At 68.5% G+C, this 53,876-nt stretch carries 49 protein-coding genes and 2 pseudogenes; 30 read left to right on the forward strand and 21 right to left on the reverse strand.

The window, feature by feature from the left end:
- From NB3_RS17145 to rmuC, 3 genes and pseudogenes are all read right to left on the reverse strand, one after another.
- The coding region (locus NB3_RS17145; RefSeq protein ID WP_174553218.1) for a DUF6542 domain-containing protein at positions 1 to 609 on the reverse strand (609 nt) is incomplete at its 3' end.
- Positions 610 to 670: 61 nt separating this feature from the next.
- Positions 671 to 1,325: pseudogene (locus NB3_RS35065) on the reverse strand (DNA recombination protein RmuC).
- Positions 1,322 to 1,477 carry a DNA recombination protein RmuC gene (gene rmuC, locus NB3_RS36805; protein WP_371855913.1) on the reverse strand — a complete coding sequence of 52 codons (156 nt, stop codon included), beginning with the start codon at positions 1,475 to 1,477 and terminating at the stop codon, positions 1,322 to 1,324. Before rmuC ends, NB3_RS35065 begins: the two are co-directional and overlap by 4 nt.
- Here rmuC and NB3_RS36810 point away from each other — a divergent pair.
- From NB3_RS36810 to NB3_RS17165, 3 genes are all read left to right on the forward strand, one after another.
- Positions 1,476 to 2,276 carry a hypothetical protein gene (locus tag NB3_RS36810; protein ID WP_157111832.1) on the forward strand — a complete coding sequence of 267 codons (801 nt, stop codon included), beginning with the start codon at positions 1,476 to 1,478 and terminating at the stop codon, positions 2,274 to 2,276. The genes rmuC and NB3_RS36810 overlap by 2 nt on opposite strands.
- Before the next feature lie 61 nt (positions 2,277 to 2,337).
- Positions 2,338 to 3,513, forward strand: a complete 1,176-nt coding sequence (locus NB3_RS17160) for an exonuclease SbcCD subunit D (protein WP_067803947.1) — start codon at positions 2,338 to 2,340, stop codon at positions 3,511 to 3,513.
- 34 nt (positions 3,514 to 3,547) lie between these two features.
- A complete protein-coding gene (locus tag NB3_RS17165; protein ID WP_067803950.1) occupies positions 3,548 to 6,838 on the forward strand; it encodes an AAA family ATPase in 3,291 nt (1,096 codons plus the stop codon).
- Positions 6,839 to 6,868: 30 nt separating this feature from the next.
- On the opposite strand, the gene NB3_RS17170 is transcribed toward NB3_RS17165, so the two are convergent.
- The 4 genes from NB3_RS17170 to NB3_RS17185 form a co-directional block, all read right to left on the reverse strand.
- Positions 6,869 to 7,411, reverse strand: coding sequence for a methylated-DNA--[protein]-cysteine S-methyltransferase (locus tag NB3_RS17170; protein ID WP_067803953.1), 543 nt, complete (start codon positions 7,409 to 7,411; stop codon positions 6,869 to 6,871).
- Entirely contained in the window at positions 7,408 to 9,039 is a 1,632-nt protein-coding gene (locus NB3_RS17175; RefSeq protein WP_244891941.1) for a DNA-3-methyladenine glycosylase 2 family protein, read from the reverse strand. Before NB3_RS17175 ends, NB3_RS17170 begins: the two co-directional genes overlap by 4 nt.
- 163 nt (positions 9,040 to 9,202) lie before the next feature.
- Positions 9,203 to 9,397 (reverse strand): YbdD/YjiX family protein, encoded by a 195-nt coding sequence (locus NB3_RS17180; RefSeq protein ID WP_067804060.1) that lies wholly within the window; start codon positions 9,395 to 9,397, stop codon positions 9,203 to 9,205.
- Positions 9,398 to 9,459: 62 nt separating this feature from the next.
- Complete coding sequence (locus NB3_RS17185) at positions 9,460 to 11,718, reverse strand: carbon starvation CstA family protein (protein WP_067803955.1); 2,259 nt, start codon at positions 11,716 to 11,718, stop codon at positions 9,460 to 9,462.
- 203 nt (positions 11,719 to 11,921) lie between these two features.
- On the opposite strand from NB3_RS17185, the gene NB3_RS17190 reads away from it, so the two are divergent.
- The 3 genes from NB3_RS17190 to NB3_RS17200 are packed head-to-tail and all read left to right on the forward strand — an operon-like array spanning position 11,922 to position 15,063.
- Entirely contained in the window at positions 11,922 to 13,232 is a 1,311-nt protein-coding gene (locus NB3_RS17190) for an ABC transporter substrate-binding protein (protein ID WP_067804063.1), read from the forward strand.
- A gap of 50 nt (positions 13,233 to 13,282) precedes the next feature.
- A complete protein-coding gene (locus tag NB3_RS17195) occupies positions 13,283 to 14,158 on the forward strand; it encodes a carbohydrate ABC transporter permease (protein WP_244891943.1) in 876 nt (291 codons plus the stop codon).
- 26 nt (positions 14,159 to 14,184) lie between these two features.
- A complete protein-coding gene (locus tag NB3_RS17200; RefSeq protein WP_218020588.1) occupies positions 14,185 to 15,063 on the forward strand; it encodes a carbohydrate ABC transporter permease in 879 nt (292 codons plus the stop codon).
- Between the two features lie 97 nt (positions 15,064 to 15,160).
- On the opposite strand, the gene NB3_RS17205 is transcribed toward NB3_RS17200, so the two are convergent.
- The gene (locus tag NB3_RS17205; protein ID WP_067803961.1) at positions 15,161 to 15,577 is read right to left on the reverse strand and encodes a VOC family protein; all 417 of its coding nucleotides are present in this window, start codon (positions 15,575 to 15,577) and stop codon (positions 15,161 to 15,163) included.
- Positions 15,578 to 15,587: 10 nt separating this feature from the next.
- Positions 15,588 to 16,424, reverse strand: a complete 837-nt coding sequence (locus tag NB3_RS17210; RefSeq protein WP_067803964.1) for a helix-turn-helix domain-containing protein — start codon at positions 16,422 to 16,424, stop codon at positions 15,588 to 15,590.
- A 301-nt stretch (positions 16,425 to 16,725) separates the two neighbouring features.
- Here NB3_RS17210 and NB3_RS17215 point away from each other — a divergent pair, with 301 nt between their 5' ends.
- The 8 genes from NB3_RS17215 (at position 16,726) to NB3_RS17250 (ending at position 23,569) form a co-directional block, all read left to right on the forward strand.
- Complete coding sequence (locus tag NB3_RS17215; protein ID WP_067803966.1) at positions 16,726 to 17,649, forward strand: quinone oxidoreductase family protein; 924 nt, start codon at positions 16,726 to 16,728, stop codon at positions 17,647 to 17,649.
- Between the two features lie 105 nt (positions 17,650 to 17,754).
- Positions 17,755 to 18,834 carry a redox-regulated ATPase YchF gene (gene ychF, locus NB3_RS17220; protein ID WP_067803968.1) on the forward strand — a complete coding sequence of 360 codons (1,080 nt, stop codon included), beginning with the start codon at positions 17,755 to 17,757 and terminating at the stop codon, positions 18,832 to 18,834.
- Between the two features lie 232 nt (positions 18,835 to 19,066).
- Positions 19,067 to 19,495 carry a DoxX family protein gene (locus NB3_RS17225; RefSeq protein ID WP_067803970.1) on the forward strand — a complete coding sequence of 143 codons (429 nt, stop codon included), beginning with the start codon at positions 19,067 to 19,069 and terminating at the stop codon, positions 19,493 to 19,495.
- 155 nt (positions 19,496 to 19,650) lie between these two features.
- The gene (locus tag NB3_RS17230) at positions 19,651 to 19,995 is read left to right on the forward strand and encodes a hypothetical protein (RefSeq protein ID WP_067803974.1); all 345 of its coding nucleotides are present in this window, start codon (positions 19,651 to 19,653) and stop codon (positions 19,993 to 19,995) included.
- Between the two features lie 117 nt (positions 19,996 to 20,112).
- On the forward strand, positions 20,113 to 21,075 hold the full coding sequence (locus NB3_RS17235; RefSeq protein ID WP_067803977.1) for an RNA polymerase subunit sigma-70: 963 nt from the start codon (positions 20,113 to 20,115) through the stop codon (positions 21,073 to 21,075).
- Positions 21,076 to 21,184: 109 nt separating this feature from the next.
- On the forward strand, positions 21,185 to 21,598 hold the full coding sequence (locus tag NB3_RS17240; RefSeq protein WP_067803980.1) for an SgcJ/EcaC family oxidoreductase: 414 nt from the start codon (positions 21,185 to 21,187) through the stop codon (positions 21,596 to 21,598).
- A gap of 216 nt (positions 21,599 to 21,814) precedes the next feature.
- Positions 21,815 to 22,465, forward strand: coding sequence for an AAA family ATPase (locus tag NB3_RS17245; protein WP_067803983.1), 651 nt, complete (start codon positions 21,815 to 21,817; stop codon positions 22,463 to 22,465).
- 447 nt (positions 22,466 to 22,912) lie between these two features.
- Complete coding sequence (locus tag NB3_RS17250; RefSeq protein ID WP_067803986.1) at positions 22,913 to 23,569, forward strand: HAD family hydrolase; 657 nt, start codon at positions 22,913 to 22,915, stop codon at positions 23,567 to 23,569.
- Here the strand turns inward: NB3_RS17250 and NB3_RS17255 are convergent.
- A complete protein-coding gene (locus tag NB3_RS17255; RefSeq protein WP_067803989.1) occupies positions 23,566 to 24,840 on the reverse strand; it encodes an NsdA family TPR-like regulatory protein in 1,275 nt (424 codons plus the stop codon). The genes NB3_RS17250 and NB3_RS17255 overlap by 4 nt on opposite strands.
- A gap of 442 nt (positions 24,841 to 25,282) precedes the next feature.
- Here NB3_RS17255 and NB3_RS17260 point away from each other — a divergent pair, with 442 nt between their 5' ends.
- Together NB3_RS17260 and NB3_RS17265 are read left to right on the forward strand one after the other, a co-directional pair.
- A complete protein-coding gene (locus NB3_RS17260; protein WP_067803992.1) occupies positions 25,283 to 25,621 on the forward strand; it encodes a hypothetical protein in 339 nt (112 codons plus the stop codon).
- A gap of 449 nt (positions 25,622 to 26,070) precedes the next feature.
- Positions 26,071 to 26,769: a MerR family transcriptional regulator gene (locus NB3_RS17265; protein WP_067804069.1), complete on the forward strand. Its 699-nt coding sequence runs from the start codon at positions 26,071 to 26,073 to the stop codon at positions 26,767 to 26,769.
- Positions 26,770 to 27,032: 263 nt separating this feature from the next.
- Here the strand turns inward: NB3_RS17265 and NB3_RS17270 are convergent.
- Both NB3_RS17270 and NB3_RS17275 read right to left on the reverse strand, forming a co-directional pair.
- Positions 27,033 to 28,199 (reverse strand): annotated as a pseudogene (locus tag NB3_RS17270) (transcription termination factor Rho, short form); the annotation flags it as partial.
- A gap of 552 nt (positions 28,200 to 28,751) precedes the next feature.
- Positions 28,752 to 29,633: an alpha/beta fold hydrolase gene (locus tag NB3_RS17275; RefSeq protein ID WP_067803998.1), complete on the reverse strand. Its 882-nt coding sequence runs from the start codon at positions 29,631 to 29,633 to the stop codon at positions 28,752 to 28,754.
- Between the two features lie 127 nt (positions 29,634 to 29,760).
- Here NB3_RS17275 and NB3_RS17280 point away from each other — a divergent pair, with 127 nt between their 5' ends.
- The 3 genes from NB3_RS17280 (at position 29,761) to NB3_RS35820 (ending at position 35,510) form a co-directional block, all read left to right on the forward strand.
- Positions 29,761 to 30,399, forward strand: coding sequence for a TetR/AcrR family transcriptional regulator (locus NB3_RS17280; protein ID WP_067804001.1), 639 nt, complete (start codon positions 29,761 to 29,763; stop codon positions 30,397 to 30,399).
- 495 nt (positions 30,400 to 30,894) lie between these two features.
- Positions 30,895 to 33,348, forward strand: a complete 2,454-nt coding sequence (locus tag NB3_RS17285) for an FHA domain-containing protein (protein WP_067804004.1) — start codon at positions 30,895 to 30,897, stop codon at positions 33,346 to 33,348.
- Between the two features lie 434 nt (positions 33,349 to 33,782).
- Positions 33,783 to 35,510, forward strand: a complete 1,728-nt coding sequence (locus NB3_RS35820) for a hypothetical protein (RefSeq protein WP_067804007.1) — start codon at positions 33,783 to 33,785, stop codon at positions 35,508 to 35,510.
- A gap of 436 nt (positions 35,511 to 35,946) precedes the next feature.
- Here NB3_RS35820 and NB3_RS17295 read toward each other — a convergent pair whose 3' ends face one another.
- Positions 35,947 to 36,285, reverse strand: a complete 339-nt coding sequence (locus NB3_RS17295; RefSeq protein WP_067804010.1) for a VOC family protein — start codon at positions 36,283 to 36,285, stop codon at positions 35,947 to 35,949.
- Positions 36,286 to 36,305: 20 nt separating this feature from the next.
- Positions 36,306 to 36,458 (reverse strand): CopG family transcriptional regulator, encoded by a 153-nt coding sequence (locus NB3_RS17300; RefSeq protein WP_067804012.1) that lies wholly within the window; start codon positions 36,456 to 36,458, stop codon positions 36,306 to 36,308.
- Between the two features lie 86 nt (positions 36,459 to 36,544).
- On the opposite strand from NB3_RS17300, the gene NB3_RS17305 reads away from it, so the two are divergent.
- The 6 genes from NB3_RS17305 (at position 36,545) to NB3_RS17330 (ending at position 42,393) form a co-directional block, all read left to right on the forward strand.
- A complete protein-coding gene (locus NB3_RS17305) occupies positions 36,545 to 37,939 on the forward strand; it encodes an ATP-binding protein (protein ID WP_067804015.1) in 1,395 nt (464 codons plus the stop codon).
- Positions 37,940 to 37,964: 25 nt separating this feature from the next.
- Complete coding sequence (locus tag NB3_RS17310) at positions 37,965 to 39,914, forward strand: vWA domain-containing protein (protein ID WP_218020587.1); 1,950 nt, start codon at positions 37,965 to 37,967, stop codon at positions 39,912 to 39,914.
- Between the two features lie 410 nt (positions 39,915 to 40,324).
- Entirely contained in the window at positions 40,325 to 40,711 is a 387-nt protein-coding gene (locus tag NB3_RS17315) for a roadblock/LC7 domain-containing protein (protein ID WP_067804020.1), read from the forward strand.
- Complete coding sequence (locus NB3_RS17320) at positions 40,701 to 41,534, forward strand: hypothetical protein (RefSeq protein ID WP_084486317.1); 834 nt, start codon at positions 40,701 to 40,703, stop codon at positions 41,532 to 41,534. Before NB3_RS17315 ends, NB3_RS17320 begins: the two co-directional genes overlap by 11 nt.
- The gene (locus NB3_RS17325; protein ID WP_244891942.1) at positions 41,531 to 42,010 is read left to right on the forward strand and encodes a roadblock/LC7 domain-containing protein; all 480 of its coding nucleotides are present in this window, start codon (positions 41,531 to 41,533) and stop codon (positions 42,008 to 42,010) included. Before NB3_RS17320 ends, NB3_RS17325 begins: the two co-directional genes overlap by 4 nt.
- 11 nt (positions 42,011 to 42,021) lie before the next feature.
- Positions 42,022 to 42,393: a hypothetical protein gene (locus NB3_RS17330; protein ID WP_067804023.1), complete on the forward strand. Its 372-nt coding sequence runs from the start codon at positions 42,022 to 42,024 to the stop codon at positions 42,391 to 42,393.
- Between the two features lie 118 nt (positions 42,394 to 42,511).
- On the opposite strand, the gene NB3_RS17335 is transcribed toward NB3_RS17330, so the two are convergent.
- Positions 42,512 to 42,994, reverse strand: coding sequence for a MarR family winged helix-turn-helix transcriptional regulator (locus tag NB3_RS17335; RefSeq protein WP_067804026.1), 483 nt, complete (start codon positions 42,992 to 42,994; stop codon positions 42,512 to 42,514).
- A 71-nt stretch (positions 42,995 to 43,065) separates the two neighbouring features.
- Between NB3_RS17335 and NB3_RS17340 the strand changes: the two genes are divergently transcribed.
- Positions 43,066 to 44,523, forward strand: coding sequence for an MFS transporter (locus NB3_RS17340; protein ID WP_067804074.1), 1,458 nt, complete (start codon positions 43,066 to 43,068; stop codon positions 44,521 to 44,523).
- Between the two features lie 18 nt (positions 44,524 to 44,541).
- On the opposite strand, the gene NB3_RS17345 is transcribed toward NB3_RS17340, so the two are convergent.
- Positions 44,542 to 45,513 (reverse strand): helix-turn-helix transcriptional regulator, encoded by a 972-nt coding sequence (locus tag NB3_RS17345; RefSeq protein ID WP_067804077.1) that lies wholly within the window; start codon positions 45,511 to 45,513, stop codon positions 44,542 to 44,544.
- Positions 45,514 to 45,601: 88 nt separating this feature from the next.
- Between NB3_RS17345 and NB3_RS17350 the strand changes: the two genes are divergently transcribed.
- Positions 45,602 to 46,237, forward strand: a complete 636-nt coding sequence (locus NB3_RS17350; protein WP_067804029.1) for a TIGR03086 family metal-binding protein — start codon at positions 45,602 to 45,604, stop codon at positions 46,235 to 46,237.
- A 105-nt stretch (positions 46,238 to 46,342) separates the two neighbouring features.
- Here the strand turns inward: NB3_RS17350 and NB3_RS17355 are convergent, their stop codons facing one another.
- From NB3_RS17355 to NB3_RS17370, 4 genes are read right to left on the reverse strand one after another with little or no spacing between them, the layout of a single operon-like run.
- The gene (locus NB3_RS17355) at positions 46,343 to 47,317 is read right to left on the reverse strand and encodes a glycine betaine ABC transporter substrate-binding protein (protein WP_067804031.1); all 975 of its coding nucleotides are present in this window, start codon (positions 47,315 to 47,317) and stop codon (positions 46,343 to 46,345) included.
- On the reverse strand, positions 47,314 to 48,078 hold the full coding sequence (locus tag NB3_RS17360; protein ID WP_067804034.1) for an ABC transporter permease: 765 nt from the start codon (positions 48,076 to 48,078) through the stop codon (positions 47,314 to 47,316). Before NB3_RS17360 ends, NB3_RS17355 begins: the two co-directional genes overlap by 4 nt.
- Positions 48,075 to 49,274, reverse strand: coding sequence for an ABC transporter ATP-binding protein (locus NB3_RS17365; RefSeq protein ID WP_067804043.1), 1,200 nt, complete (start codon positions 49,272 to 49,274; stop codon positions 48,075 to 48,077). The genes NB3_RS17360 and NB3_RS17365 overlap by 4 nt, the downstream gene beginning before the upstream one ends.
- Complete coding sequence (locus tag NB3_RS17370; protein ID WP_067804079.1) at positions 49,267 to 49,917, reverse strand: ABC transporter permease; 651 nt, start codon at positions 49,915 to 49,917, stop codon at positions 49,267 to 49,269. The genes NB3_RS17365 and NB3_RS17370 overlap by 8 nt, the downstream gene beginning before the upstream one ends.
- A 192-nt stretch (positions 49,918 to 50,109) precedes the next feature.
- On the opposite strand from NB3_RS17370, the gene NB3_RS17375 reads away from it, so the two are divergent.
- From NB3_RS17375 to NB3_RS17385, 3 genes are all read left to right on the forward strand, one after another.
- Positions 50,110 to 50,712 (forward strand): CHAP domain-containing protein, encoded by a 603-nt coding sequence (locus NB3_RS17375; protein ID WP_067804046.1) that lies wholly within the window; start codon positions 50,110 to 50,112, stop codon positions 50,710 to 50,712.
- A gap of 232 nt (positions 50,713 to 50,944) precedes the next feature.
- Complete coding sequence (locus NB3_RS17380) at positions 50,945 to 52,072, forward strand: hypothetical protein (protein ID WP_067804049.1); 1,128 nt, start codon at positions 50,945 to 50,947, stop codon at positions 52,070 to 52,072.
- A 177-nt stretch (positions 52,073 to 52,249) separates the two neighbouring features.
- Complete coding sequence (locus NB3_RS17385; RefSeq protein WP_067804052.1) at positions 52,250 to 52,963, forward strand: DUF1906 domain-containing protein; 714 nt, start codon at positions 52,250 to 52,252, stop codon at positions 52,961 to 52,963.
- Between the two features lie 451 nt (positions 52,964 to 53,414).
- Here the strand turns inward: NB3_RS17385 and NB3_RS17390 are convergent, their stop codons facing one another.
- Complete coding sequence (locus NB3_RS17390) at positions 53,415 to 53,792, reverse strand: hypothetical protein (RefSeq protein ID WP_067804055.1); 378 nt, start codon at positions 53,790 to 53,792, stop codon at positions 53,415 to 53,417.
- Positions 53,793 to 53,876 lie beyond the last annotated feature (84 nt).

Below are 53,876 nucleotides of genomic sequence, written 5' to 3' on the forward strand. Positions count from 1 at the left end.
CTGGTCCGCGTCGGCCGTTTCCGGCTCGGCGGGCTCGGCCTTCGGTCGGCGAGTTTTGCGGCGCGCCGACTCCGCGGCGCCGCGCGACGAACGTCCGGGCTTGCTCTGCTTCGCCGGTGACTTGCCCCAGCTGTCGCGTTTGCGCGACGACGACGGCCGGTCTGCGCCCTCCTCCCTGCGGTGCAGATAGATCCGGGCGCCACCGATCAGCAGGACCACCACCGTGGCGAGCATCATCGTCGGGAACCGGTTCACCAGCGGGATCGCCAGGTTCAGCAGGATGTCCTTGATCGAGGTGGCGCCACGACCGGTGAGCTGCTGATAGGCCAGCGGCACGGCGACGAACAGCAGCAGCGGCGGCAACACCATCGTGCTGAACAAACCCCGGTAGCGAACGGCGGCGACGGCCGCGACACAGCCCACGACGTACAGCGCGGCGAACGTGCCGGTCAGCTCGGCGCCGCCGCTGCCGGCATCGATCAGAAATCCCAGAAACGTGCAGGCAACCGCGATCAGGATCGCCGCGCCGACCGGGATCCCCGGCACCGACGGCAGGATCGAGCGTTGCGGCGCGGGCACCCGGGATCGCACACGTTCGGAAGCAGCCACGATATGCACACTAGTTGCCGCCGCTCCCGGCGGCGTGGCGGCACGGCCATACCTTGGTTACTCACCCGCGTCGGCGAAGCTCACCGCGCGGCCGGGAATCCACGCGTCCGATCTCGGGCACATCCTGTCGGTTGTGGCCGGCTCGTGCAGTCTGCGGGCGGTGACCATCACCCGCGACTCCACCGAGGCCCCCGGCATCGAAAGCCGCTACCGCCCCGCCGAGTTGCGCGCCCAGCCGGTTGAGGTGCTTTCCCGTCGTGCCGAGCCGTTGATACAGCTCCCGGCCGAGACGCCGCACGGGGGCCATGTCCTTGGACAGCGCCTCCCGCCGTCGGCCGAAGGCGATGGTGCGCCGCAACGCGATCAACGTGGCGAGAGTAGCGAGGATCACATCGCGGCCGAACGAGTCCTCCAGCAGTTCGAAGCCGGTGGTCAGGGCGGCGTCGAGGAACAGGTCGCCGGACACGAAGAGCACCACGAATTCCGGCGCCGGGTCGAAGGCGGCCCAGTACGCCTTGCCCAGCAGCTGGTCGATATACGTGCGGATGTTCGGCGTGCCTGGTGAGCAGTTCGGCGCGCACGTCGGGGTCGCGGGCGTCCAGGTAGGCGGCGAACGGCACCGCGGCGTCCACCACGATTTGCCTGCCGCCCGCGAGGCGCACCACCAGATCGGGTCGCACCGTGCGGTCGTCCTCGCCGAGACCGGTGCGGCTCACCTGGGTCCGGAAATCGCAGGGCCTGTCATCACGACCGGCTCGGCCACCCGCTCCAACTGGATCTCGCCTCGTCGGCCGTGTACCCGAGGTGCGCGCAACGCCGCGACCAGCTGACCGATCTGCCCGGTGATCTGGTGCGAGGTGCGCCGCATGCTCGCGCAGGCTCGAATACGCGGTGAGCCGCTGCCGCTCGGCCTGCGGCGCGTTGAGCGCCCCGACCGCCGCGCGCAGCGGTTCCACCACCGCGCCGACGGCGTGCGAATGCCCCCGTACGGCATCCTTGTCGGCTGCGGTGTGGGGCTGTGGCGGCTGCTGTTCGTTGTCGGGGACCTTGTCGGCTGCGGTGTGGGGCTGTGGCGGCTGCTGTTCGTTGTCGGGGACCTTGTCGGTCGCGGTGTGGGGCTGTGGCGGCTGCTGTTCGTTGTCGGGGACCTTGTCGGTCGCGGTGTGGGGCTGTGGCGGCTGCTGTTCGTTGTCGGCGATCTTGTCGGTCGCGGTGTGCGGCTGTGGCGACTGCTGTTCGTTGTCGGCGGCCTCGTCGGCCGGGCTGAGCGACTGCCGCGACAGTTGCTCGTTGTCCGCGACTACCGCGGGCCGCGCCTCGGCTGCCGCAGCGCGATGCCCGGCCCGCGCGGCGCGACCCAGCCGGTCGAGGCCGAAACCGGCGGCGAACACCGGGATCATGGCGACGAGCACGGGTGCGGTCATGGCGCAGATAGTGCCGTACGCCACCGACAAGAACGAGCAGCTGGCAGCTGCCCGTCATCGGGCCGGAATCCCGCTCGGCCTGCGTATTGCCGCGAATCTCGCGTACCTGTCGGCTTCTGGCATCCGGAACGTCCACGTCGTGGGATTCGGGAAGACAGGAGGTGTGCGGGGTTTCGGCCTGTCGGTGAACCGCGACCGGTCGACTCGCCGGACCGGTGGACACGCCGGGTCCGCACCGAGTGAACCCGGCACAACGGGCGGGTCGATTGAAGTCTGTCGGTGCCTTGCCCTACGGTTTCGCGGCATGCGGATGCTGCACACCTCGGACTGGCACATCGGGCGCACGTTCCACGGGGTCGATCTGCTTGCCGACCAGGCTCGTTCACTGACCGCCATCGCGGAGCTGGTGGCCGAGGAATCGGTCGACGTGGTGGTGCTGCCGGGTGACGTGTACGACCGGTCGATTCCCAGCGCCGACGCGATCGCGGTGTGCAACCGGGGATTCGAGGCCATCCGCGCCGCAGGAGCCCGGATCGTCGCCACCTCGGGCAACCACGATTCGCCCGCCCGGCTGGGCGCGGGCGCGAGCTTCGCCGCGGCGGGCGGGCTGCATCTGCGCACCACCGTGGCCGATGCCGACCGACCCGTGCTGCTGGAGGACGAGCACGGTCCGGTGGCGTTCTACGGCATCCCGTACTTGGAACCGGAGATCACCCGCGCCGAACTCGAAGTGCCGCAGGCACGCTCGCACGCCGAGATCCTGGACGCGGCCATGGCCCGGGTGCGTGCCGACATCGCGCGGCGGCCGGGGGTGCGGACGGTCGTGCTGGCGCATGCCTTCGTGATCGGCGGGGAAGCCACCGGATCGGAGCGCTCTATCTCGGTCGGCGGCGTGGAGACGGTCCCGCTCGCCGCTTTCGACGGCATCGACTATGTGGCCCTCGGTCACCTGCACTCACCGCAGACGCTAACGGAGGCGGTGCGCTACTCCGGCTCGCCGCTGCCGTATTCGTTCGGCGAGAACGCGCATCGCAAAGCGGTATGGATCGTCGACGTGGATGCTTCCGGCCTGCGAGCCGTGCGCCGCAGGGACCTGCCGACGGTCCGGAGCCTGAGCAAGCTGACCGGCACGCTGGACGAGCTGCTCAGCGGCGCCGAGTACGGCGCGGCCGAAGAGCACTACGTATCCGCCGTGCTCACCGATGTCGCCCGCCCGGTCGACGCCATGCGCAAACTGCGCGAGCGGTTCCCGTACGCGGTGCACGTCGAATGGGCGCGGCCCGAGGGCGGCCCGGATCTGCGCTACCGTGAGCGGGTGCACGGCCGCCGCGACATCGAAGTAGCCCACAGCTTCCTCACCGACGTCCGCGGCGCACCCAGCCCGAGCGAGATGACCTGGCTGGAGCGGGCGCTGTCGGCCGCCGTCGCCGAACCGGAGCAGGTGGCCGTAGTGGCCGCCGCCGAGGAACTGACCGCATGAGCACATTGCCGAGGCCGGGCGTAGGCGCGGCGGCATGAGGCTGCACAAGCTGGAGATGACCGCCTTCGGCCCGTTCGCCGCCACCACGGTCGTCGACTTCGACGCCCTCGGCGCCGACGGGTTGTTCCTGCTGCACGGCCAGACCGGCGCGGGCAAGACCACGGTGCTGGACGCCATCGCGTTCGCGCTCTACGGCCGGGTTCCCGGCGCGCGCGGGGAGAGCAAGCGGCTGCACTCCGATCACGCGCCGGAGCAGACGCCACCACAGGTGGTGCTGGAGGCGACCTTGGGCGGGCGGCGAGTGCGCCTGACCAGGAGCCCCGAGTTCCAGCGGCCCAAGCGCGACGGCACCGGCATGCGCACCATCAACCCGAAGGCGACGCTGACCTGGCTCGACGGCAGAGGCGAGAACCTCTCCCGGATACCGGATATCGGCGACGAGGTGCTGCGCCTGCTCGGCATGAGCGCCGACCAGTTCTTCCAGGTGGTGCTGCTGCCCCAGGGCGACTTCGCCCGCTTCCTGCGAGCGGAGAACGAAGACCGCGAGAAACTGCTCGAAAAACTCTTCGACACCAGGCGTTTCGGCACCGCTGAACAGTGGCTCGCCGATCAACGCCGTGCCGCCGAAGCGGATATGAAGGCTCGCACGGACGGCATCGAGCGGTTGATCACGCAGGTGGGTATGGCCGCGGGAGTGACGGATTCGGTCGGCCCGGCCGAGTGCGTCGGATGGTCGCAGGACCTGCTGGCCACCGCGCGCGCCGATCTGGCCGCCGCCGTGGCGGAAGTCGAGCGCTGCCAAGCGGACTCCTCGCGGGTGCGGGAGCAGGCGGAACAGCAGCGCCGGCTGCGCGAATCGCGCCGCCGCATGAGCGCGGCCCGCGCGCAGCTCGACGAATTTGCCGCCGGGGCCGATCGGCGCGCGGCATTGCAAGCCGAACTCGACCTCGCTCGCCGCGCCGAGCCGGTCGCCGCCGCCATCGACGAAGCGCGTTCGGCGGTGCAGAACCTGCGCAGGCGCGACAGCGAGAAGGACGCGGCGGCGCAGCGGCTCGCGACCCGCCTGCTGGAACCGGCCTGCGCCGAACTCGGTGGCGCGGAACTGATGGACGGCGGTCGGATTCGCGACGACGCCGACATCGACGCGGCGGTCCAGCGCTGGAGCGCGCAGATCGGCGCGCTGGACGAAGTGCGAGCCGACGCCGACACCGCCACCGAGCTCGGTGGTGAACTCGACGCCCTGCGCGCCGAGGACGCGACGCTGGCCCGGCGCGTCACCGAGCTCACCGCGCGGCGTGACGAGCTGCCCGCGGCGCTCACCGCGGCCGAGGCCAGGCTGAGGGAGGCCACCGAAGCGGTCGCCGCCCTGCCCGGCATCACCGCGGAGACCGAACGGTTGCAGACCGCCGCCACGGCGGCGGTCGAGCTGGCCGCGCGGCGCACCGCGCTCGACCACGCCCGCATCGAGTTCGACGACGCCCGCGCCGCGCACCTGGACGCCAAGGAACTGGTGCTGGAGCTGCGTGAGCGCAGGCTGAGCGGAATGGCCGCCGAACTGGCCGGTGAGCTGGTCGACGGAAATCCCTGCGCGGTCTGCGGTTCGGTCCGGCATCCCGCGCCGGCCCAGCCGACCGACACCGCGGTGTCCAAGGACGAGGAGGACGCCGCGGTCGCGGCGGAGCGCGCCGCGGAGGACACCCGTGACCGTGCGCTGGCCCGCATCACCGGCTTGGAACGCGAGATCGAAGCGCTGGTCGCTCGCGGCGGCGACACCGACCGTGTCGAGCTCGCCGCGGCTCTGCGCGCCGCGACCGACCGCTACGAGGACACCTCGGAGCTGGCCGCCAACGCCGACGGGCTGGAGGCGGAACTCACGCGTCTGCGCGGCGACGAGGCGCGCCTGCACGACGAGCTGCGCGCATCCGAGGCGCGCCGCAGCGCGGTCGTGGCCACCGTCGTCTCCGCCGAGAAGCGCCTCGCCGAACTCACCGACCGGCTGCGCAGCGCCGCGGGCGCCGACCAGACCATCGACCGCCGCCGCGCCCGGCTCGTGACCCTCGTCGCCGAGGCGACCGCTCTGCGCGATGCCCGTGCCGAAGCGGTTGCGGCGCGGGAACAGGTGTCCATGGTTGCGGATCGGGTGGAAAACCTCGCCCGCGCAGCGCGTTTCGTACCAGAGGGCGAGTACGGCGGCCCGATGTCGGCTCTCGGGTCCGCGTCTGCCGCCGCCGAGGGGGCGGTCCGGTCCGGGGAAGGTTCGGCTTCGTCCGGAGAAGGCTCGGCTCCATCCGGGACAAGTCCGGCTTCGTCCGGCTCAGGTCGGGCTTCGTCTCGGGACGGCTCGGCTCAGCCCGCGGAATCCGGCGAGACCGCCGCCGCTCCGGTTTCCGGCGGCGGGGAGGAACCGGCGCAGCTCGACACCTGCGCTCGCGTGACCGGCGCAGACCACATCGCACGCTTGACCGCCTACGCGAAGGTCGTCAACGCCGCGGCGCGCGACTCCCGGCGGCAGGCCGAGATGGAAGCGGAACTCGTGGCCGCCGACCGTGCCCGCGCCGCGGCCGAAGCGGTGCTGGCCGAACCGGAGATCCGAGCGGCGTCGGAGCAGGAGCCCGGCGATCAGGCCGAGCTCGACGCGCTGGTGACGGCCGCGCAGACCGCGCTCAACGCCGCGGTGGCCGCTCATGCCGAGGCGAGCAGGCGAGCCGGCCAGCTCGAGGAACTCGGCGGCCAGCTCTGGGCCGCCGTGGACCGGATCGCCCCGGCGCAACGAGCGTTCGAGGAACTCGACGGTCTCGCCGACCTGGTCGCCGGGCGCGGTGCGAACAACCGCCGCATGTCCCTGCACTCCTACGTCCTGGCCGCTCGCTTGGAAGAAGTCGCCCAGGCCGGATCGCTGCGGCTGCGCCGGATGTCCGGCGGCCGTTACGAATTCGTCCACTCGGACAAGGCCGGGCCGCGCGGTCGCCGAGGCGGGCTCGGCCTGGACATCCGTGACGATTACACCGGAGCCATCCGCCCGGCCAAGACGCTGTCCGGGGGCGAGACCTTCATGGCCTCCCTTTCGCTGGCGCTCGGGCTGGCCGACACCGTCGCCGCCGAATCCGGTGGTCTCGTTCTCGACACCTTGTTCATCGACGAGGGATTCGGCGGCCTGGACGCCGACACCCTGGATGCCGTGATGGGCGTCCTCGACGAACTCCGCACCGGCGGCCGCGTGGTCGGCGTGGTCAGCCACGTGGACGAGATGCGCCAACGCATCCCCAGCCGCCTGCACGTCGTGCGCGGCCGCGACGGCTCCCACCTCCAGGCGACCATCGCCTGAGCGCGCCTTCGCCGGCCGGCCTTCTTGCGCTCACCCCTCGTGGTCGAGCAGCCACCGTTTCACGGGCAATCCCCAACGGAAGCCGCCCAGTGCGCCGCCGATGCGGAGGATTCGGTGGCAGGGTACGAAGAGGGCGGCGGCGTTGCGGGCGCAGGCGTTGGCCGCGGCGCGGGTGGCGTCGGGGCGGCCGGCGCGGGCGGCGAATTCGGTGTAGGTGAGCGGGCCACCCGCCGGGACGGCGCGCAGCACCTCCCACGCGTGCACGAGGAATTCCCCGGAGTGCTGGCGCACCGGAATCGAATCGATAGCGGTGAGATCGCCGTCGTGGTAGGCGGCGACGGCGGCGGTCACCTCGCCCAGCGCATCCCGCTGCCGCAGTCCGCCGGGCCGCAAGGTGGGATGGATCAAACCGCGCAGGTTCTCCGCGTCGGCCGTCCATCCGGAGGCCAGTACCGCGCCGTCGGAGTCGACGAGGGTGGTGAACGGGCCGAGCGGTGTGTCGCTGACGGCGAAATCCGCTGTGGTGGTCCGGGCGCCGGTGAGGTCGGGGCGGACGGCGATGCTGGCGTTCATGATTCGACACTGCCTTTCGTGGTGGCGAGCGCTGGGCTGCCGGAAGGGGTGACGCGGCTGGTCAGTGCCGCTTTCCACAAGTGCATGGACAGGTACGACCGCCACGGAGCCCAGCGTGCGGTTCCGGTCAGATCGATGCCGAGCAGGCTCGCGCCGCGGCGGACGACCAGATCGGTGCCGAGCAGGACGTCCGGATCGGCGAGCAGGCGCATGGTGACGTAGTCGGCCGTCCACGGCCCCACGCCGTCCAGCGCGAGCAGATCGCGGCGCAGATCGGCGGCAGTGCGCCCTTGGTGCAGCGCCAGCTCACCGGAGGCGAGCGCCTCGGCCGCCGCGATGATGGAACGGATGCGCCGCGCCGGCCCGGTCAATACCTCGGCGCCACGCTCTGCGATCACCTCCGGGGCCGGGAACAGCAGCGGGATCGGTCCGTCCACCCGTTCCCCGAGAGCCTCGACCAGCCGAGCGGTGTGCGTGGCCGCGGCGGACACCGAGATCTGCTGCCCGATCATGGTGCGCAGCAACAGTTCGGCGCCGTCGACGGACCCGGGCACGCGGATACCGGGGGTGAACGACGGGCGCCCTCCGTCCAGCGGCTCCATTTCGGTCACCGCTTCGCTCTCGGGGGGCGATCCGGCTCCCGCGTCGGGCAGATAGTCGGCGGCCTGTTCCGGCGGCCGTCGCACGGTGCTGTCGGGTGGCACGGACCCGACACCGAGTGCTTCGTCGATTCCGACGGGGTCGGCATCGAGGTCGAGCAGGTGGCGCAGTCTGGTCACCGTGGGCGCGAGGTCGCGCATGTCGTGGAGGGACAGCTCCGCCCGCACGTGGTCGCGCTGGAAGCCGAGCCGCGCGGTGGCGTGCCCGTGCGGCGTGCGCAGGTTCCTGGTGTAGGTGCGGTTCTCCCACAGCTCCATGCCCGGCACCGCGTGCGCCGACAGGAACCATTCCAGCCAGGCCCGGTCGAGCGGCTCCCGGTAGGGCAGCCGCAGGGTGAGCGACCCGCTGCCGGACGGCGCGGAACGCGCGGTAGCGCCGGTCTTCGCGCGCTGCGCTTCGAGCCGCATGGTGGTGGGACTGACGGCGAACACCTCGCGCACCGTGTCGTTGAACTGCCGGATCGAGGCGAAACCGGCCGCGAACGCGATATCGGACATGGGCATGGCGGTGGTCTGGATCAGCAGCCGCGCCGTGTGCGCCCGGTGCGCCCTGGCCAGCGCCAGTGGCCCCGCGCCCAGTTCGGTGGTCAGCACCCGGGTGAGCTGGCGCTGGGAATAGCCCAGCGTAGCGGCCAGCCCCGGCACCCCCGCCCGCTCGACCACACCGTCACCGATCAGCCGCATCGCCCGCGCGGCCAGATCCGCCCTCGTGTTCCACAGCGGCGAGCCGGGCGCGGCGTCGGGCAGGCAGCGTCGGCAGGCACGGTAGCCCGCCTGCTGCGCCGCGGCGGCGGTCGGCAGGAACGACACGTTGGCCCGCTTCGGCGTGATCGCCGGACACGAAGGGCGGCAATAGATTCCGGTGGTTCGCACCGCGGTGAAGAATTGCCCGTCGAATCGGGAGTCCCGGGTCGACACCGCCCGGTAGCAACGTTCGAAATCCAATGCCGTGATCGTCACGCTCACCACAATGGCAGCTGCGGCGGACCCGTGCTAGCGGGAATCGGCCACCACTGCTGGTGGTAGTCGTGACCTCACACGACTGGCATGACATCGCACAGCTGTTTCCCGGTCAGCGGTTGTGGCAACTACCAAATCGGCCTGTGGCGACGCGCGCCGAAAATCTTTTCGCTCAGCAGCACCGGTTGGCCGGATTGCGATCCGCCTCCGCGTGCCGCTGCCGCCAGTACTCCCGCTCGGTCGGGACGGCGCAGCCGGGATGCTTGCGCCGCAGGTGCTCGACGTAGCGCTGGTAGTCCTGCCCACCCAGGATCGAGTTGAACCACCAGACCCCCGCGCGGACCCCGCCGCCGCAGGCACGGGCCACGGCGCGCAGCCGGGCGCCGACCGGTCGCGCGGACCGATCGGCGCCCGGCTGCGTGGAGTCGCTCATTGCGCGTGGACGTGGGCCGCGCCGGAGGGGCGCACCTTCCCGGCCGCGATCAGCTCGTCCCACTGCTTCTGGACTTCCTTCTCCGCGGCGGTGGCGACGAAACCGCTGGGCGCGAAGATCTTCGACGGCTCTTCCGCCGTCTCGGTGGTCGTCGTCTCCCCGGAGCGCCAGGCGCGGAAGGCCACCAGCGCGCCGACCACCGCCACGATCAGCACCAGCAGCGCGAACACGATCGACAGCGTGCCCTGGATGAAGGTGTTGCGCACGATCGCGTTCATGTCGTCCTGGGTCTTCGCCGTCAGGCACAGCTTCCCGGCGTCTTGCGCGGCCTGGCAGATGCTGTGCTGCTTCCAGTAGCCGAGCTTCGGGTCGGCGGAGAAGATCTTCTGCCAGGAGGCGGTCATGGTCACCAGCAGATCCCAGACCAGCGGAATCGCCGGGATCCAAGCCCATTTCGCGAGGCCCTTCTTCACCACGATCACCAGCACAACGGTCAACGCGATGGCCGCGAGCAGCTGGTTGGCGATGCCGAACAGCGGGAACAGCGTGTTGATGCCGCCCAGCGGATCGGTGACGCCCATCAGCAGGATCGAGCCCCACGCGCCGACCACGACGGCCGAGCACAGCCACGCGCCCACCCGCCAGGACGGATCACGGAACTTCTTCGCCGCGCCGCCGAAGTTGCCCAGCGCGTCCGAGAGCATGAACCGCGCCACCCGGGTGCCCGCGTCGATCGTGGTGAGGATGAACAGCGCCTCGAACATGATCGCGAAGTGGTACCAGAACGACTTCATGCTCGCCCCACCCAGGAACTGGTGGAACACCTCGGAGATGCCGACCGCCAGCGTCGGCGCGCCGCCCGTGCGGGAGATGATCGATGACTCGCCCACATCGCTCGCGGCCTGGCTCAGCTCCGCCGGGGTGATCGCAGGACCGCTGAGCCCGAGGCTGTTGGTGTAGGCCGCGGCCTTCTCCGCGGTGCCGCCGGTGAGACCGAGCGGCGCGTTCATCGCGAAGTACAGGTGCTGGTCGATGATCGAGGCGGTGATGATCGCCATGACCGCGACGAACGACTCCATCAGCATGCCGCCGTAGCCGATCATCCGCGCGTGCGATTCCTTCTCCAGCAGCTTCGGCGTGGTGCCGGAGGAGACCAGCGCGTGGAAGCCGCTCAGCGCGCCGCAGGCGATGGTGATGAACAGGAACGGGAACAGCGAACCCGCGAAGGCGGGCCCGGTGCCGCTGGAGGCGAACGACGAGACGGCGGGCGCGTGCAGCACCGGCAGCGTGACCAGGATGCCGACCGCGAGCAGCACGATCGTGCCGACCTTCATGAACGTCGACAGGTAGTCGCGCGGAGCAAGCAGCAGCCACACCGGGAGCACCGAGGCGACGAAGCCGTAGGCGATCAGCAGCCAGGAGATGGTCACCGGCGAGAGCGTGAACCAGTCCGCGCCCCAGTCGGTTTCCGACACCCAGCCGCCGCCCACGATGGACAGCAGCAGCAGGGCGAACCCGATCACGGAGACCTCGCCGACCTTGCCCGGCCGCAGGAACCGCAGGTACACACCCATGAACAGGGCGATCGGAATGGTCATCCCGATCGAGAAGACGCCCCACGGGCTGTGCGCGAGCGCGTTGACGACCACCAGCGCGAGCACCGCGAGCAGGATCATCATGATCACCAGCACGCCGACGATGGCCGACCAGCCGCCGATCACGCCCAGTTCGTCGCGGGCCATCTGACCCAGGCTGCGCCCGCGCCGCTTCATCGAGACCCACAGCACCAGGTAGTCCTGCACGGCGCCGGCCAGCACCACGCCGACCACGATCCAGATGGTCCCCGGCAGGTAGCCCATCTGCGCGGCCAGCACCGGACCGACCAGCGGACCCGCGCCGGCGATGGCGGCGAAGTGGTGCCCGTAGAGCACCCGCCGGTCCATCGGCATGTAGTCCTTGCCGTTCTCCAGGATTTCGGCGGGGGTGGCCAGGTCGTCGCGCGGTTTGACGATCCTGCGTTCGATGAACCTGGCGTAGAACCGATACGCGATGACGTAGGTGCACACCGCCGCGATCACGATCCACACCGCGTTCACCGATTCGCCGCGCGAGATGGCGAGCACCGCCCACGCTATGGCGCCGAGAACGGCGATCCCCCCGAAGATCAATTTCTTGGCCGGTGTGATCGGGGACTTGTCGACCACGCCGACGGGCGGCAGATCGGGATCGGTCCGCAGATATTCGATTGTCGCCATCTGCCTACTCTCCTGTAAAACGCGCAGGATCTTGCTCAAACACGTGACAACGTAACCGATCGGCGATCGCCGTCGTGCCGATTCCGGACGCCGGACGGGCACCGTGAAATATTGTTCATGTGTCGGCCGTCACCACCTGATTGCCGAACGTATGCTGCCATGCGGTTCGATGAGCTCCACATCCGCCCCGGAGGAGGGCTGTGTTGCGTGCGAATCCCGTCGCCCGGCTCCGTCGCCGGACGCTGCTCGGCTCGGCGCTGGCCGCGCCGCTGCTGGCCTGCGGCGGCTGCGGCTCCGATGACGACGCGTTGACCTTCTTCTTCCAGGCCAGGCCGGAAGAGGCGCGGGTACGGCTGAAAATCATCGACGAGTTCCGGAAGCGCCGTCCCGACATCAGGATTCGCACCATCATGTCGGGGCCGGACCCGTTGCAACAGATGCTCACCTACTGCGCGGGCGGCAAATGCCCGGACGTGCTGATGGCATGGGAGCTGACCTATGCGGGTCTGGCCGAGCGCGGCGTGCTGCTGGATCTGAACACGCTGCTCGCCCGCGATCCGCGATACGCCGCCGAACTCCGCGCCGACAGCTATCCGGCGCTGTACGACACCTTCACGTACGCGGGCGGGCAGTACGCCCTGCCGGAGCAGTGGTCAGGGGTGTTCCTGTACTACAACCGGGCGTTGTTCGACGAAGCCGGGATCAGCGCGCCCGCGCGCTGGCGCGACGCCTGGTCGTTCGACGAGTTCCTGGCCGCTGCCGAGGCGTTGACCAGGCACGACTCGTCCCGGACCAGGTGGGGCTTCGCCGACGCCTGGGTGCCGTACTTCTCGGCAGCCTGTTTCGGTATGAACAACGGCGCCGAATGGTTCTCGCCTTCGGTGAACCCGACCAGGACCAATCTCGGCGATCCTCGGTTCGCCGAAGGCTTCCAGTTCTACGCCGACCTCGCCGTGCGCCATCGCGTGGCGCCGAGGGCGGCCGACACGATCTCCGTCTCGGCCCCCGACCTGTTCCGGCGGGGCCGCGCGGCGATGGCGCTGGGCGGGCACTGGCTGTACTCCGAGTTCGCCGGGCACGCCGACCTCCCGATCGACGTCACGGTGCTGCCGGCCGGCCCGCACGGCGGTCCAGGCGCCATCACCGATGTCGGCAGTACCGGGCTGGCCATCGCCGCCGACAGCCCGCGCGTCGAACAGGCTTGGGAATTCGTCAAATTCGCGACCGGGCCGGTGGGGCAGGCGATCATCGCCGCGTCCGGACTGTTCGTTCCGGTGCTCCAGTCCGCGATGAACTCCACGGGATTCGCCGCCGCGCACCGGGAGATCCGCAATCTCGAGGTGTTCACCGCCGGTCCGGCCAATTCCCGTCCGCTCCCGGTCACCCCCGCGTGGGGAAAGGTTTCCGCCCTGCTCGAGCGCGGTTCCAACCGCGTGCTGCGCGGCGCCGCCACCGCCGCGTCCTTGGACGGGCGTTTCGCCTCCGACGTCGACGCGCTGCTGGAGACGCCATGACAGGAGTGCGGCGATCGCAAACACCGGGCAAAGCAAGGGTCGCGTCCCGATTGGCGCGGCGGCGGGAGCGGGCCGGGTGGGCATTCGTCGCGCCCAACGTGGCGGCCGTCGCGGTTTTCCTGTTGTTCCCGTTGGGTTTTTCGCTCTATCTGAGTTTTCATTCGTGGGACTTGTTCAGTCCCATGCGATTTGCCGGCGTGGACAACTACCGGCGGCTGTTCACGTCGGACCCTCTGTTTCTCATCGCATTACGTAACACGGCCGTATTCACACTGTTGACCTTGGTGCCCACGGTGGTGATCGGTCTGGCCGTCGCCGCGGCACTGAATCGAAAGCTCGCCGGTATCGGCATATTTCGCACCATCGCTTTTCTGCCGCTGGTCGCTTCGGCGGTCGCCATGGCCGTGGTGTGGCGGTTCCTGTTCACCGACGACGGGCTGCTGAACGTCGCGCTCGGCTGGATCGGCATCGACGCGGTGCCCTGGCTGACCGACCCCGACTGGGCGCTGGTCTCGCTCAGCATCGTCACCGTGTGGAAGAGCGTGCCGTTCGCGACGGTCATCCTGCTCGCCGCCATGCAGGGCGTGCCGGAGACGCTGTACGAGGCCGCGAAGATCGACGGAGCCGGCGCGCTGCGACGCTTCCTCGCGATCACCGTGCCGTTGATCCGAGGGCCGCTGTCGTTCGTCTTCATCATCACGATCATCAATTCGGTGCAGGCTTTCGACCAGGCATACGCGCTGACCGGCGGCAACGGGGGACCGGAGACGGGTACCTACCTGCTGGGAATCATGTTGTTCCAGAACGCCTTCGGCTTCTACGAAGTCGGGTACGCCTCCGCACTCGCCTGGGTGATCTTCGCGATCCTGTTCCTGCTGACACTGGTGCAACTGCGGATGGCCCGGCGGTCGGAGATGGAACAGTGAACACCTACGAGACGGTGCGGCGCGCGCTGCCGGCGCGGCAGGACCGCGCGAACCTCGCGGCCGGCCGGGTCGACCGGGCGATCGTGCGGCGGGTGGTGCGCGGGACCGCGATATACGCGGTGCTGGCCGGCATCGCGTGGTGCGCCCTGTTGCCGATCCTGTGGGCGGTGTCCGGCTCGCTGAAGCGGGACGGCGAGATGGCCGACGCGACGTTCCTTCCGCAGCGGCCGCAGTGGTCGAATTACGGGAAGGTCTTCGAGCTGCTGCCGATGGGGCGGATGCTGCTCAACACCACGATCTACGCCTTGTGCGTGACGGCGGGGCAGGTCTTCTTCTGCTCGCTGGCCGGGTACGCGTTCGCCCGCTTGCGGTTTCGCGGCCGCGACGTACTGTTCCTCGCCTATCTCGCGACGCTGATGGTGCCGTTGACCGTGACGGTGATCCCGCAGTTCCTGCTGATGCGGGCGTTCGGCTGGGTGGACACCCCGTGGGCGATGATCGTGCCCGGCCTGTTCGGCAGCGCGTTCGGCACCTATCTGATGCGGCAGTTCTTCCGCACGCTGCCCGAGGAACTCGAGGAGGCCGCCATCCTCGACGGCTGCTCCACCTGGCAGGTCTATTGGCGGGTCCTGCTGCCGCACACCCGTCCCGCCCTGATGGTGCTTGCCGTGCTCACCTGGATCACCGTGTGGAACGACTTCCTCTGGCCGCTGGTCATGATCCAGCGCGAGGACGTCGCCACCGCGACACTGGGCCTGATCCGCCTGCAAGGCCAGTACCACACCCAGTGGCCGATCCTCATGGCCGCCGCCATCGTCATCCTGCTGCCTTTGCTGCTGATCTATGCGATAGCTCAGCGCGCGTTCATCCGAGGCATCGCGATGTCGGGGTTCGGCGGTCGGTGAACAGACTTCCCACTCGTCTCATCGGTGCGGTGCCGCGGCCGGGCGAAGGTCGTCGCCCGGCCGCGGCACCGCGGTGCAAGGGGTACCGCCGCCCGGATCACGCGCCCCAATAGGTGCCGAAGCTCCAGAGGTTGCCCTCCGGGTCGCGCACCGTGAAGCCGCGTGAGCCGTAGTCCTCGTCGCGCAGGCCGCGGACCACTTCGGCGCCGGCGGCGGTGGCGCGGGCGAAGAGCGCGTCGGGGTCCTCGCAGACGAGATACACCGAGTCGGTGCCGGTGGGGCGGGTGCTGAACGGGCTGTCGTCCTTGCCCGCGGAGCCGAACATCACACCGCCGCCCAGCGGCCAGCGCAGTTCCGCGTGCTCGATGATCGACGGGTCGTCCTCGCGGGCGTAGATCGCGGCCTCGCGGAAGCCGAACGCGTCGACCAGGAAGGCGGCCATCGCGCGGGCATCGCGGAAGGTGAGCGTGGGCCAGACGGCGGTACGGGTGCTGGTTTCTGTCGGATTCGTCATGCGTTCATCGTCATCCGGCGGACTCGTCCGGGGCTTGGACGGATGTAACCTCTTCCGCCAGCCACGCGGTCGGGCTCGTCCCGGCGAGATCGGCGAAGTCGCGATCCAGATGAGCCTGGTCGTAATACCCGCAGGCGGCGGCCACCTGGGCGATGGTGACGTAGGACGGCGTGTGGGCGAGCATCCGGCGAGCCCGCTCGAAACGGGTGATCCGGGCCGCGAGCTTGGGACTCAGGCCGAACTCGCGATTGAACCGGCGCGTCAGATGCTGCCTGGTCCAGCCGATCTCATCGGCCAGCGGACCGATCGCGATGCCGCCGCCGGAACCGACCACCGCCCGCCACGCCCGGGTGAGTTCGGGACCGACCGCACGGTCCGGATCGGCCAGCGCCGAGAGCACCCGATCGCAGACGCCGAAACGCTCCGGCCAGCTCCGCGCGTACTGCAATCGCTCCCACAGCTCCGATCCGACCGGTCCCACCACGTCGGCGAATTCGACCGACGTGTCCCACAGCGCCGCCGCGGGCATGCCGAACAAGGTGCGGCAACCGAGCGGCGTGAGCGACACGGCCACGCCTTCCTGGTAACCGCCGTGTGCGATCAGCGCCGTGCTCGCTTGCAGGCCGCTCAGCACGCACCGGTAATTCCGCGGCGACTGACGCGGATCGGTCTGCTCGACGACGTCGATCGTCGGCCCGATCGCGACGATGAAGGTCATGTGCCGCGACGGCAACCCCCGATGGATCCCCGCCGAGAATCCGGCCATGCGATAACCGAGGTACCGGTCGATGAACCCCGCGAGCGCGGGCGCCGGACGCGCCGTCATCACCTCCGTGGTCGGCTCCATGCGGTCACGCTACGCCGGGGGACCGACATGTGCGCCCGGCTCCGCCGCATGGATCAGTTCGCGATATCGACGTGCCCGCGAAGCGCCGATCCGTCGGCAGTCGAGCAGGGCAGGGGGCCAGGTCGTCCGCGACGCGGCCGCGGGGATATGCGCGGGCGCGGCGTCGTCCATGCCCACCGATCCGGCGGCTCTCCGCAGGTCGCGAGCGGCGGTGAGATGTACCACTACAGCGTGTAGTTGACTGTGATCACCTGCCGCGATCCGGATACCGTTGCGCGTTCTGACGAAATCTGGAGGTGTGATGCGGCGGGTGCAGTACGAGCGCAGCGGTGGTCCCGAGGTGCTCGAGCTCGTCTCGGTCGAAGTGCCGACGCCGGGGCCGGGTGAGCTCCTGGTCCGTGTCGAGGCGGTCGGGGTGACCCTGCCGGTGGTGCGGAAGGTGCGTGAGCAGCGCGAACCGATCGCGTTGGGCGGCGAGGTCGCGGGCGAGGTGGTCGCGGTGGGCGAGGGCGTCGATAGATATACGCCCGGCTATCGCGTGACCGGTCTCGTGTTCGGTCACGGCTACGCCGACTACGCCCTGCTTTCGGCGGCCATGGCGTCGCCGATTCCGGACGGCGCGTCGGCCGTCGACGCGGTCGCGCTGGTGCGCAGCGGCCTGGTCGCGCTCGGCGCGCTCAGTGCCGCATCGCCCCAGGACGGCGAATCCGCTCTGATCACCGCCGCCGCGAGTGGCGTCGGCCACCTCGCGGTCCAGTTGGCGCGGGTGCGCGGCGCGGCGCGGGTGGTCGGCGCGGTGTCGGATCTGGCGAAGGCGGAGTTCGTGCGCGAACTCGGAGCCGACGAGGTGGTCGAATACGGCCAGGAATCCTGGGGCGCCCCCACCGACTACGTGCTCGACGCCGTCGGCGGCGACTTGCTCTCGCCCGCCCTCGCCGCGCTGGCCCCCGGCGGCCGGTTGGTCGCCTACAGTTCCGGCGGAGGCGTCATCCAGGCCTACGATCTGCTCGTCGGCGCGAAATCCGTCATCGGTTTCCAGATGGCCCGCATAGCGCGAACCCAGCCGGACACCTACGACCACTGGCGCCAAGAACTCTGGCAGTACTTCGCCTCCGGCCAGCTACGCCCCGCCGTACACGCGGAGTATCCCCTCGACCAAGCCGCCACCGCCCACGCCGTCATCGAAGCCCACGCCAACCTCGGCAAAGTCGTCCTCATCCCCTGAGCCGGCCGCGACTGGCACATGGCCGCGGCAAACCGCGAGAAGCGCCTCCACCATGTGCCACTCGCGGGGGAGTCGGGTCGGGGTGCCGCGTAGACTCTGTTCCTCGTGAGTCTCACCTTGGGAATTGTCGGTCTGCCGAACGTCGGGAAGTCGACGCTGTTCAACGCGTTGACGAAGAATGACGTGCTCGCCGCGAACTACCCGTTCGCGACCATCGAGCCGAACGTCGGCGTGGTCCCGCTGCCCGATCCGAGGCTGAACAAGCTGGCCGAGATCTTCTCCTCCGAGCGGATCGTGCCCGCCACCGTGTCGTTCGTCGACATCGCCGGCATCGTGAAGGGCGCTTCCGAGGGCGCGGGCCTGGGTAACAAATTCCTCGCCAACATCCGCGAGGCCGACGCCATCTGCCAGGTGGTGCGGGTGTTCGCCGACGACGATGTGGTGCACGTCGACGGTCGCGTCGACCCTGGCGCCGACATCGAGGTGATCGAGACCGAACTCATCCTCGCCGACCTCCAGACCCTGGAGAAGGCGGTCGTGCGCCTGGAGAAGGAAGCCAAGGTCAAGAAGGACCGCAAGCCGGTCGCCGACGCCGCCAAGGCCGCGCAGGAGATCCTCAACGGCGGCACCACCCTGTTCGCCGCGGCCGGCAAGGTGGACACCGAGCTGCTGAAAGAGCTCTCGCTGCTCACCACCAAGCCCTTCCTCTACGTCTTCAACGCCGACGAGTCGGTGCTCACCGACGAGGCGAAGGTCGCCGAGCTGAAAGCCTCCGTCGCCCCCGCCGACGCGGTCTTCCTCGACGCCAAGGTGGAAGCCGAACTGCTCGAACTCGACGAGGAATCCGCCATCGAACTCCTCGAATCCATCGGCCAGACCGAACCCGGCCTGCACGCCTTGGCCCGCGCAGGCTTCCACACCCTCGGCTTGCAGACCTACCTCACCGCAGGGCCGAAAGAAGCCCGCGCCTGGACCATCCACCAGGGCGACACCGCCCCGAAGGCAGCAGGCGTCATCCACACCGACTTCGAACGCGGCTTCATCAAGGCCGAAGTCGTCGCCTTCGACGACCTCGTCGAAGCGGGCTCCATGGCCGCCGCCAAGGCAGCGGGCAAGGTCCGCATGGAAGGCAAGGACTACGTCATGGCGGACGGTGACGTGGTCGAGTTCCGCTTCAACGTCTGACCCTCTGCGTGGAAGTAGGGAAGCGCGCACATCGCTGCTGGTAGCGACTCTACTGAGGCCCCCATCCGGTATTCGGGTGGGGGCTCAGTCGTTCGCCGGCGCGGTGCGATGGCCGACATCGACCGCGCGGTGAAGATTCTTTCGACCGCGGCGATGAGTTTTCCGGACCGACCCCGTCCGTACTGGTGAACGCGCCACCAACCCGGCGCGACCGACCCAGAAGGAACAAGAAATGACCGCCATCACCGCCACCAAGTCCACCGCCGCCGTCCACCCCGGCAAGATCCGCAACCGCGTCCTGTGGACCCTGCAGATCGTGCTCGGTCTGTTCTTCATCATCGCCTCCGGCGGCCCGAAGCTCGTCATCCCGCAGACTCTGATGGAAAACAACGCCACCGCCTTCTCGATCCCGTTGGCGCTGCTGGTCTTCATCGGTCTTGCCGAGGTCGCGGGCGGGATCGGGCTCATGGTGCCCCGCCTGACCGCGGCCGCCGCGATCGGCCTGGCGATCGTCACCTTCCTCGCCGCCGGCTTCAACGCGTTCCTGGCCGACACCCCGGAATTGGCCCCCTTCCCGCTGGCGCTCACTGCGATCTTCGCCTGGATCGCCTACGAACGCCGGGCCTCGATCGCCGCCCTGCGCGCGCTGGTGAAGCGATGACCCGTGCGTAACGCCCGGCTACCGGCGGCGCCCAGCCGCCGGTAGCCGCGTTGTGCGTTACGGGGACGGTCCGGTCGGGTTGGTCGGGCTGTCCCATCGGAGTCGCGGGGCGGACGTCACCGGATCGGGCCGCCTACCCCGTGACCCTCCGAATCATGCGACGCGGCGCAAAACGGCTGCGCGCGCTCGCGGACCCGACAACAGCGGCCCGAGTCCGCGCCGCGCTCGAACGCGAAGTGCTGGACAAACGCACCTGGGAGACGCAGTACCAATTGATCATGGCGCTGGGAACGACCGGCAGCCGCGAGGATGTCGAACTGTTGAAAACACTGGCGCTGCAACCGCGCTCGGCAACGATGGTCAACGCTGCTCTTGGCGACGCCATCGTCCGCCCGGGTCGTGACGTCGAGAACGACCCGGCAGATGGCCGCCAGATCATCGCCGAAGCCGCCATGGACGCCCTGAACGGTCGTTACGGAAACTACGTGAGCGTGCTGTAGTTGACGTGGAATCGAATGCACGCATCGAGCTACCCGCGTGGTGGCCTACCCTTCCACAGCGGACGACCACCGCAGTCGCCGGTCCGGCGCTTGCGACTGCCGTGGAGATGAGGCGTGATGACGAGGGAAGAAGGCTTCGATCGTCGGATCGAACCGTTCCGGACGGAGCTGCTGGCGTACTGCTACCGGATGCTGGGCTCGGCGCACGACGCAGAGGACTTGGTCCAAGACACGTATCTGCGGGCGTGGCGGGCGCGGGAGCAGTACGACGAAACGCGCGGCTCACTGCGCACCTGGCTCTACCGGATCGCGACCAACGTCTGCCTGACCGCGCTGCGGACTCGCGGCGGCCGACCGTTGCCGTCGGGACTGGTGGCCGCGGCGGATCCGCTCGGACCGTTCGTGCGGGGAGAGCACGCCGCCTGGTTGCAGCCCTTACCGGATTCGTTGCTGGACAACGCCGATCCGTCCGCGACCGTGATCGATCGCAGCAGCCTGCGTTTGGCGTTCGCTTCCGCCCTGCAGCACCTGTCGGCGCGTCAGCGCGGTGCGCTGATCCTGCGTGAGGTGCTCAGCTTCTCCGCGGCCGAGACGGCGGAAATTCTCGGCACCACCGTCGTATCGGTGAACAGCTCCCTGCAGCGGGCGCGCACCCGCCTGAAAGAGATCGGGGCCGGATCGGAACGGGTCGGGGAGCTGTCCACGACCGAGCAGCGCGCCTGGGTCGAGCGCTACATGTCGGCGTTCGCCCAGGCCGACATCGAGGGCCTCAAGCGTCTGCTCACCGAGGACGTCATCATGGAGATGCCGCCGATGCTCAACTGGTTCGCCGGCCGTGCCAACTACGGCCTGTTCATGGAATGGGTCTTCGAGGCGGCCGGGAAGGACTGGGTTCTCCAGCAGGTCGCCGCCAACGGCGGCCAACCCGGATTCGCCGCCTATCAGCGCGTCGGTGACCGGTACGAACTGCACACGCTCCAGATCTTCACAGTCACCGCCGAGGGCATCAGCCGGAATTCGGTGTTCCAGGATCCTGAGATTTTCGCGGCTTTCGGCTTGGCGGCCCGACTCGACGCCTAGACCCGACAGTTTCCTTCCAGCGGCGCGATGAGTTCGGATGCCGCCGCCGGTATGTATTCCCGAGGTCGCCGGAACACTGCAGGCGATCCGACCAACAAGGGAGACTCCGATGTCGAACCATCGCGCCGCAGACGAGGCCGCGATCCAGGCCGTGCTGGCTGATTCCTACAAGGCGTGGGAGGCGGGCGACGCCGACGCCATGGTCGCCGACTACACCACCGACGCGACCGCCATCATGACGGGCTCGCTTCGCGACAGCCGTGAGGTGATCCGCCAGAGCATGGCACTGGCCTTCGCGGGGCCGCTCGCGGGCAGCTCGACCTACAACAAACAGCTCAGCGTCCGCTTCATCGGCGCGGATGCCGCGATCGTGATCAGCGAATCCGCCATCCTGTTCGCCGGCGAGACCGAAGTTCCCGCCGACGAGCGCAAGGTGAACGCGACGTGGGTCTTCGAGAAGCGCGACCAGCGGTGGCTGATCGCCGCCTATCACAACAGCCCAATACTCGCGCCTGCCCAGTGAGCCGCGGGTGAACCAGCCACCGCACTGACTGGACGGCCCTCGTCCCCGGATGTGGATGAGGGCCGTTCCCGCGATCATTTTCGTCGTACGGCCGCCCGCATGCTCTGTCGGGGTGGGGCTCGGTCGTTTCTGCGGCACCGCACACCGGCCGGTCGGTCAGCGGGGTAGGCGTGATTATCTGTGCGCTTCGTCGGCGTCGATGGATAACTTGGTCGGATGGGTGCCGACGAGCAGCTTCCTACCGCAGCCGCGCTGCGTACCCGACTGCGCCACGTCTATTGGATCGGTGGAGGCAGCGGCGCCGGCAAATCGACGGTCGCGGGCAATCTCGCCGCCCGGCACGGCTTGCGCGTGTACTCGACCGACGATGCCATGCGCGACCACGCTGCCCGCAGCACACGGGAGAACTCCCCCTGGCTGAGCAGATTCGCGGCGATGAGTATGGATGAACGCTGGGTGGACCGGTCACCGGAGACGATGCTCGACACCTTCCACTGGTACCGGGGCGAAGGATTCCATTTCATCGTCGAGGACCTGTTGTGCTCACCGTGCGAGGCAGGAGTCATCGCCGAGGGATTCCGCCTGTTGCCGCATCTTGTTGCACCGCTGCTCACAGAGCGCAGCCACGGTGTCTGGTTGCTTCCCTCACCCGCGTTCCGCCGGGCAGCGTTCGACAAGCGCGGTTGGAAGATCCCCGGCAAGACCCGGGATCCGGCGCGTGCCGCACGAAATCTGCTCGAACGTGATCGGTTGTTCACCAATCGTCTCCGCACCGAGAGCTCCCGCCTCGGACTTTCCGTCATCGACGTCGACACCGTATCCGAGGAGGTTCTGACCGATAGGGTTGGTCAGGCACTCGGACTCTGAGCCGCAGATGCCAAAGGCGTCCGGAACCTGGCATGACAGCGCGCTGGCGAGCGGCAGTTGGAGCGGACTGGCCCTTCTCGGGAAGGAGGGCGCTTCGCCGTACACCTGGGTACATGGCGCTGTTATGCGGCTGCACCGTACGACCTCCAACATCCGCGGATATCGCCGCGAATTTACTGCTGTATGGAGCGCCGCAGGCTCCGGCTGGGCGCGTGATCGGCCTCGCTACCGTGAGGAATTACACTTCTGTCATGGGTACGTGTCGACCGCGGACTGCAAGTACGGGCTGACGGAAAAATGCTAGTGGTTCGCCGAGGAGGAGGAGCCACATTCGGATGGTCGCTGCCAAAGGCGTGGATCATTTCGCCAGTCGGCGGATTTCGCCTTCGGTCGACGCTGCTCCCGGCGCATCGTGAATCGGTCGAAAGAACAAGGTACAGTTGGCGAGTGATTGCCGCGATTGTCTTTGATGTCGGAGAGACGCTGGTCGACGAGACCCGGGAATATGGAACGTGGGCGGACTGGCTTGGCGTGCCCAGGCATACGTTCGCGGCAGCGTTCGGCGCCGTCATTGCGACCGGTCTCGACTATCGCGAGACATTCCAGATCTTCCGGCCTGGGTTCGATCTCGATGAGGAACGGCAAGCACGAGCTGATGCGGGGCAGGCTGAGTGGTTCGGTGAGGATGACCTCTATCCCGATGTGCGGCCCGCGTTGTCGAAGCTGCGTGAGATGGGAATATTTGTTGGGATCGCCGGGAATCAAACAGCTCGTGCAGGGACTTTGCTCCGGGGGCTGGACCTTCCCGCCGACTTCATCGCTACCTCTGACGACTGGGGTGTGCAAAAGCCTTCGCTCGAGTTTTTCGCCAAGGTTGTCGAGGCGGCGGGCCGACCGGCGGAAGAGATCATCTACGTCGGTGACCGCATCGACAACGATGTGGCTCCCGCGAAACGAGCCGGAATGCGGACGGCCTACCTACTGAGGGGCCCTTGGGGGTGGATCCACCGTAACAAGAAGGAAGTCGCTGATCTGTCCGATTGGCAGATCAGCGATCTCAACGAACTGGCGAATATCGTGGTGGCAGAGAATTCCGCCGGTTAGCCGACCAAAGAATTGACGGTCGTATGCCAGTCGTACAACCGGGCGTCGAGGTCCCGGACGGAGGGCAAGGAATCCCACTGGGTGAGCGTTTGACGCACGGCCTTGATTCGATCCAGTGCAGTCGCATACCAGTTGCTCGCGAGTAGATCCAAGGCTTCCTCGAGATATCGGCACGCCTGCTCGGGGTTCTTCTCCAGCACGGCTGCGGCGGCCGCGTCGGCGAGATAGATCGACCTTTGCTTCGCATCCGCATCGGGTAGGACGCTGAGTACTTCCTCCAAGGTGTCGCGAGCTTCGCGGCCTCGGCCGGCGAGGATGAGTGTGTTTCCTTTGAAGCCTGCGAGCCTGACCGGAGAAAACCAGTCGAACCACTCCGGTGACGGATGTGAGTTGCTGTCGTGTTCGCCGTAGATTTTCTCGGCGTGATGGATCAGGGCGAGCGCCCGGCGTGGATCACCTAGCCGAGTCTCGACCTCCGCCTCGACAGCGTCCAGCCAAGCCATCGTCTCGGAGTTGGCGTTGCCCCTGCTCGCGAAAGCCCGTGCGGCACGTAGTCGTTCCCGAGCCTCCTCGGCGCGAGCTTGGTCGCCCGAGAACGCTGGGGCGAATGCCATATGCGCGAGCGCGGCCGCGCCGAGAAGCGAATCTCCGGCTTCGTGCGCGGCTTGAAGTGCTAGTACGAGACTTGGCTGCGCGAGCTCGGGCTGTTGTAGATCGAAGAATCCCAAGCGCCCGGCCAGAAGACTCGATTCCGAGACGGCTCGTGCCAGAACCGTCTTGCCCGAGCCCGATACCCGCGGCAAGAGTTCGAGTCCGAACTGAGCATGATCGGCGACCAGACGATGCAGGCGCGCCGCTGGGGTCGACCAGTACAGGCGGCGATGGGACGCTGTGACCGACGCGAATTCCTTCGCGACCGAAGCCGGTAGGAGCGATGCGGCCGTGCCGAAACCGCCGTGCCTGAACGGAAGTGCGTGTCTGTCAGTCAGCTTCTGACCTGCACGTGAATCGCTCTCCGCTTCCGTCCACGGTGGTGAGAACCCCAACTCGGTAACCGGCCGCTTGAAGAGTGCTTCCAGTGCCGCGGCGTGGTCGGGATGTGGCCACGGCGGATTCGCGGATTCCCACCTACGGACCGTCCGGCTTGCGACCTCGATGCGTAGTCCGATCTGACGCGCGGCTTCCGTCACAGCTTCTGCGAGTGCTGTTTGAGATCGGAAGCCAAGCGCCTGCCTGGCCGCGCGGAGTGAAGCGTTCCCTGTCGATGCCATAGGGGCCAGGTTAGTCCACGGATAGGACTCTCCCGCAAGAGAACTCACCATGAAGGTCCTACTGATGTCCCCTTGCATGGCCTTTATGCGGACGTTGAGTTTTGCGAACCTCATGAGAGATCTACAGGTGCCGCTCAGTGCAAGCGATGCTCATCCGAGCTGCGGCCGACCAGAGTCAACGGGAGGGAACACGGATGGTGGAACAGGATGTCGGCTTGTCAGGAGATGCCCGGCCGCGAATCACGGTCAGCATGTGCGGTGCCGCTTACGCGCGGGGTGTGACCGGTCCGATCGAGCAGGTCATGTGCTTGCTCTGTCAACGGATGGTGCCCGTGATCGATGGGCGGATCGGGGAGCACCGCACGAATGGGCCGGATACGTGTACATGGACCGGTGTCGAGGTCATCGATGACCGGCCTGCCGAACTGAGGGGAGGTGTGCGTTGACGTCGACCGGTCGCCCCCGGGCCATCGGGTTCTTGCGGACGGATATCGCAGGCTCGCATCAGAAATGGCTGGAGACGACAATGCGAAGCCTGGCCAAGCGGCTCGGTTACGACTTGTGCAAAACGATTGCGTTGTCGGCGAAGACGGACGATCCGGTCGGGTTGTTGCTCGATCAGATCGAGCGGACGCGGGCGGAGGCGGTCATCGTGCCGGGGCGTGTGCACCTGGATGGTCACATCGAGCGAGTAATGCGGCGGGCCGATGTCATCTTCGATGTCGACGACGTTGAGGCTCGATGGCCGATTACAGCTGTGATCGATAGGTGGCGTCCCTGACGCCGATTCTTCGCCGGGCTACCCGCTTCGTCGTCGGACCACACGGCCCGGCGGCGAAGCGACCGGCATCCACCACGCCCATCACCGTGGGCAGTAAAGCGTCCTTTGCCGCGGCACAACCACTCCAGCCGACTCGACTACTGCGGAATGAGACCTGGCTAGGGGCCGTGGCTTCTTATGCGCGGCAGGGGATGCCTCGATCCCGTGTGTCGGCTCGCCCAGCGCGAGCCGGGGCGGGCCGGTTCACGCGACGAGCAGTTCGTCGACGGCACGGCTCAGGCTTGCCGGGTCATCGAGCTGGCGGCCGATTTCACGCAGTGCGGTGACAGCGGACATGAACATCCTTTCCGGAGTCGCCCTGCCCTCGACAGTATCGTTGGAGTTCTTAATGAAACTTCGGTGCACGTCCCCTCGTACCAAGAGATAGAACCCTCAATTGGAGGTGCATGCTGCGGCCCATCGACCTCGCCCGGGAACACGGGTTGTCGGCACAGGCGATCCGCAATTACGACGACGCGGGCATCCTCCCGCCGGCCGAGCGCAGCGCGACCGGTTATCGGCAATACACGCTGCTGCACGCGCAGGCCCTCCGGGCGTTTCTCGCGTTGCGGGGTGGGCACGGGCACCAGCAGGCGATGGGGATCATGCGCGCGGCCAGCCGCGGCGACGCCGAGTCGGTCTACCGGCTGATCGACGCCGCACACGTCGCGATGCTCGCCGAGCGTGACACCCACGCCGAGGTCGCGAAGGCCCTGGGCGGCCTATCCAGCGCGACACCGGCTCCCCTGGACGGGCGACCCCTGACCGTGGGGGAACTCGCGCGTCGTATCCGCGTGCACCCGGCGACCTTGCGCACCTGGGAGAACCAGGGGATCTTGCACCCCGAACGCGATCGAGGGACGGGTTACCGGCAATACGGACCGGACTGCGTACGTGATGCCGAGATCGCTCGCCAGTTGCGCCGGGGCGGCTACCGGCTCGCCCAAGTCGCGCAGTTCATCGAGGCCCTGCGCGATGCGGGCGGGGCGGACGCGTTGCGCGCTTTTCTCGACTCCTGGCAGGCCCGGTTGACCGCGCGAAGCCGCAATCTTCTCGCTGGTGCGGCCCAGCTCGATGCCTACCTCACCATGCTCGATCAGGCACAGTAGCGATGACTCGATCAGGTGCAGCAGGCGACGATCGGGCAGCGAGCGGCCTGAATTTTCCGGTAGGGAAGCACATCGAATACTCCGCCGATCTGCTGGTTTACTCGAACCGTTTGTCGCGCTCGAACCACGCCGGGCCGAGTTCCAGATGTTCGGAGAAGATCCGCAGCAATTCACCGCCCCTGAGCCGCTCTCGATTGTGCGGAAGGTCGTGGAGCACTGGCGGCAGCGCTCGGCCGAGCGCGGACAGGAACTTGCCGCCGTTCTCAGCCCGCGTTGCGGATCTGGGTCAGGAATTCGGTGTTCGTTCCGGTCTGCCGCAGACCGGTCAACAGCAATTCGAGCGCCTGCTGCGGGTCGCGGCCCGCGAGGGTCTTGCGCAGGGATCGAATCGAGGTGCCTTCATCGGCGGTGAGCAGTAGTTCTTCTTTGCGGGTGCTGGAGCGGTCGATGTCGATCGCGGGGAACAGGCGGCGGTCGGCCAGGTGCCGGTCGAGCTTCAGTTCGGCGTTTCCGGTGCCCTTGTATTCCTCGAAGATCACCGTGTCGGCGAGTGAGCCGGTCTCGACCAGGGCGGTGGCGATGATGGTGAGTGAGCCGCCGTGCTCGATATTGCGGGCGGCGCCGAGGAATTTCTTCGGCGGCGCGAGCGCCCCGGCGTCGACGCCGCCGGAGAGGATGCGGCCGGACCCGGCGGCGGCCAGGTTGTAGGCGCGGGCGAGCCGGGTCAGCGAGTCCAGCAGCACGACGACGTCGTGACCCATCTCCACCAGCCGTTTGGCGTGTTCGATGGCCAGTTCGGCGAGCGCGATGTGCTCGTGGGCGGGCTGGTCGAAGGTCGCGGCGGCCACCTCGGCGGGCACCGCGCGGGACAGGTCGGTCACCTCTTCCGGGCGTTCCCCGACCAGTACCAGCATCAGCTGGCAATCGGGATGGTTCTTGGCGATGCCGTGCGCGATGGATTGCAGCACAGACGTTTTGCCCGCCTTGGGCGGTGCGACGACCAAGGCGCGCTGGCCTTTGCCGATCGGCATGACCAGATCGGTCACGCGCGTGGTCAGTTCGTGCGGCTCGGTCTCCAGACGTAGCCGGTCCTGCGGATAGATGGGAACCAAGTCGGCGAAGTGCGGTCGCGCCTCGGCATTGCGCGGTGGCAGGCCGTTGATCTGGTCGACTCGGATCAGCGGTGCGAGTTTCGCGCCCTCACGTTTGGGTCCGACTACGCCGGTGACCGTATCGCCGCGACGCAAGCCGTACTCGCGGACCAGCCGCGTCGGCACATGAGCGTCGTGCGGTCCGGGCAGATATCCGTCGACGTGCAGTGCGGCGTGGTTGTGGTTGATGTCGAGGATGCCGGTGACCGGCGTTGTGCGGTTCTCCCCGTTTGGGTTGTCTTCGGTGTGATTCGTGTTGCGCTGCATCAGTTTTCTCCTGGGAAGTTATAGGTGTGGCGGGTCGCCGGGGAATGCCGCCTGCTGGGAATGGCGCTCGGTGCATGCGCGGATGTGTGGCAGTAAGCCGTCCGGTGCGCACATGCTGTCGTGACGAGATCGCCGTGGCGAAATGTGGACTCTTGTGGGAGGGAGTAGACACCTACATCCACAAGATGGAGACCGCACCAACAGTAGCGGCATCGAACACAACACGCAACAGTGCTCGTTTGTTCCCCCGGCATGTCGCTTGAATCGCCCAGCAGACATGGGGCGACCGGCACTCTGCCGCACCGCTACTTCAATCGAACTCCGCAACAGTCAATTGAGATCAGCACATCGAGTCCGTGTGCCTGCCCAGGGCGGAGTCGCCTGCTGATTCGATGTGCTCGCCGAGTCAGGCCGAACACCACGAGCGGACACCCGGGCGTCGCGTCGTCACCTGGCCGCGGCGTCGTCACCTGGCCGCGGCGTCGTCTCCCGGCCGCGGCGTCGTCTCCCGGCCGCCGCGTCGTCACCCCGCCACGGCGGCATCGGCAATGCAGCGGACATCTGTCAGGCTCGAACCTGATCGTGTTCGCCGACGAAGTCGAGAAAGCGCGGAATCGCCTGGTCCGGATTGGCCCACAGCACATCGTGTCCGACGCCCGGATAGATTTCGATGTCCGCCGAGGGGATGTGCTCCCGGATCCGGGCCGTCACCCGTTCCAGGTCGTTGGCCACCGTTTCCGCACCGAAGAGCACCAGCATCGGGGCGGTGATCGCGGCCAACTGCTCGTCGGTGAGCGGCTGCTCCCACGGCATGCCCGTGCGGAACTTCAGGCACGCCATGACCATTGCGAACTCGTCGTCGCTGAGTTCGGTGCCGGGGTTCAGCCACTTGATGAACTTTCGCATCCGCTCTGGCGTCGGCCGTATGCCCGCGAGGAGGAATCTGAGCAGCACTCGCCATCGCGGCTTGACGAACGTCGCCCCGCCCGGTTCGAACATGGTCAGGGTCGCCAGGCGTTCAGGGTGCACGGCGGCGACGAGAATCGCGATCCAGGAGCCGACGGAGTTCCCGGCCAGGTGGACGCGGTGGACACCGAGCCCGTCGAGCACCTCCACCAGCCATTTCGCCACGTCTGCTCCGTCACGCAGCGGTGCGGTCTGCTCGCAGTGTCCAGGCCAACCCATGACGTCCGGCGTGTACACCAGGTGGTCGCGTGACAACTCCTCGATGAACCGGTGCCAGACCTGGCCGTTGCCCGATATGCCGGGCAGCAGCAAGATCGGAGCGCCAGGTCCTGTTCCGGATGCGCGCACCGCTGTCGTGCCGAACGACGTCTCGACACTGTGCCGGCTCGAAGGCACCGGCCATTTCTCCGCCAGCACGTCATAGGCGCGCAGAAAAGTCTCTCGCGCTTCGTCGCTGGTGAACCGCCCGATCTTCGGCATGAGCCCGCCCTCTCACCTTTATGGTATGTCCATACCATGTTTCGCGGTATGAACATACCACGTATGCGGTACGTGCGTATCATCTAGACCTGCGGATCTGCGACACGAAAGGAAGGCGGCAGCGCGCGTGCCACGACTGGTCGACCACGAAGTGCGGCGGCGCGAGATTACCAGCGCTGTGCGGAGAGTCATCGTCGGCGGTGGGCTGGAAGCCGTGACCTTCCAGACCGTCGCCGCGGAGGCCGGGATCTCGGTACGGCTGGTGCAGTACTACTTCGGTGCCAAGCGGGAGTTCCTGCTGGCGACCCACCGGTCGGTGATCGAGGACGCGGGCGCCCGGTTCATGCGCCGCTGGGACTCGCTGGGTGCGGACGCGACGCCGCGCGAAGCGATCCGCGCGGTACTGATCGAACTGCTGCCCCTGGACAACCTGCGCCGCGAAGAAGCCATCGTGCTCGGCGCCTTCGGCACGGCGGCGATCACGGGTCGGGGCATCACCGCGGAGGAGACATTCGCCGCGCCGCGAGCCTTGGTCGCGATCGTCGCCGACCAACTGCGGCGGGCCCGGTCCGGGGAAGCGGAGGACCGGGCCGACCTCGACGCCGAACTCATCACCGCCGCCATCGGCGGACTCGCGCAAGGCCTGCTCCAGGGGTACGGCACCGCGCAATCTGTGGTGGAGCTCGTTGATCATCTCCTCGATCGTGTGCTCGGTGCGGAAACCGGCGCTCGGGCGACCAGGGCCGGTGGTGATCGAGCCCGCTGACGCGCATCCTGTCCGGATTCGGAATGTATCGGCTCGACATGACGTGATGAATTGCGGGACAGGCCAATTCGTGTGGAAAGACGAGTCGGGCTCGCGTGATGTCGCCTAGACGCCTACTTTCCATCGACACCGGGATCGTCGCGTAACGAAGAATCGGTCTGTAGGAGTGCGATATTGCGAGATAGGTTTCTGAACCAGTGTGCGGGCGGTTGTGTTTCAGCAATTTAATTGCCGATTGGTCATCCGCTGCGGGAGCAGTTCGACCTCCAGACCGATCGAGACCTTCGGTCACATCTGCAACGTTGGTTCCGAAATTCCTCATCCGGCTGTTATTTTTCGCTTCGGTGTGATAGCGCCGGGCCGCTCACGAACGCTTTGTTGTCTCTCATTGGACTGCGTTAGCGCTGGTCAGGTGGCATGGGACGAGCATCGCGAAGAGATCGAGGTGCGCGCGACTATTGCGGTGATCGTGCCGCGCGGTCGTATACTCCCTTTATGGCGGATGGATCTTCCTCCACCGAAGTCCCCGAGGCGCCGGTTCTCGTGGTGCAGACGCGGGAACGCGTCTATCGGCTCCGCGCCGGGGGCGCATATAACGTCGGTCGCGATCCGTCGGCCGATATCGTCGTCTCCGATCCCCGCGTTTCCTCGTTGCACGCCGTTCTGGAGCGTGGCGCGGACGGTTGGAAAATCGAGGACGCGCACAGCCTCAACGGCACATTCTTCGACGGTCACCGCGTCGATCGAATGGTGATCGACCACGACGAGACGTTCCAGCTCGGGCACGCCGTCGACGGCGAGAAATTGGCTTGCTCGGTGGAGACGCCACCCGGCCAGGAGCCCGATGGCGATGCCGGTGGCGACACGATGATCGTGCCGAATCCCGGCTACGACCTCGACGACGAAGCCACGGTCACGAAGTTCGATGCGCACCTGCCGAGGCGGGTGTCGCGATCCGCGCCCCCGGCGCACCGCCCCAGCGCGGTGGTCCGGATAACGTCACCCACGCTGCGGATCGGACGCTCCGCGGACAACGACATCGTCGCGCACGATCTGATGGTCTCCCGTCAGCACGCCGAGTTGCGGACGATCGGCCCGGGCAGATACCGGATCGTCGACCTCGACAGCCACAACGGCACCTACGTCAACGGCACCCGTGTCGACGCCGCCGATCTGTCCGAGAACGACTTGATCGGAATGGGGCATACGACCTTCCGGCTGGTCGGCGACGAACTGCGCGAGTTCGTCGACACCGGTGACGTATCGGTCTCGGTGCAGAACCTCACCGTGCGGACACCCGAGGGCAAAGTGCTTCTCGACGGTGTCGGCTTCCCCATCCCCGAGCGTTCGCTCGTCGGCGTCATCGGACCGAGCGGCGCGGGTAAGTCGACGCTGCTCGGCGCGGTCACCGGGTTGCGGCCCGCCACGGAGGGGACGGTCCGCTACGACGGCCGCGACCTGTACACGAATTACGACGAGCTGCGCCACCGCATCGGGTTGGTCCCGCAGGAGGACATCCTGCACAACCAGCTTCCCACCCGGCGCGCCCTGCTCTACGCGGCCGAGCTGCGCTTCCCCGGTGACACGCGCCCGGAAGAGCGCGAACAGCGGGTCGACGAGGTGCTCGAGGAACTCGGTTTGGCGCGGCATGCCGACACTCGCATCGATCAGCTCTCGGGTGGGCAGCGCAAGCGCGTGAGCGTCGCGCTGGAGCTGCTGACCAAACCGTCGCTGTTGTTCCTCGACGAGCCGACCTCCGGCCTCGATCCGGGCCTGGACAAGACGGTCATGGAGATGCTGTCGGAGCTGGCGCACGACGGGCGGACGGTCATCGTCGTCACCCACAGCGTGGCGAACCTCGACGCCTGCGACCGTCTCCTGGTCCTGGTGCCCGGTGGCCGACTGGCCTACTACGGGCCGCCGGCGGAAGGCTTGCAGCAGTTCGCTGCGGGGAACTGGGCCGAGGTCTTCCAGGCGTTCGATCGCGAGCACGAACGGGACTGGGCCGGTGAGTTCGAGGCGTCGCCACGCTACGAGCGCTACGTGGCGGTCGGTCTGACCGATGACGTCGGCCCGGCGCAAGTGCGCACACCGGCGCCGCCGCCCGCGCCGCAGTCCAAGCTCAGCCAGCTCAGCACGTTGTGCCGACGCTACTTGGCGGTGATCGCCTCGGACCGGAGTTATCTGGCGCTGCTCGGCGTGCTGCCGCTGTTGCTGGGCGGTTTGATCGCCGCGGTGCCGTCGGGCGAGGGGTTCGCCGGGGCGCCGGGCACGAACGTCGATGCCCCGACCAAGCTCATGGTCCTGGCGTTCGCCGCGTGCTTCGTCGGCACCGGCAATTCGATCCGCGAGATCGTCAAGGAGCAGACGATCTATCGCAGAGAACGCGCGGCAGGACTCTCGGCCGGCGTCTATTTGATGTCGAAACTGCTGGTGCTGGGCGTAATCACCACCTTGCAGGCGGCGGTGTTGGTGTTGATCGGCACCATCGGCGTGAGTATGCCGCCCAAAGGGCTGTTCACCTCGGTCGAGTTGGAACTGATCCTGGCGATGGCGTTGCTCGGCATCGCGTCGCTGGCGTTGGGCCTGCTGGTGTCGGTCAGCGTGAACACGTCGGAGAAGACGCTGCCGCTGCTGATCGTGCTGTCCATGGCGCAACTGGTGCTCACCGGCGGGCTGGTACGGCTGCCTGGCACCCCCGTTCTGGAACAGCTGGCATACATCGCGCCGTCCCGCTGGGGGTTCGGAGCGGGCGCCGCGACCCTCGACCTCGACACTCTCTCGCCGCATGATGGCGGGCCCGACCCACTGTGGAAGCACACCATCGGCACGTGGCTGCTCGATATGGGAGTCGTGGCCGGTCTGGGAGCGGTCTTCCTGGCGCTGGCCTGGTATCGCCTGTATCAGCTGCGTCCGCGGCGCCGCGGCGCCAGCCGCGCGAGGATCTGACGCGTCCGCCGGATACGGCGTCCAGGGGACTTACCCGGCCGTCTCCGGCGCCGTCCGCTGTCGCGTGACGCGACCGCCGATGACAATCCCCGCCCGCTGCCACCGGATCGAACGCTCTCGTGGACGGCACGAAGTCTCCGGCCGCGACCTGCGAGCGAAGGCGAGGCAAGCCGAGCCGAACGGTTCGCCGGGAGGCTACTGAACTCCGGCCGGGCAGGGCCGTCCGCACGGCGGCCCTGGTTCTGTCCTGGGTGATTCGTCCCGCTGCCGCCGAACAGGCCTGATTGCTCATCGGGTCGAACGGATTTCGATGACGAGTTATCTTTTCGTTCTCGGCCGGGTCGGTCGTCCTGTTCGGCGGGAGTGGTCGACGGCCGAGGCAGCTATGGCGCGCTGCGTCTGGAACACTCGACCGTCGGAAAGGTTCTTTGCTGATGTTCCGTCGTTTCACGACCAACGCGCCCGCTGGGGCGCCGCCGGTGGATGATCTGGTGGCAGGCGCGCTGCCGGACCGGGTGCAGATCGCGCACGAGCGGTTGGCCCACCAGGACGATCCGGCGCTGCTCGAAGCACTATCGGAGCGTGAGCTCGCCGCCTCCCGCGAGTTGGCCGAGCTCGTGCGTGACTATGAACGCCACGAGAAGCGGGCGCGCATCCAGGCGGCCGCCGACGCCGCGGAGCGGGTGCGGCGCACGGCCGCCGAACTTGCCGAAAGGGAGGCCGCGGACTTGTTGCGCGCCGCGCAGGCGATCGGGGAGCAGCGCCACAGCAGCAGCCCGCACGCGAAAGTCGCTCGCCTGCATCAGCGCAAACCCCGGGTGCTGGGCCTGCTTGCCGGAGTCGTCGCGTTCTCGATGCTGTTCTCCGCGGTCACGGTGCAGCAGAACATCGCGCCGACCGGCGGCGCGACCAACCCGATGTTCTGGCTGTCCTACGGCTTGGAGGCGCTGATCAGCGCGGTGCTGGTCGCGCTGATGCTGTCCACCGGTGACACCGCAGAATGGGGTGTGATCGACCGGTTGTGGCAGGTCTACACCGTCGAGGGCGTCTTGCTGACGGCGAGTATCGCCTTGAACACGTTCCCGTACTTCCGGTCGGGCGACATGGCAGGCATCGGCATCCACGCGATCGCGCCGATCATGATCGGCGTCGCGCTCGTCACGCACCGGCTCGTCGCCGAGCGATACGGGCGCGCGATCGAGCAAGCGACCGCCGCCGTGCCCGACCATGAGGATCTTCAGGAACGGCTGGCGGCGCTCACCCAGGTCGGTGGCGCGGGGAACCAGATCCTGCCGAGCATCCTCATGGAGCCGACGGCGACCGTTCGCCGCGAGAGCGAACCCGCGAGCGCCGAAGCGCCCGCGCCCGGCGCGGAGGGTGCGGCCGGACCACAGACCGAACAGCACGCCGCGTCGGGGCAGCCCGCCCCTGCGGCCGAAGTCGCCACGCCCCCTGTTCCCGCGCCCGAACTCACGGAGCTGTGGTTTGCTACGACGCCGCTGCCCGCGGTCGAACGGGTTGCCGCGGGCGGTCCAGAAGCGCCCGTGGAAGCCAGTCCGGACGAGGCCGTTCTCGACGCGCGGTTGGCGGCGGCGGTGCGGCAGACGCTCAACCGGATCCGGTCGGTCAAGCAGCCCGAGCCGGGCGAGCAGCCGGCGCAGCCTCCGGCCGCGCCCCAGCCGAGCGCACCCGCGGTCGCGGAGGCTGCCGACGGGCATGACGTGCGCGGCGAGGTCCCTCGGACAGGTCCCGCGCCGGCGGCTCACGGCACGGTCGTCGAGCACGACGCGCGCTTCCAGGCCACCGAGGTGAATCCCCAGCGCAACGATCGTGACGTGATGGCGGGGGTCACCGAGCACGCCGTGCGCGCGGAGGCCGCCGAGGTGGACCCCCAGCCCGACGATCGTGACGCGGTGACGGGTGCCACCGTGCACGTCGTGCGCGCGGAGGCCGCCGAGGTGCATCCGGAATCGAATGGCGCCGCGCCGGAACCGCTCGGTGCCATGGCCCAGCACTATGGACCCGGCGCCGCGGGCGACGATCAAGCGCCGCGAATGGAACACGTGGCACCGGTCGCGGCCGTGCAGTCGGCTCCGATCCCGCAGGCCCCGCAGGACGCCGCACCGCGCGCGGCCAACGAACCTCAGCTCACCACTCGATGAGCTGAGCGGCACGGCGATTCGGTTCGACCACAGCCTGTTCAGCGGAGCGCGGCTCGATGCGCTGGTTCGCATGTTCCGGTCCGATTGCGCAGGCACGGGAGGACGCTGCCATACCGCGCGGCCAACGATCCTCAGCTCACCATTCGGTGAGCTGAGCGGTGTCGGATCGTCGCTGGGCGCAGCGATGTACCGGCCGAACGCCGTGCGAATTCGCGCGCCATCGGTCACGCGGGGTGCCGTGCCCTGGTGCCTCTGTGGAGTTGTCACCACACGCGTGCGGGCGAATTCAAGTGCCGCGCCTCGATTCTGTCGCTCATAGCGAAGGCCATCTGTGGACTCGGGCGTTCGCGCGAAGCGAGCATGGACGACCCGCTGGGGTGTGAACATCGAGGGGTGGTCCGGCGTACCGGGCGCAGTGCCTCGGCGTGGCGGGTCCTCAGCCCTGCGCCTGCAGACTCCAGGTGCGTCCGTCGGGATCGCGCACCGTCATTTCCTTTGTGCCGTAATGGGTCGCCTCGAACGGTGCGACCACGTCGATGTCTTCGTTCGGCCGGAACGAGTCGGCGTCGGTGACGGTGAGGACCAGTTGGGTGCGCGGCGTCTGATTGTTCGGGATCTCCGCGATGAAGACGTAAGGCCCGTCGCCGTTGCGGAACAGTCCGGAGCTGTGGTCGGTGGTGAATTCCGGCTCGTAGCCGAGGGCTTGGAAGAATCTCGCCGTCTTGCCCCAGTTGTGCGTCTCCACGTGCACGCCCTCGATGCCCCGCGTCGTCATATCGCTCTCCTTCGGTCGCTTCAGCTGTCGGTGGTGTCGTCGAGATAAGCGCGCAACGCGTCCGCGACCAGCGCGGACAGGGACGTGCCCGACTCGATGGCGCGGAATTTCACCTGCTTGATCAGACCGATCGGCAAGTACACGTTGAACTGTTTCACTTCCTCGTCGCCCACCCGGCAAATGCTAGCATGCTAGCAAGCTAGCGCCTAGCGGTTTCTTTCGGTCGACCCGATGGCCGAATGGACGTAGCGTCGAATTCGTGAAAGTTCCCGAACACCTGCCCACGACCGCGGGCGAACTGCGTTCGGCCGGCTATCTGCCGCGTGGCGTGAAGACCGAGATCCGCGAGAACCTCCTGGCGCTGTTGAGTTCCGGCGGCGACCCGTGGCCCGGCATCGTCGGGTTCGACCGGACGGTCGTGCCGCAGCTGGAACGCGCCCTGCTGGCGGGACACGACGTCGTGCTGCTCGGCGAGCGCGGCCAGGGCAAGACCCGGCTGCTGCGTACCCTGGCCGGTCTGCTGGACGAATGGACGCCCGTGATCGCGGGCGCCGAGCTGGGCGAGCATCCGCTCGACCCGATCAGCCCGGCCGGTCGCAGGCTGGCCGCCGAACTCGGCGACGATCTGCCCGTCGCGTGGCGGCATCGGTCGCAGCGGTACGCCGAGAAGCTGGCCACGCCGGACACCTCCGTCGGCGACCTGATCGGCGACGTCGATCCGGTGAAGGTGGCCGAGGGCCGCAGCCTCGGTGACCCGGAGACCATCCACTTCGGACTCGTCCCGCGCGCGCATCGTGGCATCGTGGCGATCAACGAGTTGCCCGACCTCGCCGAACGCATCCAGGTCGCGCTGCTGAACGTGATGGAGGAGCGCGACATCCAGGTTCGCGGCTACACCTTGCGGCTGCCGCTGGACGTGCTGCTCGTCGCGACCGCGAACCCCGAGGACTACACCAACCGCGGCCGGATCATCACGCCGCTGAAAGACCGTTTCGGCGCGGAGATCCGCACCCACTACCCGCTCAGCGTGGCGGCGGAGGTGGCGCTGGTGCGCCAGGAGGCGGAGCTGGTGGCCGAGGTGGGCGATCCGCTGATCGAGGTGCTCGCGCGGTTCGTGCGGCAATTGCGCGAGTCGTCCGCGATCGACCAGCGGTCCGGCGTGTCGGCGCGTTTCGCCGTCGCCGCGGCCGAGACGGTGGCGGCGGCGGCCTTGCGCAGGTCCGCGGTGACGGGGGAGAGCCCGGCCGTGGCGCGTCCGGTCGACCTGGAATCCGTCCCCGCGGTATTGCGCGGCAAGCTGGAGTTCGAGTCCGGCGAGGAGGGGCGTGAGCAGGAACATCTCACCCATCTGCTGCGCCGCTCGTTCTCCGAGACGGCGCGTGCCTTGCTCGGCGGACTGAACCTGCGGCCGCTGGCCGACGCGGTCGGCGACGGGCATCTGGTCACCACCGGGGAACGCGTGCCGGGCGAGCAGGTCCTCTCGGCGCTGCCCGAGCTGCCCATCCTGCACGAAGTGGCCGGACGGCTCGGCGTCGACGCGGCCGATCCGCCGCCGCGAATCGCCTCGGCTGTCGAATTCGCCTTGGAGGCGCTCTACCTGGCCCGGCAGATCGCGAAAGATTCCGACGACGGGCTGGCGGTGTACGGCCGATGACCACCGCTGTTCCCGGCGAGGAATCGTGACCACCCCCGATCGCTACTCCTACGGCCCGTATCACGACGGACCGGATCCGTTGGCGCCTCCGCTGGACCTGCGGGAAGCGCTGGATCTCATCGGGCGCGATGTGATGGAGGGCAGCTCCCCGCGCAACGCCATGCAGGAGCTGTTGCGGCGCGGCACCCGCACCACGCCGGGGCTGGAGGAGCTGACCCGCAGGTTGTGGCAGCGCCGCGCCGAGATCGCCCGCAGCCACCGCTTGGACGGCACGTTGCAGCAAGTCCGGGCATTGCTGGAAGAGGCGCTGGAAGCCGAGCGTGGCGCGCTGTTCCCCGACCCCTCCGACGACGCCAGGTTCGCCGAAGCGCAGCTGGACGCCCTGCCGTCGAGCACGGCCGCCGCCGTCACCGAACTGGCCGACTACCCCTGGCGATCGGAGACCGGCCGCGAGAACTACCAGAAGATTCGCGACCTGCTCGGCCGCGAACTACTGGAGTCGCGCTTCCAGGGCATGAAAGAGGCTTTGCGGAACACCACCGCGCAGGACGTCGAGCGGGTCAGGCGGATGATGTCCGACCTCAACGACCTGCTCGCCGCCCACGCCAGGGGCGAGAACACCGAGCAGCGGTTCGCCGAGTTCATGGCCGAGCACGGCGAGTTCTTCCCGGAGAACCCGCGCGACACCGAGGAATTGATCGACGCGCTCGCGGCCCGCGCCGCCGCCGCGCAGCGCATGATGAACTCGATGTCCGAGCAGCAGCGTGCGGAGTTGTCCGAGCTGATCGGCCAGGCGTTCGGCGATCCGGCGATCGCCCAGCAGGTCGCCGCGCTGGACGCGAATCTGCGCGCGCTGCGCCCCGGCGAGGACTGGAACTCCGCGCGGCGCTTCCGCGGCGAGGATCCGCTCGGTCTCGGCGCGGGCGCGCAGGCGCTACAGGACCTCGCCGAACTCGACGCGCTCGCCGAGCAACTCGGCCAGTCCTACGCGGGCGCCCGGCTCGAGGACATCGACCTGGACGCGCTGGAGCGCCACCTCGGCGCGGACGCGAGCGTGGACGCCGCGCGGCTGGCCGAACTGGAACGCGAATTGCGCAGGCAGGGCATCTTCGAGCGAGCGCAGGACGGCTCGCTGCGGTTGACGCCCAAGGCTCTGCGCCGGCTCGGCGAGACGGCGCTGCGTGACGTCGTCGGGCGCTTGCGTTCCCGGCGCGGAGAACGGGACACCGCCCTGGCCGGGGCCGCGGGTGAGCCGACCGGTGGCTCAAGGGCCTGGCGCTTCGGCGACACCGAGCCGTGGGACGTGTCGCGGACAGTGCGCAATGCCGTGCTGCGGTCGGCGTCGACGGGGGATCGGCGGGTGCGGCTGGACGTGTCCGATGTCGAGATCATGGAGACCGAGCAGCGCTCCAGGGCCGCCGTCGCGCTGTGTGTCGACACGTCCTGGTCGATGGTGCAGGACGGCAGATGGGTGCCGATGAAGCGCACCGCTCTCGCGCTGCACCACCTGATCGGCACCAGGTTCCGCTCCGACGCCCTGAGCGTGATCACCTTCGGCAGGCACGCGACGACCGTCGACATCGGCGAACTCACGGCGCTGGAAGGGGTGTGGGAACAGGGCACCAACCTGCACCACGCGCTGCTGCTGGCCGCCGCGCACCTGCGCAGGCACCCCGACGCGGTGCCGGTCGTGCTCGTCGTCACCGACGGTGAACCGACCGCCCACCTGGAACCGGACGGAGAGACCTACTTCAACTGGCCGCCAGCGCAGCGCACGCTGGCCGTGACGATGGCGCAGGTCGACGCCTTGGCCAAACTGGGCGCGTCGGTGACGGTCTTCATGCTCGGCGATGACCCGCGCCTGGCCGCGTTCGTCGATCTGATGGCCCGCCGCAGCGGCGGCCGCGTGGTGGCGCCCGACCTCGACGGCTTGGGCGCCGCCGTGGTGAGCGACTACCTGCGCGGCAGGCGCTGAAGTCGCGGCTCGTCGGGGTCGATCTGGTAATTGCTACGAGATCACTACTGGCCCTTCCGGTGTCCCGAACCGCTCCCGCCGCGGAGTGCCGGGCACGGCGAGCGGCCTTCTGCGGCCGTGCGGTTGCGGCCGTACACCTTCGTGCGTGCGCGGTCGCAGGCGTGTCGCGAAAGTGGCACGGGGGCAGTCGGGCGGCCGTATCGAGGATTTATTGTGTCGGACTCGGCGTGTCGGAAACAAAAACCGAAAGGTATGAATACCAATAGGTATGAATACCGCAAGGTATTTATTACCGGTTTCCAGGGCCGATGTTTTTTACCGGAAATTTCTCACCGATTTGCTGTACAGCGCGCGGCGCCCGTGTGTAGCGTCTGGAACCCGTAAACCCCTCCCATGACAAGTGGTGGCGTGTGATCGGAATCGACGGCTGTCTGAAGCGCATCATGGATATTCCCGGTGCGCGCAGCGTGACGCTGGTTGACGGAGCGAGCGGTCTCGCGATCGCCGCGGACGGCAGGCACGACTTGGTGGACGAGCACGAAGATGCCGCGGCCACAACGGATGTGGTGCGCGCGGTGCTGGCCTGCCCGGCATTGTCGACCGAGGGCGACGACGTCACCGAGATCATCGTCTGCGGCACTCGCGGATATCACCTGCTGAACCTGGTGAACGGCGATTTCGACGGACGGCTTTTCGTGCACGTGCTGTTCGACGCGGACGCCGGAAATCTCGCGATGGCGCGATACCAACTGCGCGGAATTCTCGACGAATCGGCCGAGGACGCTCATGAGCCCTGAACTCGCGGTCGAATTGCGGCGGCTGGAGCAGGAGGGACGGACGGGGGTGCTGCGCGCGGGCGACGGTGCTTTCCATCTCGCCGAAGGCGCGATCGTTTCCGCCGACTGCCGCCGCACCACCGGGCTGGACCGGCTGGTCGTCGAAGCGGGCGTGGCGACCGCCGAGGACTGGCGGCGCGCCGACGCGGGCGATCCAGGCCGTGTGCTGGGGCGACCACGGCTGGAGACCCTCGCGATGCTGTCGGTGTTCGATGCCGCCTATTTCCTGCTCGCCTCGCCCGCCGTCCCGGAGTTCCGCCCGGCCCCGCCGCACTGGCTGGCCCCGGTCTGCCACATCACGCCCCGTGCTCTCGTGCAGGAGTGCGCGCGGCGCGGCGATCCCGGCTCCGGGCCGTGGCCCGCCGACCTGGTCGATCGCGTGCCGGTCGTGCCGGTCCGCCGGGTGCGGCGACGGCGCCTGGTGCTCACCGGAGGACAGGCCGAGGTGCTGGCAGCCGTCGACGGCAGGCGCAGCGTCGCGGGCATCGGCCGGGAACTCGGCCGCACCACCTACGGATGCCTGGTGGCGGTGCGGGATCTGACCGCGGCGGGTCTGATCGAGCCGCCCGTCGCGGCGCGGGTCTCCGTGGCGGCCGGGCCGGTCGCGCCCGAGCCGGTGCGCACCGAGCCCGCGGCGGTCCCACCCGCGCTCGCCGAGCCGGGGCGGCTTCCCCGCCGGCGCGGTAGGCATTCGGCGCCACCCGCCCCGCTCACCGATCCGTTGGAGCCGCCGGATCGTGACCTGCTCGTCCGCCTGCAAGCGGCTTTGGAGGAGCTCGCGTGACCGCGCGGAAGAAACTGCTCGGCGATTGGATGGGAAGAAGGTTGACGAAGGTGGCGATGTCCGGACCCGAACCGAACGTGGCGGTGCTCGGCGAGCTGAAGGCGCTGCGCGATCGCGTTCCCCGGCTGACCGGCGCGCTGGTCGCGTCGAACGACGGGCTGCTCGTCGCCCACGATCTGCCCCCGCAGATCGAGCCGAACGGGATGGCCGCCATGGCCGCTTCGCAGCTGTCGCTGTCGCATCGGCTGGCCACCACCGCGCACGGCGGCGGCTTCAGCGAGGTCGTGGTGCACGGCACCGGCGGGCACGTGGTCATCTACGCCGCGGGCTGGACCTCGCTGACCGTCTTGGCCGCGCCCGAGGTGAACATCGGCCGGCTGCACCTGGAATCCCGTCCGGCCGCCCGCGCGATCGCCGACTTGCTGACGTCGGTGACCGCAGGCGCGGGAAGCGAACAAGCAACGAAAACCCACTGAAAGGAACACTTATGTCCAATATGGATCTGGCGCTCAAAGACATGATGGTGATCGACGGCGCGATCGGCGCCGCCGTGGTCGACTACAACAGCGGCATGGCGCTGGGCATGCTCGGCAGCTCCAAGTCCCTCGACCTCCAGGTCGCGGGCGCGGGCAACACCGAGGTGGTGCGCGCCAAGTTGCGCACCATGGATCAGCTCGGACTCAAGGACGAGATCGAGGACATCCTCATCACGCTGTCCGGGCAGTACCACATCATCCGGCCGATGACCGGCCGCAAGTCCAAGGGCCTGTTCCTCTACCTCGCCCTGGACCGGGGCCGGGCGAATCTGGCGCTCGCCCGCCACCGTCTGAGGGGCATCGAAGAAGATCTGGAGGTCTGATCGGCGGCCGGGTCCGCCCCCACGCGGAGCGACGGCGTCAACGTCGACGTTGTCACCCTGGCCGGTTACCTCCGGCTCCACCACCGTTTCTTCTCCCCACTCGCGGGGTCGGCCTGCTTCACTCGAGGCCGGCCGGGCGAGGCCAGGGGTTGGCCTCCTTGTCCTCGACCGACTGATTGAAGCGCGCGATGAGCCTGCTGAACAGATCGATGTCGTCCTCGGTCCACTCGGCCACCACCGCGCCGATGCCCTGGCGGCTCTGCTTGCGGTCGGCGGCAAGCAATTCCAGTCCCTTGGCGCTGGCCCGGATCTTGCGGGCGATGCCGCCGTCGGGGTCGGGCACCCGCTCGACCAACCCTTGCTTACGCATGGCCCCGACCTGTCGGTTGATCGTGGAAACGTCCAATTGGAACGCCTCGGACAGCTCGCGCAGGCTCAGCGGATGGTCCAGTTCCAGCCTGGTCAGAATCAGATATGCCGAGCGGTCGAGCTGAAAGCCGGGACGTCGCAGCAGCGCGGCGGGGAAGTGCCTCGACAGCAGCGACAGTTCGAAGGTCAGGCGGTTCAGCGCCGCCTTGTCGCCGGGACCGGAATCGGACATAGCTCACTATGTCGCGCGGATCACGTACTCGCCAAATTGTGCAGCATACACACCATATGTACCGTGCACATGTGACTGTAGCTGCCGACGCGTCCTCGACCGTCTCTGATTCCGGCGACCGGCGCCGTCCCTCGTCGGCACTGCTCATCGCGACGCTCGGCATGGTCGGAGTGGTCGTCTCGCTCATGCAGACGCTGGTCATTCCGATCATCCCGTCGCTGCCGACGCTGTTGCACACCTCCGCGTCCAACGCCTCCTGGGTGGTGACGGCCACGCTGCTGGCGGGCGCGGTGGCGACCCCGATCAGCGGGCGGCTGGGCGACATGTTCGGCAAGCGGCGCGTCTTGTTCGCGAATCTGCTTCTGCTGGTGGCGGGTTCGGTGGTCTGCGCGTCGTTCGCCACCCTGGTGCCCGAGATCGTCGGGCGCTCGCTGCAAGGCGCGGCGGTCGGCGCGATTCCGCTCGGCATCAGCATCATGCGCGACGAATTGCCCGCCGAACGAGTGGGTTCGGCGATGGCGATCATGAGCGCCACGCTCGGCGTCGGCGGCGCGATCGGCCTGCCGGTCGCGGCGGCCATCGCGCAGAACGCCGACTGGCACGTGCTGTTCTGGACTTCCGCCGCGCTCGGCGTCCTGTGCGCCGTGCTGGTCTTCGTATTCGTGCCGGAATCGCCGGTGCGCACGCCCGCACGGTTCGACTTCGGTGGCGCCATCGGGTTGTCGGCGGCGCTGCTCGCGCTGCTCGTCGCGATCACGAAAGGCGCGGACTGGGGTTGGGCCAGCGCCCGAATCCTGACCCTGTTCGCGGTGTCGGCGGTGGTGTTCCTCGGCTGGGGCGCTTTCGAACTGCGGCAGCGTTCACCGCTGGTGGACCTGCGGGTCTCGGCGCGGCCGAGGGTGCTGTTCACCAACGCGGCCTCGATCGCCGTCGGATTCTCGCTCTACGGCATGTCCCTGACCTTCCCGCAATTGCTGATGGCGCCGGAGCAGACCGGATACGGCTTCGGGTTGTCCATGATCACCGCGGGCTTGGCACTGGCCCCCACCGGCTTCGTGATGATGCTGCTGTCACCCGTGTCGGCCCGGCTGTCGGCCAGTCGCGGGCCTAAAGTCACCCTCGCGCTCGGCTCCGCGGTGATCGCGGTCGGTTATCTGTGCGCGGTGGTGCTGATGAACAGCGTCTGGGAGATCATGCTCGCCTCGGTGATCGTCGCGGGCGGCGTCGGCCTGGCGTACGCGGCGATGCCCGCGCTGATCATGGGCGCGGTGCCGATCACCGAGACCGCCGCGGCCAACGGCCTCAACTCGCTGATGCGCTCGATCGGCACCTCGACCTCGGCCGCGGTGATGAGCGTCGTGCTGGCGCACATGACCATGAAACTCGGCCCGCACCTGCTCCCCTCGCGCGACGGCTTCCACACCACCTTCCTCATCGCGATGGCCTCGGCGCTGGTCGCGATCGGCCTGACCGCGTTGATCCCGATGCGCAAGACCGCCGACGCGGCGACCACCACCGGGCACTCCTGACGGAGATTCGGCGCGGTCTCAAGCGCCGGCCACGGCCTCGGTGTACCGGCGGCCAAGGGCGCGGATGTGGGCGACGAGCTCCGGCGGGCCGTCGACGCGGAAGTCCATCATCAGCATGGACAGGTAGATGGCGATCGTCTCCAGCGCGTCCGCGCCCGTGTAGAGCACGCAGGTGTCCGCGTCCACCGGCTCCACCACGCCGACCGCGGGATTGATCCTGGCGATGACCGTCTCGGCGGGCGCGAGCACGGTGACCTCGGCCCGCACCCGCCACCCCGTGGTGGCGATGTGGCGCATGACGAAGGAGACCAGGTCGTCGTCGGGAAGCGAACGCGCGGCGAAGCGGCGCGAACTCGTCTCCGCCCGCAGCACCCGCGCGACCGGGATCGCACGCCAGGAATGGTCGTCCAGACGGTAGGCGACCAGGTACCAGCGGCGCTGCCAGTTGATCAGCCGGTACGGCTCGATCTCGGCGGCGGACGCGGCCTCGGCTTCGGTGACGCGGACCGTCGCGCCGTCGCGAATGGCGCCGGCGAGGGTGGTGAGCACGGCGGCGGGAACCGGCGCGTCCGGCTCGCGCGATCCGGTCGTGGCCGGGCCGATGGCCGTGGCCTCGCGCAGCGCGGAAACCTTGCGCTGCAACCGTTTCGGCAGGATCTGGTCCAGTTTGCCCAGTGCCTTCGTGACGTGCTCGGCGATGTCGGCGATGCCGGTGGAGCCGTCCTCGGCGAGGCCGACCGCGACCGCGACGGCCACCGCTTCGTCGTCGTCCAGCAGCAAGGGCGGCATGGTCGCGCCGCGGCCGAGCCGGTAGCCGCCGATCGCGCCGCGCCCGGCGTGCACCGGGTAGCCCAGCTCGCGGAGCCGCTGAATGTCCTGCCGCAGCGTCCGATCGGTGACGCCGAGGCGCTGGGCCAGCTCCCGGCCGGTGTACGCGCGGTCCTGCAGCAGCGCGAGCAACCGCAGCAACCGCGGTGTGGTCGACGCCACTTTCACCCTCCTCTGTTATTAGGAACGAAAGTAGCCTAATGCCCGAATAGGCTGGTGTCATCAGCGAGAACGACCGAAAGGCTCCGAGATGAACGCCAACGCCACCGCGACCCTGCTCCCCGTTTGGCGGGACGTGCTCGCCGACTCCCACCGCGCGCTGGAAGGCATCGTCGCCGGTGTGCGAGCGGATCAGTGGCACCTGCCCACCCCGTGCTCGGACTGGGATGTGACGCAGGTCGTGCAGCACGCGGCCGGTGACCAGCTGGCCTACGCGGCGTCCCTCGGCATCGGCAACGGACCGGCCGACAACCCGTTCGCGCCTTCCGGCACGATCGACGGCGCCCCCGCCGACCTGGTGCGCACGGCGATCGAGCAGACCGCCTTCGCCTGGACCACGGTCGACGACGCCACCGAGACCGTGCCGACGCCGCTGCCGCACGGCGCGCTCGCCACCCCGATCGCCGCGGCCATGTGCGCGCTGGATGCCGCGGTCCACGCCTGGGACATCGCGATCGCGACCGGCCAGCCCTCACCGTTGACCGACGAACTCGCCGCACACCTGCTCACCGCCGCGCGGGCCGGCCACCCCGCGCCCGGCGGCGGCGAGACGGCCGAGATCATCGAGCCGCTGCGCCAATGGGGGGCCTTCGCCGCGATCGTCGACGGTTCGGCCGACGGAGCCCTCGGGGAACTGCTGCGCTACCTGGGCCGCGACCCGCGCTGAGCGGCCGGGCCGACGCGGGGCTCGCCGACCGAGCCCCGCGGGCGATGGATCGGCAGCATCGAAGCGTCTTCCCGACCGGTGAGGCGTCGCTCTGCACGTGCCGAATCAGCGTGCGGTGACGAAACCTTGGGCGACCATCCAGTCCCTGGCGACCTCCGCGGGTTCGCGTCCGTCCACGTCCACCTGACGGTTGAGTTCGGTGATGGCCTCGTTGGTGAGGCGCTGCGAGATCGGCGTCATGACCGCGACCACCTGCGGATGCGCCTCGGCGAATCTCTCGCGCACCACCAGCGCCGCGTTGTACTTCGGGAAGAACCCGCGATCGTCTTGCAGCAGGACGAGATTCAGTGCCGGAATGCGTCCGTCGGTGGCGGCGACCGAGCCGAATCGGCACTGCCTGCCGTCGGCGGTCGCCTGGTAGACCACCTGGTCCTGCACGATCTGCTTGCGCACCTTGCCCGCGTCGATCTCGTATTTGCGGGCCAGCCCGGGAAATCCGTCCTGGCGGACGTTGAACTCGGTGCCGACGCAGATGGCCGCGGCCGCCGGATCGGCGGCCGCCAGCCTGGCGTAGTCCGACAGCGTGCGCACACCGGTCTCCTGCGCGGTGCGCGCGCTCATGACCAGCGCGTAGGTGTTGTTCATCGGCGCGAGCGCCGTCCAGAGCATGCCGTGCGCGGCGAGGTCGGCGTCGCGCACCGCCTCGAACTGGCCGACCTCGTCCGGCACCGGTGTCTCGTTGCCGAGGTAGTTGATCCACCCGGTGCCGGTGTAGTCGTAGGCGAGGTCGATCTGCCCGTGCAGCTGGGCGTCGCGCACGCTGTTGGAGCCCTGGATGTTGGTCAGGTCGCGCACTTGCGCGCCTGCCGCCGTCAGCGCGAACTCGATCAGGTATCCGAGGATGTTCTGTTCCGTGAAATCCTTGGACCCCACCGTGACGTGCACACCGTCCAGCTCCGGAATGGGGCGGATGCTGCCAGGACCCACCCGCAGCGGCACCGCGCCGCCGGATTGCAGTCCGCAGGCCGCCACCAACGCCACACCCACCCCGAGGGCGAGTGCGCGCCAGGCCCGGTTCATTTCAGCCCCCTGGGTCCGAGGAGCGCTTCGGCGAGCGCGCCGAGCCAGTCGACCAGCAGGGCCAGCGCCACCGCGAGCACCGCGCCGACCACCAGGGTGACGTTGTCGCGCAGCTTGTAGCCGGTGTCGATCAGAATGCCGAGGCCGCCCGCGCTCACCAGGAACGACAGCGTCGCGGTGCCGACCGCGAGCACCAGGGAGGTGCGCAGCCCGGCCAGGATGTAGGGCACCGCGAGCGGGAACTCGATGCGGCGCAGCACCGTCACGGCCGACATGCCCTGCCCGCGCCCGGCATCGATGAGCGTCCGATCCACCTGCTGATAGCCGAGGATGGTGTTGCGCAGCACCGGCAGCAGCGAATAGAACGCGATCGGCGCCACACCGATCCAGAAGCCGGTGGTGCGGGTGACCAGGTAGAACAGCACGATCAGGCCGATGGCCGGTGCGGCGGCGCCGATGTTCGCGATACCGACGAAAAACGGCGTCAGGCGGCGGAATCCCGGCCTGGTGAGCAGGGTCCCGAGCGGGACGGCCACCGCGACGACGATCAGGACGACGGCCCCGGTGATCCGGACGTGCTGCCAGGTGACGGTGGCGACGTTGCCCGCGTTCAGGCTCGCCTGCTGCGTGACGGTGAGGTCGCGGGCGAACGCCCACACCAGCACGCCCGCGGTGAGCACGAGGACGACCAGCGGCTGCACGACCAACCGGATGCGCTCGGCCCTGCGCTGGGCGGCGGGCGACGCGGCGGCGGTGGTCATGGCTCGCCGTCCGTCGCGGAACGGCCTGCCGCGTGCTCGGCGCGCGCGGCCGACAGGTGACCGACCAGGGTGTCGATGGTGATCAGCCCGGCGTACTCGCCGCGCGTACCGGTCACCACCGCGGTCGCGCTCTGATGGGTCAACAGGGCTTCCAGGGCGTCCTGGAGGGTCGATTTCAGCGACAACGTCTGCGGCACGGCCGATCCGAGGTCGCGCAGCGAGTCCGCGTTGGCCAATTGCTCCGCCGAGACCCAGCGGCGTGGCCTGCTCTGTGCGTCCAGCACCAGGGCCCACGGCCAGTCCCGGCGGGCGAGCGCCGCGCGCAACTCGTCGGCGGAGCCCTCTTCGGTGGCGGTGGGGCAGTCGCCGAGTTCGACGTCCCCCACTCGGGTCAGGGTGAGCTGTTTGAGCGAGGCGTCCGCACCGACGAAACCCGCGACCGTCTCGTCGGCCGGATCGGCCAGGATGGCCGCGGGCGTGTCGTATTGCAGGATCCGGGAACGGTCGCCGAGCACGGCGATGCGGTCGCCGAGCTTGACCGCCTCGCTGAAATCGTGGGTGACGAAGACGATCGTCTTGCCGAGTTCGCCTTGCAGCCGCAGCAACTCGTCCTGCAGCAGCCCCCGGGTGATCGGATCGACCGCGCCGAACGGCTCGTCCATCAGCAGCACGGGCGGGTCGGCCGCCAGCGCTCTGGCCACGCCGACGCGCTGCTGCTGGCCGCCGGACAGCTGGCGGGGATAGCGGTCGCGGAAGGTATCCGGATCCAGACCGACCAGCTCGAGCATCTCGTCGACCCGCGCCGCGACGCGCCGCCGGTTCCACCCCATCAGGCCGGGCACGGTCGCGACGTTCTTCGCTACGGTCAGGTGCGGGAACAGCCCGGCCTGCTGGATCGAATAGCCGATGCCGCGGCGCAACCGGTCGGGCTGGATCGTGGCCGCGTCGCGGCCGTCGATCGTTATGGTGCCGGACGTGGGTTCGATCAGGCGGTTGATCATCCGCATGGTGGTGGTCTTGCCGCAGCCGGACGGTCCGACCAGTACCACGATCTCACCCGCCGGGATGGTCAGCGAGACGCGGTCGACGGCCGGATCACGCTGCCCCGGATAGTGTTTGGTCACCGCGTGCAGCACGATCTCGACGCCGGAGACGACGGATGCCGCGCGGCCGTCGCTGGTTTCGGTTTCAGTCACGAATTCCCCTGGAGGTGGTGAGCCGTCCGATCAGGACGTAGATCCCGTCGAGGACGAGTGCGAGGACGACGACGAGGATCGTGCCGACCAGCGCCTGCGGCACCGCGTTCGGGCTGCCGAGGCGCGCGAGTCCGGAGAAGATCAGGTTTCCGAGCCCCGGACCCTTGGCGTACGCGGCGAGGGCGAGAATCCCCATGATCAGTTGGGTGCTCACCCGCATACCGGCCAGGATCGCGGGCCAGGCCAGTGGCAGTTCGATCCGGGCGAGCACCCGCAGCCGGTTCATCCCGACGCCGCGGGCCGCGTCGGTCACGGCCGGGTCCACCGAGGCGAGTCCGATGATCGTGTTGCGCATGATCGGCAGCAGCGCGTACACCACCAGCGCGGTGATCGTCGGCGCGACACCGAGGCCGAGCACCGGGATCAGCAGGCCGAGCAGTGCGAACGACGGAACGGTGAGCACCGCGCCCGCCAGCGCGGAGGCGACCGACGAGCCGAACGGGCTGCGGTACACCAGGATTCCGATCAGCACCGAGATCACCGTCGCCAGCAGCACCGATTGCACCACGGCCGAGACGTGCAGGTAGGAGTCGACCAGCAACTGGTGCCGCCGGTGCACGATGAATGTCCACAGCGTGTCCAGGGCCGTACCTCCCCATCGGCTGGTCTCTCCGGAGACTAGCGTGGTTTTGCCGGTGCCGTCCATGATTTCGGCTCCGCCGGGTCGTCCGCTCGGTCGCCGAGACCGGTGACGGCGGAGGGAACCATTCGGCGTCCACGCGCGTCGAAATCCATAAGGCGGACAACAGCCGCACAGGAACGAAGCGGGGGAACGATGACTCGACAGTCGGGATCGCGATCGGGACGGTGGATCGCTCTGGCGTTGGTGGTGCTCGGCGTGGCCGCCGCAGGCATCGCCGGTGGTCTGTGGTGGCGGGACCGAACGGATCACCGTGCGATCGTGGGTGAGCGCCTCACCGAGTTCCCCGCGCTGGACCATTCGGCGCTGGACGCCACCCAGGCCGGAATCGTCGCGGTCGCCCAGCGGGAGTTCGCCGATCCCGGCGCGGGCCCGAAATACGCCGAAGGAGTGCGGGAGGCATGGTGCGCCGATTTCGTCAGCTGGGTGCTGCGCGAGGCCGGTGTGCCGCTGGCCAACCCGAATTCGGGCTCCTGGCGGATTCCCGGCGTCTATACCTTGCAGGAGTACTACGAGAGCGTCGGCCGGTTCGTCCCCGTCGGCTCGGGCTATCACCCGCGGACCGGTGACGTGCTGCTGTACCGGGAGTCCAGTCCGTTCGGGCAGCACACGAACATCGTTCTGCGGGCCGACGGCGACCGGGTGACCACGATCGGCGGCAACGAGTACGGCGAGGTGCGGATCCACCGCTTCGTGCTCGACGACACAGTGGGGGCCGTCGGGTTCGGCCGATTGTGAAGATCACCTCCACCTAGCGGGATTCGACCGATATGCGGGTGAAACGGCGTGCCGGAAAGTCCTACGATGGAAGCGGCGGCGCCCGGCAGCGCCGCCGCCGGTCCCCGCCCTGCTTCCCCCTCATCGGCAGGACGGGGATCTCGGGCGCACAGCAGTGCGTTACGGGGCGGGACAAGATCGGTCGCGTACCGTGTCGGGTGTCCATCGAGAGGTGAGGGTTGCGGAACTAGCGATGCATCCGACCGACGAACCGAGCAGTGCGCCCGGCTGGATCGATTACGCCGAGTTCGGCGAGCGTTTCGTCACGCACGCCGTGAACGCCGCTCGTATCGAGTCCGCCATCTCCGGTATGACGGGCCGCGGCATGACCATCGGCCCGGTTTCGATCGGCCCGGCCGGACTCGCGGGCTTCGTCGCCGAGGGAAAGGTCGGCGCGCCGCGCGTCCTGCGCAGCGGCCCGAAGGTGACCTTCGAGGTGACCGTTCCCGTATCGCTCACGTTGAAGGTGCTGCTCGGCGGCCGGAAACTGCGGCTGGAGGCGAGGGTGGAGATCGATCTGACCCTGCACGCCCGCACCGCCGAACCCGTGCTCATCATCATCGACATCCCGCCGATCACCCAGCGCGACATCAGCTTCGTCCTGCGTGCCCAAGCGGTGGACTCGGCGTGGGAATGGTTGCTCGACCCGATCGCGGGTGTGGTGCAGCGCGAGGTCGCCTCCCGGGTGAACGCCATGCTGGCCGATCCGCAGACCCGCCGGGGGCTGGTGTTCGACGTCGAGGCCATGGTGGCGCGCGAGCGCTCGCCGCATCGGGACCGGCTCGCGTTCGACTGGATCGGCTACGACGAGTTCGGGCATCGGTTCTTCTCCCGCATCGTGACGCGCGAACGGGTGTGCGACGTGGTGGAACGGCTGGCGGGCAGGCCCATCGAGGTCGGGCCGCTGCGCACGGGGCCGCGGGCAGGCGCTGTCGTGACCGTCCGCGGGCAGGTGCGGATGCCGCGACTGGCGGATCGGTCGGCGGACCCGGTCGCGTTCGACCTGACGTTGCCGGTGAGCCTGGACATCACGGTCGACGTGCTGAAAGCCAACCGCTATCGCGCCGACCTCGAGGTGCCGTTGGTGCTCACCGCCCGCGCCGCCGATCCCTTGCGAGTGGTGATCGACGTGCCGCCGCCGGACCCGGCCGACATCCGGATGGAGTTCACCGCCCACGGCGCCCGCGCCGCGGCCCTCGGTGCGCTCGCCGGGATAAAGAAGCAGGTCGTGGCGCAGGTGGCGGCGGTTGTCCGCAAAGAACTGGCCGACCCGGCGATGCGCACCATCGACGTCGCCGCACGCATCGACGGCATCGTGTGAACCCGCCGCGGCCCTGAGCGCGTGTGGCGAAAGTGAAATGTGATTCTCCTGGGTCTAGCGGTTCCAATGTGAATGTGGTGAAATGAGTTCACGTTCGAGGCTCCCGGCGCGCGGTGGTTTGGGGAAGGTGCGCCGGGCACGCTGCCATCCATGTCGGGTTGCGCGAAGGAGTCGACGATGCGTTCCAATTCGGTATCCCGGCGTGATCTGTTCGCCTACGCGGCCGCGGCGGCCGTGGTGGGTGTGAGCGCCGCGGCGGCTCCCGCTTCGGCGCGGCCCGCGCTCGGCACCCTCATCGATTACGCCGGTGGCGTCCCTTCGGCCGCGGCGATTCGCGACGCCGGACATATCGGCGTGATCCGCTACGTGTCCGATCGCAGGCCCGGCGCCGAATGGATGGCGGGTAAGCCGTTGCGATCAGCGGAAGTCGACGACCTCAAAGCGGCCGGTCTGCAGATCGTGTCCTGCTACCAGTTCGGCAAGGGGCCGACCGCGGACTGGCGCGGCGGGCTGGAGGCGGGCAAGCGGCACGCCGAGCGCGGGCTCGCGTTGCACCGCGCCGCCGGTGGCCCGGACAACGTGCCGATCTACGCGTCCATCGACGACAACCCGTCTCCGGTCGACTTCGCCACCATGATCGCCCCGTACCTGCTGGGCTGGCAGTCCGTGCTCGGCCCGGAGAACACCGGCGTCTACGCCAACACCCCGACCATCGAACTGGCCCGTGCCGCGAGCCTGGGCTCCTGGTACTGGCAGCACAACTGGGGCACCCCCAAAGGCTTCGTGCACCCCGCCGCCAACCTGCACCAGTTCGAGATCGACAAACAATCCATCGACGGGGTGGGGATCGATGTGAACAACGTGCTCACCCCCGAATACGGGCAGTGGTGAGAGCGCGCCGCATCGCTATCCGCTTTCGGCGGGCCGACCGCTCGACGCCTCGTACAGCGGCCACGCTCCGGTTGTCCCGGTTTACGCCCCCAGCTGTAACGACCTGAGGAGTCAGGAACGCGGTCCGGTGTCTATCGCGTGCGGCTACCCGGCGGTGTCACGAAGATGGCTCCCGGTGGTTGTCCGATGGACGCCTTCGGAGCAAGCGTGTTGCGGGCTCAGCATGCCAGCGTTCCGCAACGGTGCACCCCGATGCCGAACTCTGCGCATGACGCGCCCGGCTCACCGCAACCACGTCTTTCGAGCGAAGCGAGACCGAGCATCCGCCGTTCGCGGCCCGGCTCGCGTGTGCGCGGCCGTCGCGTAGGCGACGAAGGAGCAAGCGGCGGTCGCGCACACGCGAGCCACAAAGGGGCCGCGACACCCAGCGCCGCAGGCGCTGGAAAACAAATCACGTCTGGCAGTGGCTGATCGGGATGACGCGCAGGTCGGGTTCGTCGTCGGGAACCACCCGCAGGGAAGGGCGGCTGTCCGGGGCCTCGTGATCGCCGAGCCAGGAGAACAGCGACCACCGGGACAGGCCGGAGAACGCGGAACCGAGGCTGGCGAAAGAGAACGACGAGATCGCCGACCCGAACGATCCCACCGATCCGATCGACAGCACCGAGCCGACGCTGCCGATGGACAGGATCGAATAGGCCGAGCCGATCGACAGGATCGACCCTTCCGAGCGGATCGACAGGATGGAGCGGTGCGAGCGCCTGCTGCGGATCGAATGACCCGGCCGGCTCGACCAGTTCGTGGGTCTCGAGCAATCGGTGGTCGCCATAGATAGCGGTCTACCACAGTCCCGCCCCCTCGTGTGGCGGTGCGGCGGATCCGCGGCGGTATTCGCGGAATCCCCGAGACGCCG

Source organism: Nocardia beijingensis NBRC 16342 (assembly GCF_001612785.1).
Lineage (GTDB): Bacteria > Actinomycetota > Actinomycetes > Mycobacteriales > Mycobacteriaceae > Nocardia > Nocardia beijingensis.

Coding starts and splice junctions, on each gene's coding strand:
- NB3_RS17320 (WP_084486317.1), top strand. CDS start 40,701: ATGAGCCCTGAACTCGCGGTCGAATTGCGGCGGCTGGAGCAGGAGGGA.
- NB3_RS17230 (WP_067803974.1), top strand. CDS start 19,651: ATGCGACGCGGCGCAAAACGGCTGCGCGCGCTCGCGGACCCGACAACA.
- NB3_RS17350 (WP_067804029.1), top strand. CDS start 45,602: ATGAACGCCAACGCCACCGCGACCCTGCTCCCCGTTTGGCGGGACGTG.
- rmuC (WP_371855913.1), bottom strand. CDS start 1,477: ATGCGGCGCACCTCGCACCAGATCACCGGGCAGATCGGTCAGCTGGTC.
- NB3_RS17210 (WP_067803964.1), bottom strand. CDS start 16,424: ATGGAGCCGACCACGGAGGTGATGACGGCGCGTCCGGCGCCCGCGCTC.
- NB3_RS17390 (WP_067804055.1), bottom strand. CDS start 53,792: ATGGCGACCACCGATTGCTCGAGACCCACGAACTGGTCGAGCCGGCCG.
- NB3_RS17225 (WP_067803970.1), top strand. CDS start 19,067: ATGACCGCCATCACCGCCACCAAGTCCACCGCCGCCGTCCACCCCGGC.
- NB3_RS17235 (WP_067803977.1), top strand. CDS start 20,113: ATGACGAGGGAAGAAGGCTTCGATCGTCGGATCGAACCGTTCCGGACG.
- NB3_RS36810 (WP_157111832.1), top strand. CDS start 1,476: ATGCTCGCGCAGGCTCGAATACGCGGTGAGCCGCTGCCGCTCGGCCTG.
- NB3_RS17285 (WP_067804004.1), top strand. CDS start 30,895: ATGGCGGATGGATCTTCCTCCACCGAAGTCCCCGAGGCGCCGGTTCTC.
- NB3_RS35820 (WP_067804007.1), top strand. CDS start 33,783: ATGTTCCGTCGTTTCACGACCAACGCGCCCGCTGGGGCGCCGCCGGTG.
- NB3_RS17385 (WP_067804052.1), top strand. CDS start 52,250: ATGCGTTCCAATTCGGTATCCCGGCGTGATCTGTTCGCCTACGCGGCC.
- NB3_RS17205 (WP_067803961.1), bottom strand. CDS start 15,577: ATGACGAATCCGACAGAAACCAGCACCCGTACCGCCGTCTGGCCCACG.
- NB3_RS17355 (WP_067804031.1), bottom strand. CDS start 47,317: ATGAACCGGGCCTGGCGCGCACTCGCCCTCGGGGTGGGTGTGGCGTTG.
- NB3_RS17170 (WP_067803953.1), bottom strand. CDS start 7,411: ATGAACGCCAGCATCGCCGTCCGCCCCGACCTCACCGGCGCCCGGACC.
- NB3_RS17330 (WP_067804023.1), top strand. CDS start 42,022: ATGTCCAATATGGATCTGGCGCTCAAAGACATGATGGTGATCGACGGC.
- NB3_RS17295 (WP_067804010.1), bottom strand. CDS start 36,285: ATGACGACGCGGGGCATCGAGGGCGTGCACGTGGAGACGCACAACTGG.
- NB3_RS17375 (WP_067804046.1), top strand. CDS start 50,110: ATGACTCGACAGTCGGGATCGCGATCGGGACGGTGGATCGCTCTGGCG.
- NB3_RS17215 (WP_067803966.1), top strand. CDS start 16,726: ATGCGGCGGGTGCAGTACGAGCGCAGCGGTGGTCCCGAGGTGCTCGAG.
- NB3_RS17185 (WP_067803955.1), bottom strand. CDS start 11,718: ATGGCGACAATCGAATATCTGCGGACCGATCCCGATCTGCCGCCCGTC.
- NB3_RS17360 (WP_067804034.1), bottom strand. CDS start 48,078: ATGACCACCGCCGCCGCGTCGCCCGCCGCCCAGCGCAGGGCCGAGCGC.
- NB3_RS17275 (WP_067803998.1), bottom strand. CDS start 29,633: ATGCCGAAGATCGGGCGGTTCACCAGCGACGAAGCGCGAGAGACTTTT.
- NB3_RS17165 (WP_067803950.1), top strand. CDS start 3,548: ATGAGGCTGCACAAGCTGGAGATGACCGCCTTCGGCCCGTTCGCCGCC.
- NB3_RS17160 (WP_067803947.1), top strand. CDS start 2,338: ATGCGGATGCTGCACACCTCGGACTGGCACATCGGGCGCACGTTCCAC.
- NB3_RS17255 (WP_067803989.1), bottom strand. CDS start 24,840: ATGGCATCGACAGGGAACGCTTCACTCCGCGCGGCCAGGCAGGCGCTT.
- NB3_RS17245 (WP_067803983.1), top strand. CDS start 21,815: ATGGGTGCCGACGAGCAGCTTCCTACCGCAGCCGCGCTGCGTACCCGA.
- NB3_RS17380 (WP_067804049.1), top strand. CDS start 50,945: ATGCATCCGACCGACGAACCGAGCAGTGCGCCCGGCTGGATCGATTAC.
- NB3_RS17240 (WP_067803980.1), top strand. CDS start 21,185: ATGTCGAACCATCGCGCCGCAGACGAGGCCGCGATCCAGGCCGTGCTG.
- NB3_RS17335 (WP_067804026.1), bottom strand. CDS start 42,994: ATGTCCGATTCCGGTCCCGGCGACAAGGCGGCGCTGAACCGCCTGACC.